General features: G+C 67.4%; 56 protein-coding genes and 1 tRNA gene (1 of these 57 only partly in view). 29 read left to right on the top strand and 28 right to left on the bottom strand.

What is annotated here, in order from left to right; all coding sequences use genetic code 11:
* Positions 1-578, top strand: partial view of a M17 family metallopeptidase gene (locus F620_RS0109065; RefSeq protein ID WP_019570317.1) — the end only. It extends 817 nt beyond the left edge of the window; the window shows 578 of its 1,395 coding nt (coding positions 818-1,395); the start codon falls outside the window, past its left edge; the stop codon is at positions 576-578.
* Here F620_RS0109065 and F620_RS0109060 read toward each other — a convergent pair.
* Together F620_RS0109060 and F620_RS0109055 are read right to left on the bottom strand one after the other, a co-directional pair.
* The gene (locus F620_RS0109060; RefSeq protein WP_019570316.1) at positions 571-2,004 is read right to left on the bottom strand and encodes a Glu/Leu/Phe/Val dehydrogenase; all 1,434 of its coding nucleotides are present in this window, start codon (positions 2,002-2,004) and stop codon (positions 571-573) included. The genes F620_RS0109065 and F620_RS0109060 overlap by 8 nt on opposite strands.
* Before the next feature lie 114 nt (positions 2,005-2,118).
* Positions 2,119-2,424, bottom strand: coding sequence for a hypothetical protein (locus tag F620_RS0109055; protein WP_018869379.1), 306 nt, complete (start codon positions 2,422-2,424; stop codon positions 2,119-2,121).
* 353 nt (positions 2,425-2,777) lie between these two features.
* On the opposite strand from F620_RS0109055, the gene dusA reads away from it, so the two are divergent.
* The gene (gene dusA, locus F620_RS0109050; RefSeq protein ID WP_255349479.1) at positions 2,778-3,821 is read left to right on the top strand and encodes a tRNA dihydrouridine(20/20a) synthase DusA; all 1,044 of its coding nucleotides are present in this window, start codon (positions 2,778-2,780) and stop codon (positions 3,819-3,821) included.
* Positions 3,822-3,870: 49 nt separating this feature from the next.
* On the opposite strand, the gene F620_RS0109045 is transcribed toward dusA, so the two are convergent.
* Entirely contained in the window at positions 3,871-5,034 is a 1,164-nt protein-coding gene (locus F620_RS0109045) for a cupin domain-containing protein (protein ID WP_019570314.1), read from the bottom strand.
* Between the two features lie 7 nt (positions 5,035-5,041).
* Positions 5,042-6,409: an adenylosuccinate lyase gene (gene purB / locus F620_RS0109040; protein WP_019570313.1), complete on the bottom strand. Its 1,368-nt coding sequence runs from the start codon at positions 6,407-6,409 to the stop codon at positions 5,042-5,044.
* A 74-nt stretch (positions 6,410-6,483) separates the two neighbouring features.
* On the opposite strand from purB, the gene F620_RS0109035 reads away from it, so the two are divergent.
* Positions 6,484-7,875 (top strand): lyase family protein, encoded by a 1,392-nt coding sequence (locus tag F620_RS0109035; RefSeq protein WP_019570312.1) that lies wholly within the window; start codon positions 6,484-6,486, stop codon positions 7,873-7,875.
* Between the two features lie 31 nt (positions 7,876-7,906).
* On the opposite strand, the gene F620_RS0109030 is transcribed toward F620_RS0109035, so the two are convergent.
* The 7 genes from F620_RS0109030 to F620_RS0109000 all read right to left on the bottom strand — a co-directional run bounded on the left by F620_RS0109030 (position 7,907) and on the right by F620_RS0109000 (position 16,213).
* On the bottom strand, positions 7,907-9,859 hold the full coding sequence (locus F620_RS0109030; RefSeq protein WP_019570311.1) for a bifunctional diguanylate cyclase/phosphodiesterase: 1,953 nt from the start codon (positions 9,857-9,859) through the stop codon (positions 7,907-7,909).
* A 30-nt stretch (positions 9,860-9,889) separates the two neighbouring features.
* Positions 9,890-10,735 carry an HDOD domain-containing protein gene (locus tag F620_RS0109025; protein WP_019570310.1) on the bottom strand — a complete coding sequence of 282 codons (846 nt, stop codon included), beginning with the start codon at positions 10,733-10,735 and terminating at the stop codon, positions 9,890-9,892.
* Positions 10,732-11,094, bottom strand: a complete 363-nt coding sequence (locus F620_RS0109020) for a hypothetical protein (RefSeq protein ID WP_019570309.1) — start codon at positions 11,092-11,094, stop codon at positions 10,732-10,734. Before F620_RS0109020 ends, F620_RS0109025 begins: the two co-directional genes overlap by 4 nt.
* A 48-nt stretch (positions 11,095-11,142) precedes the next feature.
* A complete protein-coding gene (gene acnA / locus F620_RS0109015) occupies positions 11,143-13,896 on the bottom strand; it encodes an aconitate hydratase AcnA (RefSeq protein ID WP_026331386.1) in 2,754 nt (917 codons plus the stop codon).
* Between the two features lie 16 nt (positions 13,897-13,912).
* Positions 13,913-14,542 carry a high frequency lysogenization protein HflD gene (hflD, locus tag F620_RS0109010; protein ID WP_018869388.1) on the bottom strand — a complete coding sequence of 210 codons (630 nt, stop codon included), beginning with the start codon at positions 14,540-14,542 and terminating at the stop codon, positions 13,913-13,915.
* Positions 14,543-14,603: 61 nt separating this feature from the next.
* Complete coding sequence (gene mnmA / locus F620_RS0109005) at positions 14,604-15,725, bottom strand: tRNA 2-thiouridine(34) synthase MnmA (protein WP_019570307.1); 1,122 nt, start codon at positions 15,723-15,725, stop codon at positions 14,604-14,606.
* Positions 15,726-15,730: 5 nt separating this feature from the next.
* Positions 15,731-16,213: an NUDIX domain-containing protein gene (locus tag F620_RS0109000; RefSeq protein WP_019570306.1), complete on the bottom strand. Its 483-nt coding sequence runs from the start codon at positions 16,211-16,213 to the stop codon at positions 15,731-15,733.
* A gap of 100 nt (positions 16,214-16,313) precedes the next feature.
* Between F620_RS0109000 and icd the strand changes: the two genes are divergently transcribed.
* The 3 genes from icd to clpA all read left to right on the top strand — a co-directional run bounded on the left by icd (position 16,314) and on the right by clpA (position 20,480).
* The gene (gene icd, locus F620_RS0108995; protein WP_019570305.1) at positions 16,314-17,576 is read left to right on the top strand and encodes an NADP-dependent isocitrate dehydrogenase; all 1,263 of its coding nucleotides are present in this window, start codon (positions 16,314-16,316) and stop codon (positions 17,574-17,576) included.
* A gap of 295 nt (positions 17,577-17,871) precedes the next feature.
* The gene (gene clpS / locus F620_RS0108990; RefSeq protein ID WP_018869392.1) at positions 17,872-18,198 is read left to right on the top strand and encodes an ATP-dependent Clp protease adapter ClpS; all 327 of its coding nucleotides are present in this window, start codon (positions 17,872-17,874) and stop codon (positions 18,196-18,198) included.
* Between the two features lie 5 nt (positions 18,199-18,203).
* Positions 18,204-20,480 (top strand): ATP-dependent Clp protease ATP-binding subunit ClpA, encoded by a 2,277-nt coding sequence (gene clpA / locus F620_RS0108985; protein ID WP_018869393.1) that lies wholly within the window; start codon positions 18,204-18,206, stop codon positions 20,478-20,480.
* A 104-nt stretch (positions 20,481-20,584) separates the two neighbouring features.
* On the opposite strand, the gene infA is transcribed toward clpA, so the two are convergent.
* On the bottom strand, positions 20,585-20,803 hold the full coding sequence (gene infA, locus F620_RS0108980; protein ID WP_018861401.1) for a translation initiation factor IF-1: 219 nt from the start codon (positions 20,801-20,803) through the stop codon (positions 20,585-20,587).
* 183 nt (positions 20,804-20,986) lie between these two features.
* Between infA and fabD the strand changes: the two genes are divergently transcribed.
* From fabD to F620_RS0108930, 10 genes are all read left to right on the top strand, one after another.
* Positions 20,987-21,931 (top strand): ACP S-malonyltransferase, encoded by a 945-nt coding sequence (fabD, locus tag F620_RS0108975; protein ID WP_081621755.1) that lies wholly within the window; start codon positions 20,987-20,989, stop codon positions 21,929-21,931.
* Positions 21,932-21,963: 32 nt separating this feature from the next.
* A complete protein-coding gene (gene fabG, locus F620_RS0108970) occupies positions 21,964-22,701 on the top strand; it encodes a 3-oxoacyl-ACP reductase FabG (RefSeq protein ID WP_019570303.1) in 738 nt (245 codons plus the stop codon).
* 115 nt (positions 22,702-22,816) lie between these two features.
* Positions 22,817-23,056: an acyl carrier protein gene (gene acpP, locus F620_RS0108965; RefSeq protein ID WP_018869396.1), complete on the top strand. Its 240-nt coding sequence runs from the start codon at positions 22,817-22,819 to the stop codon at positions 23,054-23,056.
* Positions 23,057-23,167: 111 nt separating this feature from the next.
* The gene (gene fabF, locus F620_RS0108960; RefSeq protein ID WP_019570302.1) at positions 23,168-24,388 is read left to right on the top strand and encodes a beta-ketoacyl-ACP synthase II; all 1,221 of its coding nucleotides are present in this window, start codon (positions 23,168-23,170) and stop codon (positions 24,386-24,388) included.
* An 18-nt stretch (positions 24,389-24,406) separates the two neighbouring features.
* Complete coding sequence (locus tag F620_RS0108955) at positions 24,407-25,762, top strand: aminodeoxychorismate synthase component I (RefSeq protein ID WP_019570301.1); 1,356 nt, start codon at positions 24,407-24,409, stop codon at positions 25,760-25,762.
* Positions 25,759-26,565 (top strand): aminotransferase class IV, encoded by an 807-nt coding sequence (locus F620_RS0108950; RefSeq protein WP_019570300.1) that lies wholly within the window; start codon positions 25,759-25,761, stop codon positions 26,563-26,565. Before F620_RS0108955 ends, F620_RS0108950 begins: the two co-directional genes overlap by 4 nt.
* Complete coding sequence (gene mltG, locus F620_RS0108945) at positions 26,552-27,595, top strand: endolytic transglycosylase MltG (RefSeq protein ID WP_026300849.1); 1,044 nt, start codon at positions 26,552-26,554, stop codon at positions 27,593-27,595. The genes F620_RS0108950 and mltG overlap by 14 nt, the downstream gene beginning before the upstream one ends.
* On the top strand, positions 27,595-28,230 hold the full coding sequence (gene tmk, locus F620_RS0108940; RefSeq protein ID WP_019022049.1) for a dTMP kinase: 636 nt from the start codon (positions 27,595-27,597) through the stop codon (positions 28,228-28,230). The genes mltG and tmk overlap by 1 nt, the downstream gene beginning before the upstream one ends.
* Positions 28,227-29,252, top strand: a complete 1,026-nt coding sequence (locus F620_RS0108935; RefSeq protein WP_019570299.1) for a DNA polymerase III subunit delta' — start codon at positions 28,227-28,229, stop codon at positions 29,250-29,252. The genes tmk and F620_RS0108935 overlap by 4 nt, the downstream gene beginning before the upstream one ends.
* 40 nt (positions 29,253-29,292) lie before the next feature.
* Positions 29,293-29,631, top strand: coding sequence for a PilZ domain-containing protein (locus tag F620_RS0108930; RefSeq protein WP_018869403.1), 339 nt, complete (start codon positions 29,293-29,295; stop codon positions 29,629-29,631).
* A 6-nt stretch (positions 29,632-29,637) separates the two neighbouring features.
* On the opposite strand, the gene F620_RS0108925 is transcribed toward F620_RS0108930, so the two are convergent.
* Positions 29,638-30,768, bottom strand: a complete 1,131-nt coding sequence (locus F620_RS0108925) for an aminotransferase class V-fold PLP-dependent enzyme (RefSeq protein ID WP_019570297.1) — start codon at positions 30,766-30,768, stop codon at positions 29,638-29,640.
* A gap of 267 nt (positions 30,769-31,035) precedes the next feature.
* Between F620_RS0108925 and F620_RS0108920 the strand changes: the two genes are divergently transcribed.
* Both F620_RS0108920 and F620_RS0108915 read left to right on the top strand, forming a co-directional pair.
* The gene (locus tag F620_RS0108920) at positions 31,036-32,406 is read left to right on the top strand and encodes a KamA family radical SAM protein (RefSeq protein WP_019570296.1); all 1,371 of its coding nucleotides are present in this window, start codon (positions 31,036-31,038) and stop codon (positions 32,404-32,406) included.
* Positions 32,407-32,409: 3 nt separating this feature from the next.
* Entirely contained in the window at positions 32,410-33,768 is a 1,359-nt protein-coding gene (locus tag F620_RS0108915; protein WP_019570295.1) for an adenosylmethionine--8-amino-7-oxononanoate transaminase, read from the top strand.
* 131 nt (positions 33,769-33,899) lie between these two features.
* On the opposite strand, the gene F620_RS0108910 is transcribed toward F620_RS0108915, so the two are convergent.
* The 5 genes from F620_RS0108910 to uvrB form a co-directional block, all read right to left on the bottom strand.
* Positions 33,900-34,652, bottom strand: coding sequence for an S-methyl-5'-thioinosine phosphorylase (locus F620_RS0108910; protein WP_019570294.1), 753 nt, complete (start codon positions 34,650-34,652; stop codon positions 33,900-33,902).
* A gap of 12 nt (positions 34,653-34,664) precedes the next feature.
* Entirely contained in the window at positions 34,665-35,216 is a 552-nt protein-coding gene (locus tag F620_RS0108905) for a hypoxanthine-guanine phosphoribosyltransferase (RefSeq protein WP_018869415.1), read from the bottom strand.
* 131 nt (positions 35,217-35,347) lie between these two features.
* Entirely contained in the window at positions 35,348-35,716 is a 369-nt protein-coding gene (locus F620_RS0108900) for a DsrE/DsrF/DrsH-like family protein (protein ID WP_019570293.1), read from the bottom strand.
* Positions 35,717-35,845: 129 nt separating this feature from the next.
* Positions 35,846-36,889, bottom strand: a complete 1,044-nt coding sequence (gene nagZ, locus F620_RS0108895) for a beta-N-acetylhexosaminidase (protein ID WP_019570292.1) — start codon at positions 36,887-36,889, stop codon at positions 35,846-35,848.
* Positions 36,890-36,930: 41 nt separating this feature from the next.
* Positions 36,931-39,012 carry an excinuclease ABC subunit UvrB gene (uvrB, locus tag F620_RS0108890; protein WP_051081243.1) on the bottom strand — a complete coding sequence of 694 codons (2,082 nt, stop codon included), beginning with the start codon at positions 39,010-39,012 and terminating at the stop codon, positions 36,931-36,933.
* A gap of 62 nt (positions 39,013-39,074) precedes the next feature.
* On the opposite strand from uvrB, the gene F620_RS0108885 reads away from it, so the two are divergent.
* The 4 genes from F620_RS0108885 (at position 39,075) to F620_RS0108870 (ending at position 41,014) form a co-directional block, all read left to right on the top strand.
* The gene (locus tag F620_RS0108885) at positions 39,075-40,265 is read left to right on the top strand and encodes a pyridoxal phosphate-dependent aminotransferase (protein ID WP_019570290.1); all 1,191 of its coding nucleotides are present in this window, start codon (positions 39,075-39,077) and stop codon (positions 40,263-40,265) included.
* A 36-nt stretch (positions 40,266-40,301) separates the two neighbouring features.
* Positions 40,302-40,377, top strand: a tRNA-Asn gene (locus F620_RS0108880).
* 107 nt (positions 40,378-40,484) lie between these two features.
* Complete coding sequence (locus F620_RS0108875; RefSeq protein ID WP_019570289.1) at positions 40,485-40,808, top strand: hypothetical protein; 324 nt, start codon at positions 40,485-40,487, stop codon at positions 40,806-40,808.
* Positions 40,805-41,014: a hypothetical protein gene (locus tag F620_RS0108870; RefSeq protein ID WP_019570288.1), complete on the top strand. Its 210-nt coding sequence runs from the start codon at positions 40,805-40,807 to the stop codon at positions 41,012-41,014. Before F620_RS0108875 ends, F620_RS0108870 begins: the two co-directional genes overlap by 4 nt.
* A gap of 503 nt (positions 41,015-41,517) precedes the next feature.
* Here F620_RS0108870 and F620_RS14660 read toward each other — a convergent pair.
* From F620_RS14660 to F620_RS0108820, 10 genes are all read right to left on the bottom strand, one after another.
* Entirely contained in the window at positions 41,518-43,452 is a 1,935-nt protein-coding gene (locus F620_RS14660; RefSeq protein WP_019570287.1) for a ClpP-like prohead protease/major capsid protein fusion protein, read from the bottom strand.
* A gap of 39 nt (positions 43,453-43,491) precedes the next feature.
* A complete protein-coding gene (locus F620_RS0108860) occupies positions 43,492-43,905 on the bottom strand; it encodes a hypothetical protein (protein WP_019570286.1) in 414 nt (137 codons plus the stop codon).
* Positions 43,902-44,147, bottom strand: coding sequence for a hypothetical protein (locus tag F620_RS0108855; protein WP_019570285.1), 246 nt, complete (start codon positions 44,145-44,147; stop codon positions 43,902-43,904). Before F620_RS0108855 ends, F620_RS0108860 begins: the two co-directional genes overlap by 4 nt.
* Before the next feature lie 151 nt (positions 44,148-44,298).
* The gene (locus F620_RS14655) at positions 44,299-44,484 is read right to left on the bottom strand and encodes a hypothetical protein (RefSeq protein ID WP_019570284.1); all 186 of its coding nucleotides are present in this window, start codon (positions 44,482-44,484) and stop codon (positions 44,299-44,301) included.
* Positions 44,485-44,752: 268 nt separating this feature from the next.
* Complete coding sequence (locus F620_RS0108845) at positions 44,753-46,006, bottom strand: AAA family ATPase (RefSeq protein WP_019570283.1); 1,254 nt, start codon at positions 46,004-46,006, stop codon at positions 44,753-44,755.
* Positions 46,003-46,830, bottom strand: coding sequence for a primase-helicase zinc-binding domain-containing protein (locus F620_RS0108840; RefSeq protein ID WP_019570282.1), 828 nt, complete (start codon positions 46,828-46,830; stop codon positions 46,003-46,005). Before F620_RS0108840 ends, F620_RS0108845 begins: the two co-directional genes overlap by 4 nt.
* Entirely contained in the window at positions 46,827-47,084 is a 258-nt protein-coding gene (locus F620_RS0108835) for a hypothetical protein (RefSeq protein ID WP_019570281.1), read from the bottom strand. Before F620_RS0108835 ends, F620_RS0108840 begins: the two co-directional genes overlap by 4 nt.
* Positions 47,081-47,281 carry a helix-turn-helix domain-containing protein gene (locus F620_RS0108830; RefSeq protein ID WP_019570280.1) on the bottom strand — a complete coding sequence of 67 codons (201 nt, stop codon included), beginning with the start codon at positions 47,279-47,281 and terminating at the stop codon, positions 47,081-47,083. The genes F620_RS0108835 and F620_RS0108830 overlap by 4 nt, the downstream gene beginning before the upstream one ends.
* 56 nt (positions 47,282-47,337) lie before the next feature.
* Positions 47,338-48,036, bottom strand: coding sequence for a hypothetical protein (locus F620_RS0108825; RefSeq protein WP_155987000.1), 699 nt, complete (start codon positions 48,034-48,036; stop codon positions 47,338-47,340).
* Entirely contained in the window at positions 48,029-49,303 is a 1,275-nt protein-coding gene (locus F620_RS0108820; RefSeq protein WP_019570278.1) for a site-specific integrase, read from the bottom strand. Before F620_RS0108820 ends, F620_RS0108825 begins: the two co-directional genes overlap by 8 nt.
* Positions 49,304-49,918: 615 nt before the next feature.
* Here F620_RS0108820 and F620_RS0108815 point away from each other — a divergent pair.
* From F620_RS0108815 to F620_RS0108785, 7 genes are read left to right on the top strand one after another with little or no spacing between them, the layout of a single operon-like run.
* Positions 49,919-50,449, top strand: coding sequence for a Na+/H+ antiporter subunit E (locus tag F620_RS0108815; RefSeq protein WP_019570277.1), 531 nt, complete (start codon positions 49,919-49,921; stop codon positions 50,447-50,449).
* Positions 50,442-50,729, top strand: a complete 288-nt coding sequence (locus F620_RS0108810; protein WP_019570276.1) for a monovalent cation/H+ antiporter complex subunit F — start codon at positions 50,442-50,444, stop codon at positions 50,727-50,729. The genes F620_RS0108815 and F620_RS0108810 overlap by 8 nt, the downstream gene beginning before the upstream one ends.
* The gene (mnhG, locus tag F620_RS0108805; protein WP_019570275.1) at positions 50,726-51,025 is read left to right on the top strand and encodes a monovalent cation/H(+) antiporter subunit G; all 300 of its coding nucleotides are present in this window, start codon (positions 50,726-50,728) and stop codon (positions 51,023-51,025) included. Before F620_RS0108810 ends, mnhG begins: the two co-directional genes overlap by 4 nt.
* On the top strand, positions 51,026-51,970 hold the full coding sequence (locus tag F620_RS0108800; RefSeq protein ID WP_019570274.1) for a hydrogenase subunit MbhD domain-containing protein: 945 nt from the start codon (positions 51,026-51,028) through the stop codon (positions 51,968-51,970).
* Entirely contained in the window at positions 51,967-52,269 is a 303-nt protein-coding gene (locus F620_RS0108795; protein ID WP_018869424.1) for an NADH-quinone oxidoreductase subunit K, read from the top strand. Before F620_RS0108800 ends, F620_RS0108795 begins: the two co-directional genes overlap by 4 nt.
* Complete coding sequence (locus tag F620_RS0108790; RefSeq protein ID WP_019570273.1) at positions 52,266-53,738, top strand: complex I subunit 5 family protein; 1,473 nt, start codon at positions 52,266-52,268, stop codon at positions 53,736-53,738. The genes F620_RS0108795 and F620_RS0108790 overlap by 4 nt, the downstream gene beginning before the upstream one ends.
* Entirely contained in the window at positions 53,735-55,426 is a 1,692-nt protein-coding gene (locus F620_RS0108785; protein WP_019570272.1) for a complex I subunit 5 family protein, read from the top strand. The genes F620_RS0108790 and F620_RS0108785 overlap by 4 nt, the downstream gene beginning before the upstream one ends.
* The last annotated feature ends 254 nt before the right edge of the window (positions 55,427-55,680 follow it).

Genomic DNA, 55,680 nt, shown 5'->3' with positions numbered 1-55,680 from the left:
TGCGCCTGACGGTCCTGGTCGGAGCGGTAGAGAACGCCGTGGGCTCGCGTTCCTTCCGTCCCGGCGATGTCCTGACCACGCGCAGCGGGCGTACCGTGGAGATCGACAATACCGATGCCGAGGGCCGCCTGGTGCTGGCCGATCTGCTGGACCGTGCGGGTGAACTGGAGCCGGCCCTGGTGGTGGATTTTGCGACCCTGACCGGTGCGGCGCGAGTGGCCGTGGGGCACGAGATCGCCGCGTTCTTCGCCAGCGACGACGCCTGGGCGGCCGCCCTGGACGAGCCGGCGCGCGCGTGGGACGATCCGGTCTGGCGGCTGCCGTTGCATGCGCCGTATCGGCACATGCTGGAGAGCGATGTGGCCGACGTGGTTAACGCCAGTTCGGGCGGGCAGGCCGGGGCGATCACCGCGGCGCTGTTCCTGCAGGATTTCGTGCCGGCCGAAACGCCCTGGCTGCATTTCGACATCATGGCCTTCAACACCCGCGCACGCCCGGGCCGGCCGAAGGGTGGCGAGGCGATGGGCCTGCGGGCGGTGTTCGCGGCCCTGGAGGCCCGTTTCGGTCGGGTCAGATGACCTTCAGGTCGGGACGGGCGCGGATGATCTTGCGCAGCGCGATCAGGTACGCCGCGGTACGGTAGTCGAGGACCTCGCCATTGCTTTCCACCTCGCGCACTTCCTGCATCTCGCTGAAGGCCTCGCGCATGGTGTCGTCCAGGCCCGAGCGCACCAGATCGATCTCCTCGGCACCGCGCACGATGGATTCGCGCAGCCACTCGGGCACATCCTGGTTGGTCATCATCTCGATGGCGCTGACGATGTGCTGGCCCTGGGCCTGGTCGTAGCGGCGCTCCATGCGGCCGAAGCGGATGTGCTGGATGTTGCGCACCCATTCGAAATAGGAGACCACCACGCCGCCGGCATTGACGAACACGTCGGGCAGCACCGTGATTCCGCGCTGCTGCAGGATGCGGTCGCCCTCGAATGTGCAGGGGCCGTTGGCGGCCTCGACCACCAGGCGGGCGCGGATGCGTGGCGCGTTCTCCTCGTGGATGGCGCCTTCCAGCGCGGCCGGGACCAGCACGTCGCAGTCTTCTTCCATCAGGCGGTTGCCGTCGCGTTCGAAACGCACGCCCGGGTAGCCTTCCAGGGTGCCGGTGCGGTTCATGTAGTCATGTACCGTGTCGACATCCAGACCTTGCTCGGAGTAGATGCCGCCGTCGCTCTTGATGATCCCGACGATGCGGACGTTGTCGTCCTGCTGCAGGAAATGGGCGAGGTGATAGCCTACGTTGCCGAAGCCCTGGACGATGACCCGCTGCTGACTCAGGCCGCCCTCGAGGCCCGCCTCCGCGACGGCCGCCTTCGAACGGAAGAAGGCCTGCAGGGCGTACTGCACCCCGCGGCCGGTGGCTTCCAGACGGCCGCGCATGCCGCCCAGGTCCACCGGTTTGCCGGTGACCGCGGCGACGTGGTTGATGTCGTCCGGGCGGTGCTGGCGATAGGTGTCCGCAATCCAGGCCATTTCCCGCTGGGAAGTGCCGACGTCGGGGGCCGGGACGTTCTGCGCCGGCGAGATGTAGTCGCGCTGGATCAGTTCGTGGGCGAACCGGCGGGTGATGCGTTCCAGTTCCCATTCATTGTACTGGCGCGGGTCGATGCGCAGACCGCCCTTGGAACCGCCGAACGGGATGTCGATGATTGCGCACTTGTAGGACATCAGTGCCGCCAGAGCCTCGGCGTGGGCCTGGTCCATGTTGGGTGCGAAACGCATGCCGCCCTTGACCGGAAGTCGGTGCGCGGAATGCACGGCTCGCCAGCCATGAAAGACCTCCACGCGGTCCCGGAACTGGATGGGGAAGGACACCTGGATGACCGAATCGCAGGTTTGCAGCGCCTCGCGTGCCCCGTCCGGGATCTCGAGGTAGCGCATTGCGCGTTCCACCATGCGCGAAACGTTCTGCTGGAAATCGTTGGACTGCGGGGTTGCGGGAGGCGTCATCCGGCGATTCCGTGACTGAATTCGCATCGGATTGTACATGCGCAGGCCCGCATGCAGGCAAAAAGACGCCGAAGGGTCCGCAGGACCGCTTCGGCGAGGGCAGGGGAGGGCGCGTTACCAGTCCGGAGCGCCGTCGTCTTCGTCGTCGTCTTCGTCTTCTTCTGCACCCATGGGCGCACCACCGGCATCGGCACCCCCGGCAGCACCCTCGTCTGCCGGCGGCGCACCGCCCTGAGCCCCTCCGGCGTCAGGCGCACCACCGGCTTCCGGGGGGGCGCCCGCTTCCGGTGCCCCTTCCTCGGCCGGCGGGGCACCACCCTGTTCGGCACCGCCGCCACCCATGGCGCCGGCGGTAGCCATGGAGCCAATGGTGAACAGGGAGGAGAGGGCAAAAGCGATGGCAGTCTTGCGATATTTCATGGATCTGCGCTCCTTGGAGGCTGTAGAAAGGTCTCGCAGACTCCGGATGCCGAAGATAACGGCGAAGCCGGCGTCTGCACCCGACGGGAAAGCAGGGGCCGTGCCAGGTGAGGGAGAGGGCGTCTGGAAGCCATAAGGATCAGTGGGTTACGGTGGATGCTGTGAAATGGTTCCAGAGATAGCCGGGCGGCGAGCGGTCGGGTCGGTCGGACACAGCGGGTCAGGCTGACCCGTGTCGCATTGGCACAGGCAGAGTCGGGCGTTGCTGGACGTCGGGGGCGCGCCGCGACACCATGGGCGGCCAATTTATGGTTCAGCCCGGAATGTCCGATCCGCCTTCTGCCAATCCCATCGTGTGCGCGCCGCAATCCGGTTCGCCGACGGCCTGCGCGTCCTCGCTCGCGGGCGGGCCGGAGCGCTTTTCCGTCGCGCCGATGATGGACTGGACGGATCGCTGGTGCCGACGCTTCCACCGGCTTCTGACGCGGCATGCGCTGCTGTACACCGAAATGCTGCATGCCAACGCGGTGGTGCGGGGCGATCGCGCGCATCTCCTCGGCTACGCGGAGGTCGAGCATCCGCTGGCGCTGCAGCTGGGGGGATCCGAGCCCGACACGCTGGCGGAGGCCGCGCGCATTGGCGAGGACTTCGGCTACGACGAGATCAATCTCAACGTGGGCTGTCCGTCGGACCGGGTACAGTCGGGCGATTTCGGCGCCAGCCTGATGGCGACACCCGACCGGGTCGCGCGCGCGGTGGAGGCCATGCAGGCGGCGGTCGACATCCCGGTGACGGTCAAGCATCGCATCGGTATCGACGAGCAGGATTCGGATGCGGATCTGCATGCCTTCGTACGTACCGTGGCGGATGCCGGTTGCCGGCATTTCATCGTGCATGCACGCAAGGCGTGGCTGCAGGGGCTGAGTCCGAAGGACAACCGCGATGTCCCGCCGCTGGACTACGCGCGGGTACACCGGCTGAAGGCCGAATTCCCGGGGTGTGTGATCGTGCTGAACGGGGGGCTGGATGACGTGGCCGCCGCGCGCGACCACCTGACCACCCTGGACGGGGTCATGTTCGGCCGCCATGCCTATCATCATCCCTGGAGTCTGGCGGAGGTCGACCGGCTGTATTTCGGTGAGGCCTGGCGGCCCGAGCGTGCCGAGGTGGTCCGCGAGCTGCAGGACATGGCCGAAGGGATGCGGCGCGAGGGCGTGCCGCTGGCGCGGCTGACCCGCCACGTACTGGGGCTGTTCCACGGCGAACCCGGGGCGAGGCAGTGGCGGCGGATCCTGACCGAGGGGGCCCATCGACCGGATGCCGGCCCCGAACTGATCGAACGGGCGGCGGCCGCCTGTCCGGCGGCGCAGGGCGAGGCGGTGGCCCCGGCCGGCTGAAGGCCGCTGCAGGGCTGGCCCCGGGCGGTACCGCCGCTCAGTGTTTCCCTCAGTCGTCGGGCTCCAGCCACCCCTCGCGCAGGCCATCCTCCAGCACCTGATGGATCGACGGAAAGCCGGACTCCCAGTCCGCCGCAGCGAGGGTCTCCACCGTGCAGAAGATCTCCAGCTGTTCCGCTTCCAGTGCCGGGGCGGGGTGGTCATGGCCCGCGATGCACAGCACCGGGCCGTCCGGGGCCTGGAACCACGCCCGCCGGATGCCCGGATGGACGCGGTAACGCACACCCGGCTGCGGGGCCGGGACCTCGCCGTCGTCCGGGGGTGCCAGGCCGGCACCTGCGGTGGGGCGGGTGAGAAAGCGGCCGAGATAGGCGTCCAGATCGGCATCGTCCGCCGCCAGCAGGGCCCGCAGGGCGTCGCGCAGTTCGCGCCGGTCGCCGGCCGGAAGCTCCCCCGGCCACTGGTCGGCGGGGCGCCCCGGGTCCTCGAAGCGGGCCTGATCCCCGATCACGTTCGCGCGTTCTTCCAGGAACCCGGTGAGCACGTCGAGGATGGCCGGGGCGCGGAAGCCGACGGACCAGGTCATGCATCCGCGATCCAGGGATTCACCGTAATGCGGGACGCCCGGCGGCAGGTACAGCATGTCTCCGGGCTCCAGCTCCCACGAATCGGTCGGCCGGAATTCGCGCAGGATCGCCAGCGGCAGATCCTCGAAGCATTCCGGGTTCCCGGGCGGGTCCTGGATCTGCCAGCGCCGCCGGCCAGCGGCCTGGAACAGGAAGACATCGTACTGATCCACGTGCGGGCCCACCGAGCCGCCGGGCGGGGCGTACGAGATCATCAGGTCGTCGCGCCGCCATCGCGGGATGAAATCGAACTGCGCGAGGAATCCGGGGCCATCGGGCCAGAACCGTTCGATGTCACTGACCAGCAGGGTCCAGTCGCGTTCCGGCAGCCGGGCCAGGCGGTCCGGCTCGAACGGGCCGTATTCCACGTCCCAGTCGTTGCGCTCGCGGTGGCCGAGGACCAGCCGGCTGCCGGCCTCGGGATCGGTCGCCAGACCGGCCAGGTCGTCGGCTTCGATCGGGTTCTCGAACCCCGGGATCGCGCCGCGGATCAGCAGGGGTTTCTGCTGCCAGTAATCCCGCAGGAACGCGGCCGGCGTGAGTCCGCCCAGCAGGGTCAGCGGGGTATCCGGATCGGGCGCTGCCATGGTTGACTCAGACGTCGCGGGCCAGGCGGTCCGCCAGACCGGTGTAACGCCCGGGGGTCAGCTCGCGCAGGCGCGCGCGGGCCTCCTCGGGGATGTCCTGCGCGTCGATGAACTCGTGCAGGGCCTCGGGGGTGATCCGGCGGCCGCGGGTGAAGTCCTTGAGTTTCTCGTAGGGCGAATCGATGCCGTAGCGGCGCATCACCGTCTGCACCGCTTCGCCGAGGACCTCCCAGTTGGCATCCAGATCTTCGTCCATGCGAGTGGATTCGATCTCCAGCTTGCCCAGTCCGCGGGCGAAGGCCTTCCAGGCGATCAGCGACCACGCGAAGCCCATGCCGATGTTGCGCAGCACGGTGGAGTCGGTGAGGTCGCGCTGGAAGCGCGAGACCGGCAGCTTGCCGGCGAGGTGATCGAACACCGCGTTGGCCAGGCCCAGGTTGCCCTCGGCGTTCTCGAAGTCGATCGGGTTGACCTTGTGCGGCATGGTCGAGGAGCCGACTTCGCCGGCCACGACCTTCTGTTTGAAATACCCCAGCGAGATGTAGCCCCAGATGTCGCGCGAGGCATCCAGCAGGATGGTGTTGGCGCGCATGAAGGCGTGGAACATCTCGGCGAGGTAGTCGTGCGGCTCGATCTGGGTGGTGTGCGAACTGGGCTCGAGGCCCAGGTCACTGACCACGCGCCGCGCCAGTGCCGGCCAGTCAACCTCGGGGTAGGCCACCACGTGGGCATTAAAGTTGCCCACCGCGCCGTTGATCTTGCCACGGCAGACCACGCCGGCCAGCTGCTCGCGCTGGGCCTGCAGGCGGTGCACGACGTTGGCGATCTCCTTGCCCATGGTGCTGGGCGAGGCGGGCTGACCGTGGGTGCGCGAGAGCATCGGCTGGTCGGCGAACTCCCCGCTCAACCGGCGCAGGGTATCCACGATGCCGTCCAGCGCCGGCAGCATCACCTCGTTGCGCGCCTCGCGCACCATCACCCCGTAGGCGAGGTTGTTGATGTCCTCGGAGGTGCAGGCGAAATGCACGAACTCCATGCGCGCGGCGAGTTCGGGATGCTCCTGCATCTGCTCCTTGATGTAGTACTCGATCGCCTTGACGTCATGATTGGTGGTCGCCTCGATGGCCTTCACGCGTTCGCCGGCGGCGTTGTCGAACTCGGCCGCGATGCGCTCCAGCGCGGCGGTGCCTTCGGCGGAGAGCGCGGGGACCTCGGCGATCGCGGGCTCGGCGGCCAGCGCCTTGAGCCAGGCGATCTCGACGCGCACGCGGGCCTGCATCAGGCCCTGCTCGCTGAACCAGGGAGCAAGGTCGCGGGTGTGACGGGCATAACGGCCATCGACCGGGGCGATGGCGGTGAGGGCGTTCAGGGACATGGTCGGCCTTGTGATGGGGCTTGCTTGTGCGGCGCAGTATAATACAACGATCAAGTCGACCGCCGGAGCCAGCAATGACCCGATCAGGCCATCGTCAGGAACACGACAGCCTCGGCACCGTGGAGGTGCCCGAACATGCCCTGTGGGGCGCGCAGACCCAGCGTGCAATCGACAACTTCGCCATCGCCGGACGCCCGCTGCCGGGCGCCTTCATCCGTGCCCTGGCGCAGGTCAAGGCGGCCTGTGCCGAGGCCAACCACGGTCTGGGGCAGCTGGACGGAGAGGCCGCGCAGGCCATCGTGCAGGCGGCCGAGGCGGTGGCGCTGGGCGAGCATGCCGATGCCTTCCCGGTGGACGTGTACCAGACGGGCTCGGGCACCAGCAGCAACATGAACATGAACGAGGTGCTGGCGCATCTGGCCTCGACCGGCGCCGCCGGGGCGGTTCATCCCAATGATCACGTGAACCGCTCGCAGAGCTCGAACGACGTGATCCCCACGGCGCTGCACGTGGCCGCGCTCAACCAGCTGGAACACGAGCTTCTGCCGGCGATGCGGCGCCTGATCGCGACCATCGCACGGCGCGAGGCGGGGGCAAAGACCCTGGTCAAGACCGGTCGTACTCATCTGATGGATGCCATGCCGGTACGCCTGGATCAGGAGATGTCCGGCTGGCGTACTCAGCTGGAGCAGGCGGTGGAGCGCCTCGAGGCGACCCGCGACCGGCTGGGGCGGCTGGCGATCGGCGCGACCGCGGTGGGTACCGGGGTCAATGCCCCGGAAGGGTTCGGCGAGCGGGTGGCGGAGCGCCTGTCCGAACGCACCGGGCTGGCATTCCGGCGCGAGCCGAACGGCTTCGCCGCACTGGCCAGCCAGGACACCGCAGTGGAGTATTCGGGGCAGCTGCGGACCGTGGCCACTGCGCTGATCAAGATCGCCGAGGACCTGCGCTGGATGAATTCGGGCCCGCTCGCGGGACTCGGCGAGATCGCCCTGCCGGCGCTGCAGCCGGGCAGTTCGATCATGCCCGGCAAGGTGAATCCGGTCATTCCCGAAGCGGTGCTGATGGCGGCGCGCCAGGTCATCGGGCTGGATGCGGCGGTCACCGCCGCCGGGGCCGCGGGCAATTTTCAGCTCAACGTGGGCCTGCCGCTGATCGCCGACAACCTGTTGCAGATGACGGGCCTGCTGGCGCGCGCCGCCGACCATCTGGGCGAGCGCGCGGTGGCGGGCTTCAGCGTCAACGAGGAGGTGATGCGCGCGGCCCTGGATCGCAACCCGATCCTGGTGACCGCGCTCAACGCCGAGATCGGTTACGAGGCGGGGGCCCGCATCGCCAAGGAGGCCTACGCCTCGGGCCGGCCGATCATCGAAGTGGCGGCGGAGCACACCGGCATGGACCACAACCGCCTGCGCGGTTTGCTGGACCCGCTGCGTCTGACCGGGGGTACGGACAACGGCGCCTGAGGCGTCCGGTCGGCACCGTTCGGGGGGCGCGTCATTCGGTCTCGGGCAGCATGCGCACGTCGTTGACGATCATCTCCCGCAATTCGTCGAAGGCGACCGGCCGGGAATAGCGAAACCCCTGGGCGTAATCGCAGCCGAATTCCCGCAGCAAGTGGATCTGCGCGTCGGTTTCCACCCCTTCGGCCACCAGCTGCATGTCCAGGCTGCGCGCCATGACCACGATCGCACGCACGATCTTGGCGTCCTCGTGGCTCTTCTCCAGATCCATCACGAAGGAGCGGTCGATCTTGAGGGTGTCGGCCGGAAGCTGCTTGAGCTGGGTCAGCGATGCATGTCCGGTACCGAAGTCGTCCACTGCCAGTGACATGCCGACTTCGCGCAGGCGCTGGAACACGCGCGCGGCGGTGTCGGCGTCATCCATGATCACGCTCTCGGTGAGCTCCAGCTCGATGCGGTCGGCGGGGATCCCGTGTTCCTCGGTGATCGCGAAGAATTCCTCCGCAAGATTGGGCTGGCGCAGCTGGCGCGCGGAGACGTTGATGGCGATATGCGGAAGCGCCTGCGCGGTTCCGGGCAGGGAGGCGAGATCGCGGCAGGCCTGTTGCAGAACCCATTCTCCGATCTGTTCGATCAGGGTCATGTCTTCCGCGATTTCCATGAACTGACCGGGGGGCAGCATCCCCAGACGCGGGTGGTCCCAGCGGATCAGGGCCTCGGCACCCACGACACGGCCGGTCGCCAGCTCGATCTTGGGCTGATAGTGCAGCCGCAGCTGGTCATCCTCGATGGCGCCGCCAAGGTCGGTTTCCAGGCGGAAGTGCCGGAAGGTACGTGAATTGAGGTCCTGGGTGTAGAAACGGAAGCCGTTGCGGCCGCGTTCCTTGGCGTCGTACATCGCGGCGTCGGCGTTGCTGAGCAGGGTGTCGGGTTCGTCGCCATCGTAGGGGAACACCGCGATCCCGGCCGAGCAGGAGGTCAGCACCGGATGCTCGGCCACCGTCCGTTCCACCGCCGTGGTCCGCACGATTTCGGTCACCAGCCGGACGACGCCCTCCAGCCCCTGGATCCCTTCCACCAGGATGCCGAACTCGTCGCCACCCAGCCGCGAGAGCGTCGGGCTGGCGCCCTGGCCACCCGTTGATCCGCGGGGACTTTCAAGCAGGGCGGAAAGGTCGGTGGCTACCTTGCGGATCAGTTCGTCCCCCGCGCGATGACCCAGCGCATCATTCAGCCGCTTGAAATTGTCCAGGTCGAGCAGGATCAGCGCGACATGGCTGGAGCCGTTGGCGTGACGTTCCATGGCCCGGGCGAGACGGTCACTGAACAGCATGCGGTTGGGCAGGTTGGTCAGCGAGTCGTGCGACATGTGATGCAGGAGCTCGCGCGATTGCCGTTCGGTGATGCGTTGCAGGGCCTGCTGGCGCCGTTCCATCAGGTGATAGAGATCCGCCGATTCCAGCGCGTAGGCCGCGTTGAACAGCACCAGGGTCAGGGCGGACATGACCAGCTCGTGGCGCGGGGTTTCGTCCCGGCCCGGCCGGGCAGCGAACATCCCGCGCACCCGGGTACGGGTGGAAATGACATGCAGCAGCACCATCCCGCCATCTTCGCCGGCGGGCAGGAATACCGGGTGGTTTTCATGCAGGGCCCAGGAGAAGGTGCCCTGCCGGATCAGCTGTTCCACCCGGTCGGGCAGGTCACCGGGGCTGTCGTCTTCCGCGTCGTGCTCGGCCAGATTGAACGAGGCGTCGCCGTCGAGCAGATAGATGGCCGACTCCGGCAGGGCCAGCAGGCGGCGCACGGCCTCCAGGGTGTTGCGCACGATGACGTCGGGGCAGCGGTTGCCCTCGGTGTCACCGAAGATCGCCGTGGTCGAGGACAGTACGTCCATCACGTAGGCATTGTCCTCGAGACTCTGCTCCAGGTAGCGGATCCGCTCCTGCAGCTGCTCGAAGTCTTCCGGGGTCCGGTACGAAGGGCTCATGGCGTCAGGGCCTTTCCGCTCATCGCGGGTTCAGTCCAGGAGGATTCGGGCCAGCTGGTCGAGCTGTTCGCGTGCCGTGTCGGCGATTTCTTCACAGGCAGCCATCTCCAGTCCGATCCGTTCGAAGGCCTCGGCATGGACCGGCGGCACCATGCGCTCTCCGGAAGAACCCAGGCGCAGGGCGTTGGCGATTGCGTCGGCGACATGCACGATGCCGGCCTCGACCGGGAAGGCGGGTGCCGCCAGCGGGTCGTGGTGATAGCGGGTGGCTTCCACGTGGGCGGGCGTCATGCCCCATTGCTCCAGCAGACCGCTGCCGATGGTCGCATGGTCGAATCCGAGAAAACGCTGTTCCGTGACGAACATCAGCTCACCGTCGCGTTCGCGCAGGTTGATCAGCTCCTCGGTATCGCGGCCGAGGCGCAGGAACAGGACCAGGCGGCCGATGTCGTGCAGCAGCCCGAACAGGTACAGCCGGTCCACATTGGCCTCGCGTCGGAAACGGGCGATCCCGCGGGCGATGATCGCAGTCGCCAGACTGTGTCGCCAGAACGAACTCATGTCCACGCCGATCACCGGCAGGCCGCGGAAATGTTCGATCACCACGGTGGACAGTACGATCTGCCGGATCTGCTGCAGGCCGATGATGGCCACTGCCCGATGCAGGGTCTCGATCTCCTGCGGGAACCCGTACAACGACGAATTGGCCAGGCGCAGGGTCTTGGCCGCGACCGTGGGGTCCAGTTCGATCGCCTCGGTGATGTCGGCGACGCTCGAGGTCGGATCGTTGATGCGTTCGACGATGGCATTGAATGCACCGGAGAAGCTGCACAGCGCGTCGTCCGCCTGCAGGAAATCTTCCAGCCGCGGCGTCATTGTGACCCCCCGCCCGTGGAGCGCCGCAGTTCATCGATCATCGCGCGTCGCGCGATGCGGTAGATCCCGTCCATCGGAAAACGCTCGATGTCGCAGTGCTGGAAGCGTTCCGCCAGCGCTTCGTCCGCGGTGGCGCCAAGGCGCGCCTCGGCGGCATCCGGATCCTCTTCGCCGGCGGTCGGCGCCGCCCCTTCTGCCGCCTCCGGGACGGGTTCGGTGGCCGGCGGGTCCCCGTCCTGGATCCGCACCTCGCTGACGCCCCAGGCCTGCAGGACCCGCAGATGCTTGTCCTGCAGGGTCATGCCCGCGGGGATCAGCAGGCGACCGGAACGGTCGTGCACCGGGGCGGCCAGCGTCATTCCGGCACGCAGGTCCGCAGTGGGGACGGTTTGCGTCATGATAGCGGTTCAGCCTTTGCCCGCCAGTTGACGCAGGACGTACGGCAATATTCCACCGTGACGGTAGTAGTCGATCTCCTGCGGGGTGTCCAGCCGCACGCGCACGCGGAATTCCTTCCGTGCGCCGTCATCGGCGGTGGCGGTCACCGTCGCTTCCTTCGCCTCGCCACCCCGGATGCCGCTGATGGTATAGGTCTCCTCGCCGGTCAGGCCCAGCGATTCGGCGTTTTCGCCGTCGTGGAACTGCAGAGGCAGCACGCCCATGCCGACCAGGTTGGAGCGATGGATGCGTTCGAAGCTCTCCACGATCACCGCCCGCACGCCCAGCAGCAGGGTGCCCTTGGCCGCCCAGTCGCGCGAGGAACCGGTGCCGTATTCCTTGCCGGCGATCACCACCAGCGGGGTCCCTTCGGCCTGATAGCGCATGGAGGCGTCGTAGATCGACATCGGTTCGCCATCCGGCAGGTGCCGGGTGACGCCGCCCTGAGTGCCGGGCGCCAGCAGGTTGCGCAGGCGCACGTTGGCGAAGGTGCCGCGCATCATCACCTCGTGGTTGCCGCGCCGCGAGCCGTAGGAGTTGAAGTCGGCGGGCTTGACGCCCTGCTCTTCGAGGTAGCGGGCGGCCGGGCTGTCGGGCGCGATGGAGCCCGCCGGCGAAATATGGTCGGTGGTCACGGAATCCCCCAGCAGGGCCAGGACCCGTGCGCCTTCGATATCCGGGGTCTCGGCCGGCGTCATGCCCATGCCGTCGAAATAGGGTGGCTTGCGCACGTAGGTGGAGTCTTCCTGCCACTCGAAACGGTCGCCCGCGGGGGCCTCGAGGTTGCGCCAGCGGTCCTCGCCGGTATAGAGGTCGCCATAGGCACTGGTAAAGCTGCCGGCGCCGACGTGACGATCCACCTGTTCACGGATTTCCTGCGAACCGGGCCAGATGTCCTTGAGATAGACCGGATTGCCGGCGTCATCTTCGCCCAGCGGATCGTTGTAGAGATCCAGGTTGGTGCGGCCCGCCAGGGCATAGGCGACCACCAGCGGGGGCGAAGCGAGGAAGTTCATCTGCACCTCGGAATGGATGCGGCCTTCGAAATTCCGGTTGCCCGAGAGCACCGAGGAGACCACCAGGTCATCCTTGATGATGGCCTCGCTGATCGCCTCGGGCAACGGGCCGGAATTGCCGATGCAGGTGGTGCAGCCGTAGCCCACTACGTGGAAGCCCAGTTCTTCCAGGTCCTCCAGCAGGCCGGCGTTCTGCAGATAATCGGTGACCACGCGCGACCCGGGGGCGAGCGAGGTCTTGACCCACGGCTTGACCTTCAGACCCCGCTCGCGCGCCTTGCGCGCGACCAGGCCCGCACCCAGCATCACCGACGGATTGGAGGTGTTGGTGCAGGAGGTGATCGCCGCGATCACCACGTCGCCGTGGTCCAGGGTGAAGGTCTCGCCGTTCATCTCGATGGCGGTGTGGTGCGGTTCCTCCGCCTGATGTTCCACGCCCACCGCGGTGTGACCGCCCTCGGCCGCAAAGCGCTCGGCTTCGGCCGGTTCGTCGGCCCCCGAGGCGCGTTCCTTCAGCAGGGTATCCAGGTGCTGGCTGATCATGGCTCCGGCGCGGCCCAGCGGGATGCGGTCCTGGGGCCGTTTGGGGCCCGCCAGACTGGGTTCCACCGAGGAAAGGTCGAGTTCCAGCAGGTCGCTGTAGCGCGCCACCGGGGCGCTGTCGTCGCGCCACAGGCCCTGTTCGCGGGCATAGGACTCGATGAACCGGACGTGGCCTTCTTCGCGGCCGGTCAGGCGCAGGTACTCCAGGGTTTCGTCGTCGATCGGGAAGATCCCGCAGGTCGCGCCGTATTCCGGAGCCATGTTCGCGATGGTTGCGCGGTCGGCCAGCGGGAGATCGGCCAGGCCGTCGCCGAAGAACTCGACGAACTTGCCGACCACGCCGTGCTTGCGCAGCTGCTCGACGATCACCAGCACCAGGTCGGTGGCGGTCGCGCCCTCGGCCAGCTTGCCGGTCAGGCGGAAGCCGACCACCTGCGGGATCAGCATGGAGATCGGCTGGCCGAGCATGGCGGCCTCGGCCTCGATCCCGCCCACGCCCCAGCCCAGAACGCCCAGGCCGTTGATCATGGTGGTGTGCGAGTCGGTGCCGACGAGGGTGTCGGGATAGGCCATGCAGCTGCCGTCGGCGCGGTCCTCGAGGAACACGGTGCGTGCCAGGTATTCCAGGTTGACCTGGTGCACGATGCCGGTATCCGGGGGCACGACCTTGAAGGTCTCGAATGCCTGCTGTCCCCATTTGAGGAAGCTGTAGCGTTCGCGGTTGCGCGAATACTCGAGCTCGGCGTTCAGGTTCATCGCATCCGGATTGCCGTAGGCGTCGACCTGCACCGAATGGTCGATCACCAGTTCCGCCGGCTGCAGCGGCGCAATCTTCGCCGGGTCGCCGCCGAGGTCTTCCATGGCGTCACGCATCGCGGCCAGATCGACCACCGCCGGGACACCGGTGAAATCCTGCAGCAGCACGCGCGCCGGGCGGAACGCGATCTCGCGCGCGGGTTCCGCGGCCGGGTCCCAGTCCAGCAGTCCCTCGATGTCGTCGCGGGTGATCGTGCGCCCGTCTTCGTGGCGCATCAGGTTTTCCAGCAGCACCTTGAGCGCGAAGGGCAGGGTCTGCGCGCGCGGGTCGTCGGCGATCGGGACGTACTGGCACTCGTGTCCGCCGGCGGACAGGGTGCGGGTGTTCCGGGGCATAGCGTCGCTCATGATGCGTCCATCCGATTCAGGTGTTGAGACGTTGAAGAATGCGGTCGGCCTCGTTCATCAGGCGCTTGCGCCCGAACAGGAGCTTCCAGCGCGAGCCGCCGGCCTGGCGCCAGAGTACGGCGCCGCGGATGCCGGCCAGGAGCAGCGCGCGAATGCGGGCCGCGGTATCCGGGTTGGATAGATTGTTCTGTTCGCCCTGAACGATGATGCGGGGGCCGAGCTCGGAGATGGTCTCCTTGTAGATCTCGCCCAGCCGCGAGATTACGCTCTCGTGGGTCAGGGTGAAGTAGTCCACCTGACGCTGGGCGCCCTGCAGGCCGTCGGCCAGCTGCTGCATCATGTCGCCGCGCTTTTGCAGCTTGCGCTCGAGAAAGATCAGCCCCACCGCATAGCGGGTGATCTCCATGTCCGGCGGCTTGCCGCCGCTTTCCAGCTGGGTCCGTACGCGTTCCAGCCCGGTACGCAGGCTGACTTCGCCGCGATAGATCTCCTCGGGCGTGGTCGAGTCGAAGGCGAACAGGCTTCCGATCAGGACCTCCAGCTCGTATTCGTCGCAGGAGCCTCGCCAGGCCAGGTCCTTGACCAGGCTCGCGGCCTGGAAGATGGCCGCCAGTGCCAGGGTGCGGTTGTGGTCGCTGCGCTCCAAGCCGTGTCCGTCCGGGTCTGGGTATCAGGGGAGGCACTATACCGGAAACCGCCCTCCGGACTCATGCCCCGGCGGCCGCCGGGGTGTCCGCGGACAGGGTGCGGCGTGTGGCAATCACGCCGCCCCCCAGGCAGGTGCCGTCGCGATAGAACACGATGGACTGGCCGGGCGTGGCCGCACGCTGCGGCTGATCGAAGACCACGCGTGCGCGCCCGTCCGCCTCCGGGTGGACCCGACAGTCCTGCAGCGGCTGGCGATGACGCAGACGCGCCTGCAGGGTTTCCCCGTGGGCCGGACGATGGTGGATCCAGTGCACGGGTTCGGTCGTCAGCTCCGGGCTCATCAGCAGCGGATGGGCCGAATCCTGCGCCACGATCAGCCGGTTGCCCGCGAGGTCCTTGTCGACCACGTACCACGGGGCGTCGGCCGCGCCATCGACCCCGCCGATGCCCAGCCCCTGGCGCTGGCCGAGGGTGTAGAACATCAGTCCGTGATGCCGCGCGATTGCCCGACCGTCCGGCGTGCAGATGTCGCCCTCGCTGCCCTCGAGATAACGGGCGAGGAACTCGCGGAACGGGCGCTCGCCGATGAAACAGATGCCGGTGGAATCCTTGCGCGCGTGATTGGGCAGGCCGTGCTCGTATGCCAGCTCGCGCACCCGTTCCTTGGGCAGGTCGCCCAGCGGGAAGCGGGCCGGGCGGAGCTGCGTCTGATCCAGGGCGTGCAGGAAATAGGTCTGGTCCTTGTTGGCGTCCGCGGCGAGTCGCAGTTCGCTGTGGTCGGGGCCGTGCCAGGCGCGGGCGTAGTGTCCGGTGGCGATGGCGTCGGCGCCCAGTGCCTGCGCCTGCTCGAGAAAGGCGCGGAACTTGATCTCGCGGTTGCATAGGATGTCCGGGTTGGGGGTGCGGCCGGCGCGGTACTCGTGCAGAAAGTGGTTGAAGACCCGCTGGCGATAATCCTCCGCGAAGTTTGCCTTGTGCAACGGGATCTCCAGCGTGGCCGCGACCTCGCGGGCCATCGCGTAGTCGTCCTCGGCCGCGCACTGGCCGTCGGTATCGTCGTCTTCCCAGTTCTTCATGAACAGGCCCTCCACGCGGTGGCCGGCTTCCACCAGGCGCAGGGCGGCGACGGCCGAGTCCACGCCGCCGGAGAGCCCGACGATGATGCGTTCACTGGTGGCCATGCGGCTCATTCCTCGGGGCGTGCGGGGGCGGGCCGCACGTTGTCGACGAGTTCGCCGGCGGATTCCAGCGGCAGGCGCAGACCCGATTCCCAGCGTCGCAGGCTGCGGGCCACCAGCGGGCTGCGCAGGGGGTGATCGTTCAGCGCGGTGGCGGCTTCCAGCCAGTGGGTGGCGAGGATTGCGGGGTCGCGGCGGATCGGCTGCGCCGGTGTCGACACCGTGCCGGTGAAGGCCACGCGCAGGATGACCGCGCCGTCGGCCAGACGCAGCAGGTCGCAGCCCAGCGAGTGCTGCGGGGTGAATTCGAGGGCCGTCTCTTCGCGGACCTCGCGCCGCACCGCGGCGATCAGGTCCTCGTCCGGGTCGAGATGGCCCGCGGGCTGATTGAGAACGCGCAGGCCCGCATCCTCTTCCTCGACAAACAGGAAGCGGCCTCGATCCTCGATGACCGCGGCGACGGTGATATGGCAGCGCAGGCGTTCATTCATGACGCAATGATACCCGCCGCCCGGCGGCGAAGGCCACGGAGGCCATGTATAATCGGCGGCATCCAAATCCCAATGACACGGCGCTGCAAAAGGAGTCTTCATGGCGTACCAGCACATTCGCATCCCGGAGAAAGGCCAACCCATCGAGGTGGGCAAGGACGGCGGCCTAGTGGTGCCCGACCACCCGGTGATCCCCTATATCGAGGGGGACGGCATCGGCGTGGACATCACCCCGGTGATGCGCCGGGTGACGGATGCGGCGGTGGAGAAGGCCTATGGCGGCCAGAAGGCGATCGAGTGGATGGAAGTCTATGCCGGCGAGAAGGCCACGCAGGTCTACGACGATGACTCCGGTCTGCCCGATGAGACGCTGGATGCGGTGCGCGAGTACAAGGTTTCGATCAAGGGCCCGCTGACCACTCCGGTGGGCGGCGGCTTCCGTTCGCTGAACGTGGCGCTGCGGCAGAAGCTGGATCTGTATGTCTGTCTGCGTCCGGTGCGCTACTACCAGGGCACGCCCAGCCCGCTGAAGGAGCCGGAAAAGACCGACATGGTGATCTTCCGCGAGAACTCGGAGGATATCTACGCCGGCATCGAGTTCGAATCCGGCACGCCCGAGGCGAAAAAGCTGATCGGCTTCCTGCAGGACGAGATGGGCGTGCGCGAGATCCGTTTCCCGGATACCGCCGGCATTGGCGTGAAGCCGGTCTCCAGCGAGGGCACGAAGCGCCTCGTGCGCCAGGCCATCCAGTACGCGATCGACAATGACCGCCCGTCGGTGACCCTGGTGCACAAGGGCAACATCATGAAATTCACCGAGGGCTCCTTCAAGGCCTGGGGCTACGAGCTGGCGCGCGAGGAATTCGGTGCCGAGGACCTCGACGGTGGCCCGTGGCAGGTGTTCCGGAACCCGAAGACCGGTCGCGAGATCGTAATCAAGGACGTCATCGCGGATGCCTTCCTGCAGCAGATCCTGCTGCGCCCGGAGGACTACTCGGTGATCGCCACCCTGAACCTGAACGGGGACTATATCTCCGACGCCCTGGCTGCCCAGGTCGGCGGGATCGGCATCGCCCCCGGGGCCAACATCTCGGACACCACCGCGATGTTCGAGGCCACGCACGGTACCGCGCCCAAGTATGCCGGCCAGGACAAGGTCAATCCGGGCTCGCTGGTGCTGTCGGCCGAGATGATGCTGCGCCACCTGGGCTGGACCGAGGCGGCGGATCTCGTGGTGCGCGGCATGGAGGGCGCGATCGCCGCCGGCGAGGTGACGTATGACTTTGCGCGGCTGATGGACGGGGTGGAACCGATCGCCTGCTCCGCCTTCGGCGAGGCGATGATCCGCCACATGGACGACTGAACGACCCGGGCGCAGGCAGCCAGTGGAGATGCAGCCTGTGGGAGGCCAGCCTGTGGTGGGAGGCCAGCCTGTGGTGGGAGGCCTGCCCCTGTGGGAGCGCAGCCCTCTGCGCGATGAGGCATGACCGATCGGCCAAGGGGCTGGCCTCCCACAGGGGCAGGGCCTCCCGCAGGGGCAGGCCTCCCGCGCCATGCGGACACTTGGCAAGCGCCGGGAACCGTTCGATGATGTCAGGACTCTACAGAAATGAACACGCGGTGCCCGAGGGCGCCACGAGTGCGAGCTGGACCGAGAAATGAGTGACGACAAGCCCCGCCAACCCGATCACGACGATTCCGTTGCGGTCGACGAATCGAGGCCGGAACTCAAGCCGCCACGGCAGTACAAGGTCGTGTTGAACAACGACGACTACACGCCGATGGAATTCGTGGTGGAGGTCCTGGAGACCTTCTTCGGCATGGATCGCGAGAAGGCCACCCGGGTGATGCTGCAGGTGCATACCCGGGGCAAGGGCGTGTGCGGCATCTATACCCGCGATGTCGCCGAGACCAAGGTGGCCCAGGTGAATGAATACGCCCGGAGCCATCAGCACCCACTGCTATGCTCGATGGAGGAGGCCTGACCCCCATGCTCGACAAGGAACTCGAATTCAGTCTGAACCTGGTCTTCAAGGAGGCCCGCGAGAAACGCCACGAGTTCGTGACCGTGGAGCACTTGCTGATGGCCCTGGCCCAGAACCCCAGTGCAGCCACCGTACTGCGTGCCTGCGGTGCGGATCTTGACCGGATCCGCGACGAACTGGAGGCCTACATCGACGAAAACACCCCGCGGATCCCGCCGAACGACACGCGCGAGACCCAGCCGACCCTCGGTTTTCAGCGGGTCCTGCAGCGCGCGGTGTTCCACGTGCAGTCCAGTGGTCGCAAGGAGGTCTCCGGGGCCAACGTCCTGGTGGCGCTGTTCGGCGAGCAGGACAGTCAGGCGCTGTACGTGCTGGGCCAGCAGAACATCTCGCGTCTGGACGTGGTCAACTTCATTTCCCACGGTATCTCGAAGGTCGGCGAGGACGAGCTCGGCCAGATTCACCAGGAGCAGGCGGAGGAATCCTCCGAGCAGCAGGGCGAGACGGTGACCGAAGAAAAGACCAACGCGCTGCAGCTGTACGCGACCAACCTCAACGAGAAGGCGCGCAATGACGAGATCGACCCGCTGATCGGGCGGGACCACGAGATCGAGCGCACCATCCAGATCCTCTGCCGGCGGCGCAAGAACAACCCGCTGCTGGTGGGCGAGGCCGGGGTCGGCAAGACCGCGATCGCCGAGGGGCTGGCGCGGCGTGTGGTCGATGGCCAGGTGCCGGAAGCGATCGAGGAAGCCACGGTCTATGCCCTGGACCTGGGCGCGCTGGTGGCCGGAACCAAGTATCGCGGCGACTTCGAAAAACGCCTGAAAGGGGTGCTCGCCCAGCTCAAGAAGGAACCCGCCGCGGTCCTGTTCATCGACGAGATCCATACCATCATCGGGGCCGGTGCCGCGTCCGGCGGGGTAATGGATGCCTCGAACCTGATCAAGCCGATGCTGGCCTCCGGTGAGCTCAAGTGCATCGGTTCGACCACCTATCAGGAGTATCGCGGGATCTTCGAAAAGGACCGCGCACTGGCGCGGCGTTTCCAGAAGATCGAGGTACCCGAGCCCACGGTGGATGAAACTTATCAGATCCTGCGAGGGCTCAAGTCGCGTTTCGAGTCGCACCACAACGTGCGCTTTACCAAGCCGGCGCTGCAGGCTGCGGCGGAGCTGTCGGACCGCTACATCACCGATCGCTTCCTGCCGGACAAGGCGATCGACCTGATCGACGAGGCCGGTGCCAGTCGCCAGCTGCTGCCGGTGAGCCAGCGCAAGAAGACCATCGGCGTGCAGGACATCGAGAACATCGTGGCCAAGATCGCGCGCATCCCGCCGAAATCGGTGTCCAGCACCGACAAGGAGACCCTGCGCAACCTGGAACGCAACCTGAAGATGACGGTGTTCGGTCAGGACGAGGCGATCGGCACCCTGAGCACGGCCATCAAGATGTCGCGTTCCGGCCTGGGTGACCAGGACAAGCCGATCGGTTCCTTCCTGTTCGCCGGTCCGACCGGTGTCGGCAAGACCGAGGTCACGCGTCAGCTGGCCCAGCAGATGGGTATCCATCTGGCCCGCTTCGACATGTCCGAATACATGGAGCGCCACACGGTCTCGCGGCTGATCGGTGCGCCGCCGGGTTATGTCGGCTACGACGAGGGCGGCCTGCTGACGGATGCCATCCTCAAGCATCCGCATTCGGTGCTGTTGCTGGACGAGATCGAAAAGGCGCACCCGGACGTGTTCAACGTGCTGCTGCAGGTGATGGACCACGGCACGCTGACCGACGCCAACGGGCGGGAAGTGGATTTCCGCAACGTGATCCTGGTGATGACCACCAACGCCGGTGCCGAAGCGGCTTCGCGGCCGTCGGTGGGCTTCACGCGCAAGGATCACTCCACCGACGCGATGGAGGCCATCAAGCGGACCTTCACCCCGGAATTCCGCAACCGTCTGGATGCCACCATCCAGTTCGGCCCGCTGGACGAGGCGACCATCCTGAACGTGGTCGACAAGTTCCTCACCCAGCTCCAGGCCCAGCTGGACGAGAAGAAGGTGACCCTGACGGTGGAATCCGAGGCGCGCGCCTGGCTGGCCGAACACGGCTACGACGCCCAGATGGGTGCGCGGCCGATGGGACGGACCATCCAGGAGCACATCAAGAAGCCGCTGGCGGACGAACTCCTGTTCGGCAAGCTGGCGCAGGGTGGCGAAGTGACCGTGCGCCTGGGCGAGGACGGCCTCGAGATGGACATCCACGAACCCGCCGTCTCTTCCTGACCCGACCGCGACCGGGACACTGCGAGCCTGTGGTGTCCCTCACGAAAAAGGCCGGCACCCCTCGGGGCGCCGGCCTTTTGCATGCCGGAGAGACTGTGGCGCGCTTACTTGTTGCGGTAGACGATGCGACCCTTGCTCAGGTCGTAGGGCGTCATCTGCACGATGACCTTGTCGCCGCGCAGGATCCGGATATAGTGCTTGCGCATCTTCCCGGAGATGTGCGCGGTGATCGTGTGCCCGTTCTCGAGCTCCACCCGGAAGGTGGTGTTGGGGAGCGTCTCGACGACCGTTCCTTCGAGCTCGATTTCGTCTTCCTTCGCCATGCAGTTCCTCGCGTAATGAGTCAGGGTTGCGACATTATGCGGATGCGTGGACGGAACTCAAGGGAAACCCCCTGTTTTTCGTTTTACGGATACGGTGCCGGTCGCGTTTCGGGGTTTGCCGGGGGCGGCGTCAGCGCCTAAACTACGCCCGCTTTCTCATCCAGTGAATTTCGGACACGAACCATGACAGTTTCCTGGGCAGCGGTTTTTCCGGGACAGGGGTCCCAGTCGGTGGGCATGCTCGCCGATGTCGGCGATGATTTCGCCGTGGTACGCGATACCTTTCAGGAAGCCTCGGACTGCCTGGATGCCGACCTGTGGAGCCTGGTACAGCACGGACCGGCGGAACAGCTCGACGAGACCCGCTGGACCCAGCCGGTGATGCTGGCGGCCGGCGTGGCCTGCTGGCGGATGCTGCGTGAACAGGGGGTGCCGGAGCCCATGGCGGTGGCCGGCCACAGCCTGGGCGAGTACAGCGCCCTGGTCGCGGCCGGGGCCCTGCGGTTTCGGGATGCGGTGAGTCTGGTCGCCGAGCGCGCCCGGGCCATGCAGGACGCCGTGCCCGCAGGGGAGGGAGCCATGGCCGCGATCCTCGGCCTGGAGGATGCCGACGTGATCGGCCTGTGCGAGGCACAGGCCGACGGTGACACTCTGGAGGCGGTGAACTTCAATGCGCCGGGACAGGTGGTGATCGCCGGCACGGCCGGGGCCGTGGACCGCGCGGTGTCGGCGGCGCGCGATGCGGGCGCCAAACGGGCGCTGAAGCTGCCGGTCTCGGTCCCCTCCCACTGTGCGTTGATGCGCCCGGCGGCCGAACGTTTGCAGGCGGCGCTGGACACCGCCGAATTCCGTGCCCCGCAGATCCCCGTGTGGCAGAACGCGACCGCCGAACCGGCGAGCGATGTGGACAGCCTCAAGGCCCGTCTGGCGGAGCAGCTGTACCGCCCGGTGCGCTGGGTGGAAACCGTGCAGGGGCTGCGCGATGCGGGCGCCGGCGTGCAGGTGGAATGTGGTCCCGGTCGGGTGCTGACCGGGCTGGCGAAACGCATCGACCGTTCGATTGATCATCCGGACGTGGCCGATCGGGCCACGCTGGAAAGCGTTCGTGACCGGCTGACCGCCGGCTGACCGCCCATTTCCCAACAGCAAGGAAACCGTTGATGTCGGAAAACCAACGAATCGCTCTCGTGACCGGGGCGAGCCGCGGCATTGGCGCGGCCATCGCCCGCCGTCTGGCGGAACAGGGCATGCAGGTGGTGGGCACCGCCACCAGTGACGCCGGCGCCGGCCGGATCTCGGAGGCCCTGGCCCCCTGGGGTGGCCGCGGGGTCGCCATGGACGTCACCGATGCCGAATCGGTCAGGACCGCGCTGGAGGACATTCAGGCGACCGAGGGCGCCATGGAGGTACTGGTGAACAACGCCGGCATCACCCGCGACAACCTGTTCATGCGCCTGAAGGACGAGGACTGGGATGCGGTGATCGACACCAACCTCACCGCGGCCGCCCGGCTCACGCAGAAAGTGATCAAGGGCATGATGAAGGCCCGCCGCGGGCGGGTGGTGCTGATCGGCTCGGTGGTCGGGACGGCCGGGAATGCCGGACAGACCAACTACGCCGCGGCCAAGGCCGGGCTGGCCGGCTTCGCCCGCTCCCTGGCGCGCGAGGTGGGCGCCCGCAACATCACCGTCAACACCGTGGCCCCCGGGTTCATCGACACCGACATGACGCGCGAGCTGGACGAGGCGACGCGCGAACGGCTGCTGGGCGAGATCCCGCTGGGCCGGCTGGGTGATGCCGAAGAAGTGGCCGCGGCGGTGGGCTTTCTGGCGTCCGACGAGGCCGGGTACATTACCGGCGAGACCCTGCACGTCAATGGCGGCATGTTCATGCACTGAGCCACGGGCCCGTTACGCGGAGCCCTCCGCCGGGGTTGTGGATCACGGCGGTGCTTTTCAATAGAATGGCGGACCTTTACCGGACCCGCCTCATATCCAAGGGGATGTTTCAACCATGAGCAGCATTGAAGAACGCGTCAAGAAAATCGTTGTCGAGCAGCTGGGAGTCAAGGAAGAGGATGTCACGAACGCCGCCGCTTTCGTCGACGATCTGGGCGCGGACTCGCTTGACACCGTCGAACTCGTGATGGCGCTCGAGGAGGAATTCGAAACGGAAATCCCCGACGAGCAGGCCGAAAAGATCACCACCGTGCAGCAGGCGATCGACTACATCAACGAGCACGCCAAGGACTGATCCGGTCCATGGTCGCGGCGATGGGGTGCGCGCCCGCGCCGGGCGCCCCCTTTTCGTCGTCTGCGTGCAGCCGTCTTTCGAGGGAGAACATCATTGGCTAAGCGACGTGTTGTGGTCACCGGCCTCGGCATCGTGTCCCCGGTCGGATCCACCATCGACCAGGCCTGGTCCAGCATCAAGGCCGGGAAGAGCGGGATCACGCCCATCGAAGTGTTCGATGCCTCGGACATGCCGGTCAAGATTTCCGGCGCGGTGCGAGACTTCAATGCCAATGACTATGTCCCGGTCAAGGACCAGAAGAAGATGGACACGTTTGTCATCTATGGTCTGGCGGCGGGGCTCCAGGCCCTGGATGATTCCGGTCTGTCCGCGGACAGTTCCGATCCGGAGCGGATCGGTGTCGCGATCGGTTCCGGCATCGGGGGACTGCCCTACATCGAGCGTTCCTACGGTGCCTACCTGAAGGGCGGGGCCCGCAAGATCTCTCCGTTCTTCGTGCCCAGTGCCATCATCAATATGGTGGCGGGGAATCTCTCCATCATGCGGGGACTGGAGGGGCCGAACATCTCCATCGTCTCCGCCTGCGCCACCGGCACCCACAACATCGGCGACGCCGCGCGCATGATCGCCTATGGCGATGTCGACGCGATGGTTGCAGGCGGGGCCGAGATGGCCACCACGCCGCTGGGCATTGGCGGCTTTGCCGCGGCGCGCGCGCTGTCGACCCGCAACGACGACCCCGCCCGCGCCTCGCGGCCATGGGACGCCGACCGGGACGGTTTCGTACTCAGTGACGGGGCCGGGGTCATGGTCCTTGAGGAGTACGAGCACGCGAAGGCCCGCGGTGCGAACATCTACTGCGAAATCGCCGGGTTTGCCTGGAATTCCGATGCCCACCACATGACCCAGCCGGTCGAGGACGGCAGCGGGGCATCCAAGTGCATGGTGCGGGCGATGAAGGACGCGGGCGCTGAGGCGGAGGAAGTGGGGTACGTGAACGCCCACGGGACCTCCACCCCGGCCGGGGATCTGGCCGAGACGCAGGGGCTCAAGCGGACCTTCGGCGATCATGCGAAGAACCTGCTGGTCAATTCGACCAAATCCATGACCGGGCACCTGCTGGGTGCCGCCGGCGGCATCGAGGGTGTGTTTACCGCGCTGGCCCTGCGTGATCAAGTCTCGCCGCCAACCATCAACCTGGACAACCCGGGCGAAGGCTGCGATCTGGATTATGTCGCGAACGAGGCCCGTGACATGAACACCCGCGTGGCCCTGTCCAACTCCTTCGGATTCGGCGGCACCAACGGAACCCTGGTGTTCCGCGCCATCTGACGCCGGCCTCGCGCGGGCATGGCCGTCGAAAGGCTGCCCTCGGGGATCGATCTGGCGGTCCTCGCAGGGCGTTTCCCCCAGCGTTATCCGCATCTGCTGGAGTCGGCCCTGATCGGACAGGCGCCGGCGCGCTTTTCCATCCTGTTTGCGTTCCCCGGGCGCACGCTGGACGCCGGCGATGGCGACGCATTGCTGTCGGCGGCCGATGTCGATCTGGGGTCTCCGCCGACGGCGTACACGCCGGCCCCCGAACATGCCCACCTGCCGTTCTTCGGGGGCTGGTTCCTGTATGTGGGCTACGAATTCGCCTGGTACCTGGAACCGGCGCTGGGACACTGCGCACCGGATCCGTGGTTGCCGACGGCCGTTGCGACGCGGTTTCCCGCCGCGCTGATCCGCGATCATCACGAAGGGGTCACCTGGTGGGTGGATGCCGGGGATGATCGCGCGCGACGCGAGCAGCTGGAGGCCGATCTGGCGGTGGTGGCGGCGGATGCCGCGGCGGGCCCGGGTGGCGTCCACCTGCCGGCGCTGCAGATCGAGGAGGACGATCCCGAATATTACCGCGCGGCGGTGCGCGGGGCGCTGGAGTACATCCGCGCCGGGGATACCTTCCAGGCCAACCTGTCACGCGAATGGCACGCGCGTGCGAACCGGCCCCTGGATACCGGCGAGCTCTATCGGCGCCTGCGGGGTGCCAACGCTGCGCCGTTCGCGGCCTGGCTGCGGCTGCCGGGAGCGGAGGTGATCAGCTCCTCGCCGGAACGCCTGGTGTCGGCGCAGGACGGTGTGGCCGAAACCCGGCCGATCGCCGGGACCCGCAGGCGCGATCCGGATGCGCGGGCCGATCGTGAGCTGTATGGCGAACTGGAGGTCAACCTCAAGGAGCGCGCCGAGCACGTCATGCTGGTGGACCTGGAACGCAACGATCTGGGTCGTGTGGCACGCACTGGCAGCGTGCGGGTCGCCGAGCTGATGACCATCGAGAGCTACCGCCGGGTCCATCACATCGTCTCCAGCATCACGGCCCGGCTGCGGCCGGGGACGCGCGCGGAACAACTGCTGCGCGCGACCTTCCCGGGCGGGACGATCACCGGATGCCCCAAGATCCGCTCCATGCAGGTGATCCAGGAACTGGAAGGCCGTGTGCCGCGCGGCGCCTACACCGGATCCTGTGGTTATGTCAGTGATCATGGTCGCATGGATACCAATATCCTGATCCGTACCCTGGTGGTTCGGGGTCGGGAACTGCGTTTTCGCGCCGGTGCCGGGATCGTCGCCGATTCGGACCCCGACCAGGAGCTGGAAGAGACGCGGCACAAGGCGCGCGGGCTCCTGGATGCACTGGGTGCCGATGTGGAGCGCGCGGGGTGAGTCGGGCGAACGGTGGTTCCGGATCGGAGGTGACGGCCGACGATCGCGGCCTGCTGCTGGGCGACGGGCTGTTCGAGACGGTGCTGGTACGTCAGGGGCATGCCTGCCTGTGGCCCCGGCATCGGGCGCGCCTCGAGCTGGGGCTGCAGCGCCTCGGCTTTCCCGCACAGGACCCGGAACGGTTGCGCGAAGAAATCGAGGCGGCGGCGGGGCCCGGGGAACGGCTGGTGCGTCTGACGCTGACCCGGGGCCGCGGCCCGCGGGGCTATGCACCTCCGGAGCAGCCGTTGGTCACCCGGCTGGTCAGTGCCGGGCCGGAGCTGTCGCGTCCGGACCCGGCGGAGGCGACGCCGCTGCGCATCGGGTTTTCGACGATACCGGCCAGCGTCAATCCGGCCCTCGGCGGGATCAAGCACCTGGGACGCCTGGAAAACGTGCTGGCGCGCATGCACTGGCGCGAGGGCGAGGACGAGGCGATCCTGGAGGACGCGGTCGGCCGGATTACCTGTGCAACGCAGGGGAACCTGTGGTTGCGCGAGGGGACTCACCTCGTGACACCGCCGGTCGACGAGGCCGGAATCGCCGGCACGCGGCGTGCCTGGGTGCTGGAAAACGCCGAGGCATTCGGCGTCAGCACCGAGGTCGCCTGGCCGACGTACGAGCGTCTGGAGGCCGCCGACGGACTGTATGTAAGCAACGCGCGGCTGGGGCTGGCCGCGGGCGTGTTGATCGGGGGCGGGGCGGCGAGGACCGAGCCTGCGGCCCTGCAGGCGCTCAGGAGGGCACTGCATGAAGCGGATTAGGAAGATCATGGCGGTGACGGGCGTGCTGACGCTCGTTGCGATCGTGGCCGCGGCGCTGTGGCTGGCCGACTGGTATCGGGGCCAGCTGGAACGGCCACTGGCACTGGAGGAGTCGCAGCGCTTCGAGCTGCAGCCGGGGACCGGGTTGCGCAGCCTCAGCCGGGAGTTCGAACGCCGCGGCTGGGTGGAGTCGGCGCGGGTGGTCGAGGTGTATGCGCGGCGACAGGGTGTGGCGGGCCGGCTCCAGGCCGGCGAGTACGCGGTGGATGCCGGGATGACCCCGGCGGAACTGGTCCAGGCCATGGCACGTGGCGACGTGGTCCGGCACCGTCTGACACTGCCGGAAGGCTGGACCGTGCGCCAGGCACTCGCTGCGGTGCGCGGGCATGATGAACTGGACCCGCCGGCGGAGTCGGTAGGGGTCCATAATCTGCCGGATGTTCTGGGCCTCGACGACATCGAGCATCCCGAAGGCTGGTTCCTGCCGGATACCTATTTCTTCGGCTCCGGGACCGACTCGCTGGACGTCCTGCGGCGTGGCCACGAGGCAATGCGGGCCACGCTGGATGCGGCCTGGGCGGGGCGTTCCGAGGATCTGCCGCTGGAGGATCCGTACGAGCTGCTGATCCTGGCCTCGATCGTGGAACGCGAGACCGGGCGCGGCGACGAGCGTGATCGGGTGGCGGCCGTGTTCGTGAATCGCCTGCGCGAGGGGATGCGGCTGCAGACCGATCCCACGCTGCTGTATGTGCAGGAGACCGGCGTGCAACGACTGACGGGCGCGGAGCTGGAGCGGGATCATCCGTACAACACCTATACCCGGCCAGGGCTTCCGCCGACGCCCATCGCACTGCCGGGCCGGGCCGCCATCGAAGCGGCCGCGCGGCCGGCGGACACCCGGGAGTTCTTTTTTGTCTCGCGCAATGATGGAAGCCACCATTTTTCCGAGACCTATCGCGAACATCGCGAGGCCGTGATTCGCTATCAGCTGGATGGCGACGCGAGCCGCTACGGCCGAAGGGGACGTTGATGACGGGGCAATTCCTGACCCTCGAGGGCATCGAAGGGGCCGGCAAGACCACCCAGATGGGAACCCTGGTCGAGGCACTGGAGGCGGCCGGCCAGCGGGTGTGCGCGACCCGCGAGCCCGGGGGCACCGGGCTGGGCGAACGCCTGCGCGGCCTGTTGCTGGATCCGGACCTGCCGGAGATGATCCCTGAAGCGGAGCTGTTGCTGATGTTCGCGGCGCGCGCGCAGCATCTCGCCGAAGTGATCCGCCCGGCCCTGGATGCGGGACAGTGGGTGGTCAGCGACCGTTTTACCGATGCGAGCTTTGCCTACCAGGGCGGCGGGCGCGGTCTGGGCGACACTCGGGTTGCAGCACTGGAGGACTGGGTGCAGGGCGATCTGCGCCCGGATCTGGTGATCCTGCTCGACATCGACCCGGCAACCGGACTGCAGCGGGCCGTGCAGCGGGGACGTCGGGACCGCATCGAGCGCGAGGCAGAGGAATTTTTCGAACGTGCCCGCGCGGCTTACCGGCGCCGGGCCGATGCAGAACCGCAGCGCTACCTGGTGGTGGATGCCTCGGCGGATGCCGCCACCGTGGCACAGCGGATGCTCGAGGGGCTGCGCTGCCGCGGTCTGCTGGAGGCGTCCACGTGAACGAGCCGGGCGCGGTGCCGCCGTGGCTCGCGCAGCCCTGGGAGACGCTGGTGCAGCGTGCGGCGGCCGGGCATCTGCCCGGTGGCCTGCTGGTCACCGGCGCCGAGGGCGTGGGCAAGGGCCTGCTGGTTACGGCCCTGCTCCAGCGCCTGTTCTGCGAACGGGCTGCGGGCACGCAGCCGGCCTGCGGGGAATGTGGCGGGTGCCGCAGTTTTGTCGGGGGCGTGCATCCGGAGCTGCACGACGTGATGCCGCCGGAGTCGGGCAAGGAAATCCCGGTGGATGCCGTGCGCGAAGCCGGTGAATTCCTGGCTCTCAGCGGCTCCGGTGACTGGCGCGTGCTGCGGCTGCATCCGGCGGATGCCATGAACGCGAGTGCGGCGAATGCGCTGCTCAAGACCCTGGAAGAGCCCCCGGCGGGCGGGCTGATCGTTCTCGAGAGCGCGCGACCCTCGGCCCTGCCGGCCACCATTCGCAGCCGCTGCCAGGATCTGCATCTTCCGGCTCCGGATCTCGAAGCCGCACGTGACTGGCTGGCCGCCGGCGCGTCGGAGCCTGCGGCGGTGGACGAGGCCTGGGCGGCCAGCCTCGGGCGCCCGGTGGTTGCGGCCGAACTCCTGGCGGATCCCGAGCGTCACGCCGCCTGGCGACAGGAACGTGAGGCCCTCGCGGAACTCTTGCAGGCTCGCGAGCTGCATTCGGCGGTCACGCAGCTGGCGCGCTGCAACCTGGAGACCCTGCTGCCGCGCTGGCAGGCCCTGCTGCTGTCGGCCCAGCGCTGGCTGGCGAGTGGCGAGGTGGATCGATTCGGCGCGCAGTTCCCGCAGGACCGGCTGCAGGCCTTCGCCCGCGAGCGCGGGGCGCGGGGACTGGCCTCGCTGGTCCAGGAATCGCGGCGCTGGCAGCGCCGGGCGCGTGCGCAGCTGAACCCGCAGCTCCGGCTGGAAGACATGGCGGCGGCCATGCTGGCGCAGACGACGGCGGGGCGGCTGGCATCCCGGGGGCGCTCCGGGGCATACTGAGCGCCGCTGCAAAAACCACTGTGGAAATCGGGGAGGGCTCATGGCCGGGCAAGGGATGCTGACCTTGGCAATCAAGGAAAAACCCGCGCTGTATGCGGCGTACATGCCCTTTGTGAGCAACGGCGGGCTGTTCATTCCTACCGACAAGTCGTACAAGCTGGGCGATCAGGTCTTCCTGCTGCTGTCCCTGCTGGACGACGGCGATCGCCTGCCAACGCCCTGTACGGTGGTGTGGATCACCCCGCCACGGGCCCAGGGCAACCGCCTGCGCGGTATCGGAGTCCAGTTCAACACCTCCGACAAGGGGCAGACCCGCCGCCGGATCGAGGATCACCTGGGCGGCATGCTCAATTCGGACCGCAAGACTCACACCTTCTGAACGGCCTTACCGGCCCGGAAGCGCCTCGCGCAGTCCCTCCACCGCGCGGTCCAGGTCCGCGGTCTCGTGGTAGAAATGCGGGGAGAAACGGATCCCGCCGCCACGCATGGCGCACAGGATGCCATCCGCCTGCAGCCGGTGGTAAACGGTCTCCAGCGAGGTGTCCCCCAGCAGCCCTGCGGAGGGCCGGAAGGTCAGGATGCCGGCGCGGCGGTGGCGGGCACTGAGGATTTCGCAGCCCAGCCCGCGCAGGCGATCCTCGAGATGCAGCCAGTGCTCCCGGATCTCTTCGTCCACCCGGTCCATGCCGGTTTCCAGCAATAGTGACAGACTGCCGTGGAGCGCCTGGATGCCCAGCATGTTGGGGCTGCCGGGCTCGAAACGCCGGGCGCCGGGCGAGGGCGTCAGCGCGGGATTGTCGAAGTCCCCGGCGTGCTCGAGCATGTGCCAGCCGTATTCGTTCAGCTCCAGGCGGTCACGGACCTCGGGATTGACGTAGAACAGACCGATGCCCTCCGGCGCGAGCATCCATTTGTGCGCGTCGGCCATCACGAAATCGGCGCGGCATCCCGGCGCGTCAAAGGGCAGGGCGCCCAGATGCTGAATGGCGTCCACGCAGAAGAGAATGCCGCGTCCGTGGAGCTCGTTGCCGAGGAACTGCACGTCCATGCGCAGGCCCGAGTCATAGCGCACCGCACTCGCGGACACCAGAGCCGTGGCATGGTCGCAGGCCCTGAGCAGATCCAGCTCGGGTTCCTCGCCGATGGCGATTTCCCGAACCTCCAGGTCGTAACGTTCGGCAGCGGCGTGCCATACCACGCGGTTGGAGGGAAACTCCCCCTCGGGAATCACGATGTTCTGCCCCGATCGCCAGGGCAGACCGAAGGCCACCATGGACAGCGCCTCCGAGGTGTTCTTCACGAAGGCCACGTCTTCCGCTTCGGGGGCACCGATCAGTTGCCGCGCCAGCTCCCGAGTGGCGCTGATGGTTTCCAGCCAGCGTCCATAACCCCGCGAGCCGTGATGCAGGTTCTCGCGGGCGAAGGCCTCGACCGCTTCGGCGGTGCGCCGGGGCCACGGTCCGACCGCGGCATGGTTGAGGTGGATGATGTCCTCATGGGGGAATTCCGGGTGCATGACGCCCTCCTTTCAGGTTCGGCGAGGGTAACCCACACTGCCGCAGGGGTGGTAACCTGAGAGTCACGCGAAATCTCTTGTCCGCCCGCAAGGTGCTTGATAACGTACGCGTCGCTGTTTCCCTGACGCCGCTCACCACCGAGGCGGCAGCCCTCGCCCCGAAGGCCCGCCGTGTGACCGCCTCGGTCCCGAAGTAACCGTAATTCCCACGATCGCGACGGCCCGGAGGGGCGGAGCGGGCGCATCGACCGTCGACAGGAGGCACGGATGAATTCCGTTCTCAAGTTCTACCAGGACCCGGAAGCCGGCTCGATCGAGCCGCGCGAGTTCCAGGTCTACAACGATCGCAACCTGGACCGGATCGAGGCCCTCGAGCTTGTCCCCGAGGCCATGCGTTTCGACATGCGCGTGGTGGCCAGCGTGCTGCCATTCCGGATCAACGAGTACGTGATCGACGAATTGATCGACTGGGACAATATCCCGGACGACCCGATGTTCCAGCTGACTTTCCCGCAGCGGGAGATGCTCTCCCCGGAGGCCTACGAGCGGATGGCCGCGCTGCATCGCCGCGGGGCCGGGCGCAAGGAGATCGCGGCCCTGGCGAAGGAACTGCGGGATGAACTGAATCCGCATCCGGCCGGCCAGATGGAACTGAACCGGCCCAGCGAGGATGACGGCGAGGTCATGAACGGCCTGCAGCACAAGTATCGCGAGACGGTGCTGTTCTTCCCCAGTCAGGGGCAGACCTGCCATTCGTACTGCACCTTCTGCTTCCGCTGGGCCCAGTTCGTGGGGGACAAGGAACTGCGTATTGCCTCCACCGATGCCGGTCTGCTGCACCAGTACCTGCGTGAGCACCCGGCGATCTCCGATCTGCTGATGACCGGCGGCGATCCGATGGTCATGAAAACCAGGAATCTGCGCGGCTATCTCGAAGCCCTGCTGGAACCCGGGCTGGAGCACGTCCAGACGGTACGCATCGGGACCAAGGCGCTGTCCTTCTGGCCCTACCGTTTCGTGACCGAAAGCGATGCCGATGACTTGCTGCGGCTGCTGGAACAGCTGGTCGAGGGCGGCAAGCACGTGGCACTGATGGCGCATTACAACCATCCCAACGAGCTGCGTACCCCGATCGCCCGCGAGGCGATCCGCCGGGTGCGTGACACCGGCGCCGAGATCCGTGCCCAGGGGCCGCTTCTGCGCCACATCAATGACGATCCGCAGGCCTGGGCCGATCTGTGGCGCGAACAGGTGCGCCTCGGGATCATTCCGTACTACATGTTCGTGGAGCGCGACACCGGCGCGCGGCGCTATTTCGAGGTTCCGCTGGCGCGCGCCTGGGAGATCTATCGCGAGGCGATGCAGCAGGTCTCGGGGCTGGCGCGCACCGCGCGCGGGCCGTCCATGAGCGCCGATCCGGGCAAGGTCGAGATCCAGGGGGTCACCGAGATCCACGGCGAGAAGGTCTTCGTGCTGCGCTTCATCCAGGGCCGCAACCCGGACTGGGTGCAGCGCCCGTTCTTCGCCCGTTACGACGAGAACGCCACCTGGCTGAACCAGCTGAAACCGGCCTTCGGTGAAGAGAAGTTCTTCTTCGAGGACGAATTCGAGGCGATGAAGGCCGGCCACGGGGTCTGATCCATGAGCAATGAAGACGTGCGCCGGCGCGACCTGCGGGCCCTGTGGCACCCCTGTACCCAGATGAAGGATTACGGGGAGGAGGGCACGCTGCCCCTGCTGCCGATCGAGCGGGGCGAGGGTGTGTGGCTGTACGACTTCGACGGCAACCGTTACCTCGACGCGATCAGCTCCTGGTGGGTGAACCTGTTCGGTCACGCCAATCCGCGCATCAACGACGCGCTCAAGGAGCAAGTCGACCGCCTGGAGCACGTAATCCTGGCCGGCTGCACCCATGAGCCGGTGGTGGAGCTGAGCGAGCGTCTGATCGACATCACTCCGGCAGGGCTCGACCGGGTGTTCCTGGCCGACAACGGCTCGGCCGGCGTGGAAGCCGCGCTCAAGATGAGCTTCCACTACTGGCGCAATGTCGGCCAGCCGCAGAAGACCCGCTTCATCGGGGTCTCCAACGCCTATCACGGCGAGACCATCGGCGCCCTGTCGGTCAGTGACGTGCCGCTCTACCGGCATACCTACGAGCCGCTGATGCTGGACGTGATCAACGTCCCGGGGCCCGACTGCTTCCACCGCGAGCCGGGCGAGGACTGCGCCGATGTGGCTCGCCGCCAGTTCGCGCACATGGAACGGGCCCTGGAACGCCACGCCCACGAGGTGGCCGCGGTCATCATCGAGCCGCTGGTGCAGTGCGCCGGTCACATGCGCATGTTCGACCCGGAATACCTGCGCCTGCTGCGCGACGCCTGCGACCGCCATGGCGTGCACCTGATCGCCGACGAGATCGCGGTGGGCTTCGGCCGTACCGGGCCCCTGTTCGCCTGCGAGCAGGGACCGATCACGCCCGACTTCCTGTGCCTGTCCAAGGGCCTGACCGGCGGTTATCTGCCGATGGCCGCGCTGCTGACCACCGATACGGTCTATCAGGCGTTCTACGACGATTACGAAAAGCTCAACATGTTCCTGCACTCGCATTCCTACACCGGGAACCCGCTGGCGTGCCGGGCCGCGCTGGCCACGCTGGACATCTTCGAGTCCGAACCGGTGCTGGAGCGCAATCGCGAGCTGGCCGCGCACATTGCACGGCGCCTGGAACCGCTCAACGATCACCCGCACGTGGCCGACGTGCGCCAGCACGGCATGATCGCCGCGGTCGAGCTGGTGCAGGACAAGGCCAGCCGGACCCCGTATCCGTGGCAGGAGCGGCGGGGCCTCGATATCTATCGCCACGGTCTGACCCGCGGGGCGCTGCTGCGCCCGCTGGGCAACGTCTCCTATCTCATGCCCCCCTACGTGATCACCGAGGAGCAGATCGACTTACTCGTGGAGGTCATGGGCGAGGGCATCGACATCGCCACCCGCGACTGACGACACGGCGCGTAATCAGCGTATCGCGTCAACCGATTCCTTCCTGTGTCCATATAATGTCGCATAATGGATATTATGTTAAATAAAGTAACGGACCTGGAAAGGCCCTGGCTTGGAGGCCTCTCCTTCACTCACTTCAGGGTTGCGATGACCCGGGCCAGGAGCTGCTTGACCTGCTCCATGCCGGTTTCCAGGTTACGGCCGATTTCGTCCATCGTGATCTCGCCGCCGCTGCGCCCTGCGGCACGGTTGGCAATCACCGCACACGCTGCATAGCTCAGGCCCAGCTCCCGCGCCAGGGCCGTTTCCGGCATGCCGGTCATGCCCACCAGGTCGCAGCCGTCGCGCTCCATGCGATCGATCTCCGCGGCGGTTTCCAGGCGTGGCCCCTGAGTGGCGCCATAGGTGCCCTGCTCGCAAATCGGCAGGTCCAGTTCACGGGCCGCTTCCAGGAGCCTCCGGCGAACTTCGGGACAGTACGGCCAGGTCATGTCCACGTGGGTCACTTCATCGAGATGGCCACCTTCGAAATAAGTGTTCGCACGCGACCAGGTGTAATCGATGATCTGGTCCGGGATCGCGAGTCGCCCGGGCTGCATGCACTCGCCGATGCCGCCGACGGCGGCCACTGCGATCGCCGTTTCCACGCCGGTGTTATGCAGCGCCCAGATGTTGGCGCGATAGTTCACCTGGTGCGGCGGGATGGTGTGTCGCGCCCCGTGGCGCGGGAGAAAGACCGTTTCGATGCCGTTCAGACGCCCGAACACCAGGGGTCCGGAGGGTTCGCCGTACGGCGTATGCATGACCCGGCGGTGGGTGATCTCCAGGTCCTTCAGTCGGGTCAGTCCGGTGCCGCCAATGATGGCCAGTCGGGGTGCGGTCATGGCACGCGTCCTTCAGTGGTCGGCCACGGCAAAGATGCCGGGCGCGTTGCGCAGGTAATCCTGATAATCCATGCCGTAACCGAACAGATACCGGTTCGGTGCTTCCAGTGCGGCATGGTCGACGGTGATCGAGGGGTCTCGCTCGGGGTTGGCCTTGTCCACCAGCACGATGGTCACCACGCGACGGGCGCCCTGCTCCTGGCAGAAGCTCTGGATACCGGCCAGGGTGATGCCGCCGTCGAGGATGTCGTCGACGATGACGACGGTGCGTCCCTGCATGGACTGGTGCGGGAGGGACAGCCAGTGCAGTTGTTCTTCGCCGCGGGTGGCCCCGCGATAGCGGGTGGCGTGCAGGTAGTCCACCTGCATCGGGAAGGACCAGCGTGTGAGCAGGCCGCCCAGCAGCACGACCCCGCCGTTCATCACGCCCAGCACCAGCGGATTCTCGTCCGCCAGTTCCCTTGCGGTGCGTTCGGCCAGGCGGTCGATGGCGGTTTCCACCGCGTCGCGGCTGTAGAGGCAGTCGGCGTCGCGCAGCGTGGCTCGTGCCTGTTCGGGATTCATGCGGGCCCCCGGGGTTCATCTGGGGCCGGGTCGGTGAGCCCGGCCTGGCGGCGCGGCGAATGCCCCGCCCCGAAACAGAACCGGCCGGCACAGGGGCCGGCCGGTCGTTCGACGGATTCCGTCGCTTCGCCTCAGTAGTTGAAGGTGACGGTGTCGTCGTCCATCGCCTCGGAGATCACGTAGGCACCGCCCACGGTCTCGTCCACTTCGTCGATCAGGTCGTTGCCCCACAGGTCCAGCGTCGGGGTGCAGACCTTCATCACGACGCCGGCTTCGTGGGCATCCTTGATGAAGTCGTAGACGCTCTTGCTGCTGCCTTCCTGCACGAACAGGTTTTCCGCCACGCCCTTCTTGGCCAGTTCACCGGCCCGGCCGGTCATCACGACTTCGACGTCGTATTCCATGGCGGCGGCCACGGTCGCCTGGAAAAACGGGGCGCCGAGTTCGGACGGATTGTTCGGGTCGGTGTTGACCATGACGATCATGAGCTTATCGGCCATGACGATTCTCCATCATTGTGGGATTGGTTAACTATATTATTAGCAGCTCAGTGTCGAACCGGTGGCGCATTATAGGCGGGTCGGAAGCGCGGCGCCAACGGTGCTTGCGGCACAAGGTCGCGAAGGGGGTCATGCCCCGCCACTGCCCGCCTTCAGCCAGGCATGCAACTGGGCCTGCAATGCCGTGCGATGTTGCACATCGTCCGCCACCGCGCGCGCGTGCATGCGCCGGAGGCGAGCCCGGGTATCGGCGTCCTGGCGGTGGTCGGCGAGGTGATCGAGGATGACGTCCGCCTCGTCCGGCCGATTGCAGATCAGAATCATGTCGCAGCCGGCCTCCAGCGCCGCGTCGGCCCGCTCCGCGGGCGAACCCATCTGTTCGGCACCGGCCATGGCCAGGTCGTCGGAAAAGATCGCGCCCTGAAAACCGATCCGGCCGCGCAGGATGTCCTGCAGCCAGGTGCGCGAGAACCCGGCCGGTCGGTCGTCCACCGCGGGATACACCACGTGGGCCGGCATCATTCCCTCGAGGTGGCCGGCCAGCGGCCGGAACGCCTCGATGTCGCTGGCCTCGATCTCGGCCAGCGGGCGCGGGTCCTCCGGCACCGCGACATGCGAATCGGCGGCCACCGCGCCGTGTCCGGGAAAGTGCTTGCCCACCGAGGCCATGCCGGCCACCGTCAGGCCGCGCACGAACGCAAGCCCCAGATCGGCGATCACCGCGGGATCGTAATGAAACGCCCGATCGCCAATCACCTCGCTGATCTCGAGATCGCGGTCGAGGACCGGCGCGAAACTGAAGTCGATCCCCACCGCCTGCAGCTCCAGCGCCAGCAGCTCGCCCGCCCCGCGCGCCAGCTCGCGTGCCCGCGCCGGCACCTGATCGTGCAGGTGGCCGAGACTGCGCATCGGCGGGAAGCGGGTGAAGCCCTCGCGCAGACGCTGCACCCGCCCTCCTTCCTGGTCCACCGCGATCAGCAGTTCCGGGCGCAGGCGGCGCATGTCTGCGGTCAGGGCTTCGACCTGTTCCGGGCCGTGTACGTTGCGGTCGAACAGGATCACCCCGCCGGTCGCGGGGTGCTGCAGGCGTTCGCGGTCTTCCGCCTTCAGTTCGGGTCCGGACACGTCGAGCATGACCGGACCCGGCGGACGGGGATCGGGCTGGTAGCGCATAAGAGGGAGCAGTCCCGCTTCAGAGGGGGTTCAGGGGTGCGTCAGGATAGCGAAGCCTCGGGCAGAAAGGCGAGCGCCTTGAGCTTCTCGATACGGTCGCGCAGGCGCGCCGCCTCCTCGAATTCCAGATCGCGCGCCTTCTGGAACATCTCCTGTTCCAGGCGCTCGATCTCGCGGGCGGCATTCTCCGGCGCGTCGACGTAGTCGGCGGCCTCTTCGGCCACCTTCCTGTCCGCGTCCTTGCGCCCGCCGGACTTGCGCCGGGTGCCGGGCGCGGCCTGCCCCGCCTCGAGGATGTCGGCCACGCTCTTGCGGATCCCCTCGGGGGTAATCCCGTGGGCCTCGTTGTGCTCGATCTGGCGGGCGCGGCGACGTTCCGTCTCGTCGATCGCACGGCGCATCGAGCCGGTGATGGTGTCCGCGTACAGGATGGCCTTGCCCCGCACGTTGCGCGCCGCGCGGCCGATCGTCTGGATCAGCGAGCGGTCGGAGCGCAGGAAGCCCTCCTTGTCGGCGTCGAAGATCGCCACCAGCGAGACCTCGGGCATGTCCAGGCCCTCGCGCAGCAGGTTGATCCCCACCAGCACGTCGAATTCGCCCAGACGCAGGTCGCGGATGATCTCCATACGCTCGACCGTGTCGATGTCCGAGTGCAGGTAGCGCACGCGCACGCCGTGTTCCGACAGGTAGTCGGTCAGGTCCTCGGCCATGCGCTTGGTCAGCGTGGTGATCAGGGTCCGTTCGTCGCGCTCCACCCGGTCGCGGATCTCGGACAGGCAGTCGTCCACCTGGGTGGCCACCGGGCGCACCTCCAGTTCCGGGTCCAGCAGCCCGGTGGGCCGCACCACCTGGTCGATGATGGCGCCGGCGTGTTCGCGCTCGTACGGCCCCGGCGTGGCCGAGACGTGGATGGTCTGCGGCATCAGCTGTTCGAATTCCTCGAAGCGCAGCGGGCGGTTGTCCAGCGCCGACGGCAGGCGGAAGCCGTACTCCACCAGGGTCTCCTTGCGCGAACGGTCGCCCTTGAACATCCCGCCCACCTGCGGCACCGACACGTGGGACTCGTCGATCACCAGCAACGCATCCTCCGGCAGGTAGTCGAAAAACGTCGGCGGCGGTTCGCCCGGCGCACGTCCGGAAAGATACCGCGAGTAGTTTTCAATCCCGTTGCAGTAGCCGATCTCCAGGATCATCTCCAGATCGAACTGGGTGCGCTGCTCCAGCCGCTGCGCCTCCACCAGGCGGTTCTCCTGGCGCAGGAAGTCCAGCCGTTCCTTCAGCTCGTCGCGGATCTGGTCCACCGCCTCCAGCAGGGTCTCGCGCGGGGTCACGTAGTGGGTCTTGGGATAGATCGTCAGGCGCGGCACCGTGTTCAGCACCTCGCCGGTCAGCGGGTCAAAATACGATAGCCGCTCGATCTCGTCGTCGAACAGCTCGACGCGCACCGCCTCGCGCTCGGATTCCGCCGGATGGATGTCGATCACCTCGCCGCGCACCCGGTAGGTCGCGCGGCGCAGCTCGGTATCGTTGCGGGTGTACTGCAGCTCCGCCAGGCGGCGCAGCAGATCGCGCTGGTCGATGCGCTCGCCGCGCTTGAGGTGCAGCACCATCGAGAGATACTTGCGCGGATCGCCCAGACCGTAGATCGCCGACACCGAGGCGACGATGATCGCATCGCGCCGCTCCAGCAGTGCACGCGTGGCCGAAAGGCGCATCTGCTCGATATGGTCGTTGATCGACGCGTCCTTCTCGATATACGTATCCGAGGACGGGACATAGGCCTCCGGCTGGTAGTAGTCGTAATACGAAACGAAATACTCCACCGCGTTATTGGGGAAGAACTCCTTGAACTCGCCGTAGAGCTGCGCGGCCAGCGTCTTGTTGGGCGCCAGCACGATCGTCGGGCGCTGCAGGTTCTCCACCACGTTGGCGATGGTGAAGGTCTTGCCCGACCCGGTCACCCCCAGCAGCACCTGATGTGCGAGGCCGTCCTCGATGCCCTGAGTGAGCTCGCGGATCGCCTGCGGCTGGTCACCCGCCGGCTGGTACTGCGACACCACCCGGAATGCCCGGTCTTCATGTTCCGTCAAACGCTTATCCTCCGCGTCCGATTTCAGTATCATTTCGGGCCGCGATGCGGCCGGCCCGCCCGACCGCGCGACCCCATCCACATCGAGGCAGTCCCTTGGAAATCCAGCTATCCGACCGCGTGCAGAGCATCCAGCCCTCCCCCACCCTGGCCGTGACGGCCCTGGCCGCCCGGCTGCGGGCCGAAGGCCGCGATATCGTGGGGCTGGGGGCCGGCGAGCCGGACTTCGATACGCCGGAGCATATCAAGCAGGCGGCGATTGATGCGCTTGCCCGCGGTGAGACCAAGTACACCGCGGTCGACGGCACGGCCGGTCTGAAGGACGCCATCATCCGCAAGTTTGAACGCGATAACGAGCTCGCGTTCACTCCCGGACAGATCCTGGTCTCCTCCGGCGGCAAGCAGAGCATCTTCAACCTCTGCCAGGCCCTGCTCAATCCGGGTGACGAAGTGATCGTGCCGGCCCCCTACTGGGTTTCCTACCCCGACATCGCGGTGCTGGCCGGCGCGCGGCCCGTCATCGTGAGCGCCTCGCAGGAACAGGGCTTCAAGCTCCGCCCCGAGGCCCTCGAAGAGGCCATCAGCGAACGCACCCGGCTGATCTTCCTCAACAGCCCCTCCAACCCCACCGGCGCCGCCTACTCGCGTGGCGAACTGGAGGCCCTCGCCGAGGTGCTGCGGCGTCATCCGCAGATCGTCATCGCCACTGACGACATGTACGAACACATCCGTTTCGGCGAAACCGAGTTCGTGAACATCGTCAACGCAGCCCCCGACCTGCTGGAGCGCACTGTTGTCCTCAATGGCGTGTCCAAGGCCTACGCCATGACCGGCTGGCGCATCGGCTACGCCGGGGGGCCGGCCGACCTGATCGGCGCGATGAAGAAGATCCAGTCGCAGAGCACCTCCAACCCCACATCCATCGCCCAGGCAGCCGCCGAAGCCGCCCTCAACGGCGACCAGACCTGCGTGCGCCAGATGTGCTCGGCGTTCGCCCAGCGCGCGCGGCACGCGGTGGACGGCCTCAACGCCATCGACGGCATCGAATGCCGCATGCCCGACGGAACCTTCTACTGCTTCCCGCGGGTCACCGGCCTGATGGAACGTGCCGGGGTCGACAGCGACGTAGCTCTGGGCGAGCGGCTGCTGGACGAGGCCGGCGTGGCCCTGGTTCCGGGCAGCGCGTTCGGCGCCCCGGGGCATCTGCGCGTGTCCTTCGCCACCAGCCTGGAGATGCTGGACAAGGCACTGGAACGCCTGCGCGAGTTCGCCTCCCGAAACGCTTGACGGACCCCGGATCGGGCTATACGATACGCGGCTAATTCCCCGGTAGCTCAGTCGGTAGAGCGGGTGACTGTTAATCACTAGGTCGGCGGTTCGAGCCCGTCCCGGGGAGCCAAACAAAACAAGGGGTTAGGTCAAACGGCCTGGCCCCTTTTTTTTGCCCTGTCACGGAAAAGTCACAAGGCGGCGTTCCTGGTCACACTACGGTCAGGAGTACACGCCATGACGAGTCAGGAGCACACCCCCCGCCGCTGCCAGGCGGCCACCACGCGCGGCACCCGCTGCCGCAACACCGGCACCCACTGGGTCGCGCTTGATCGCGAAACCGAGTCCCTGCTTTGCCCGGAGCACCAGCGCCACGCCCGCGAAGGCCGGCTGCAGGTAGTCGAATCGGAGCCACGCCAGCAGGGCGGCGACGATGACGCGGCGGGCATCGCCTGGTGGAACGGGCTCACCCGCCAACAGCGCCGGTATTGGCTCGACCGCGCCGCCAGCGCAAGCCCTGCAGATGCCTGGTCCCAGTTCAAACAGGAGGTGTTCGCATGATTCCCGAGTTCAACCGCTTCTATGTGGTCCAGGACCGCGACTTGCCCGATGGGCGCCGCCTGATTGGCGATATCGTCGCCGGGCCGTTCCGCAGCCGCGAGGAGGCGCAGGCAGCGCTCAAGGATCGCGAGGCCGGCGCCTATATCGGGCGCTGGACGGATGAAAGGGAACCGCTCTCGATCGAGGAACGCCGCAGCCTGCGGTAGCGGATGCAGAACCCACCAGGGCCGGCCATGCGCCGGCCTTTTCTTTGCCTGCGGTGCGCAGGCTATAGCACGGCGGGTCCTGTCGGGGGCGAGCGCAGTGCGGGGACGGAGAGGCGCGGATCTCGCGTAAATTCCGGCGGCGAAAGTTGATTGGCAATCAACTATGGGACTGCGATATGGAATAAACAAAGCCTATTGAATGGCAAAAACTGTCGAAATCCGCGCCTCTCCGCACCCGCACCGCTCGCGTCCGCGATAGGGACCCACAAAGAAACCCGGCGGGCCGCGTTGGTCCAGCCGGGTCATGGATAGGTGCCGGGATTTTCGGAGACACGGCTCCCGGCGGACCGCGGAATAAGTGCCGGTGCCCCCAGGCCCCGGCCCAGCCATTGGCGCGCCCACCCCAGGTACGCGCAGGGGAACCCGCGTCGCGCAAAGGCCGCCGCGCGCGCGGGCCGCTTTCCCCCACCGACGAGAACCCGAAACCGGCAGGGGGGAAACGGTTACGCGCCCTGGTTACGCACAAGGGCGCGCCAATCGAGGACGGCCGCACCGGTGTCCAGACGGATCTTGAAGCTCATGTTGTCGGTGGCAAAATCTTCCTGCGTGAAGCTCTCCGCACCGTTTCCGTCGAGCCGGGCCACTTCCACGGTGTCGTGCTGGTCGGGGCTCGCCGCAAGATACCAGGCCGTTTCACTGGCCTCATCCAGACGGGAATCGACCACCACGGCGAGGTTGCGCATCCAGTCCGGCACGGCGTGCCCGGTCTGCGCGGGCGCGATGGAGACCAGCAACTGTTCGGCGATGGTCTCCAGGGCCGCCGGCACGATCAGGAAGCGCGGCACGATGTTCAGCGTGGCCGCACCGGCGATGCCCTTCTGCAGGCGCATCAGCTTGCGCGCCTCGCCCAGGCTCTCGATATCCGGCTTGGCCGCGGTCCCTTCGTTCGAGTGGTCCGAGTGGAACAGCGGCTTCCCGTCACGCATGTCGGGGTTGTCGGTCAGCAGGCTGTAGACGTTGTGCGCCTCGGTGCGGGCGGCGGCCTGGCCCATGGCCAGCGGCAGGCGGGCCAGCTCGCCGATGTCGTCATTGATCAGAGCGTGCCGGCTCAGCTTCACGATCCGCCCGTAGGTTGAAAGCTTGATCGTTTCCGACGCATCGCTGACCGCGCCATAGGTGTACTCGGCACCTTCCGCGACCTCTTTCAGTGCCGGCGCTTCCGACAGGGCGGCCCGGCGGGCTTCCTTGAAGTCCGGCAACTGCCCCTCGCGGGTCCACTCTCGATGCGAGGCCGCCTCGGATTCCTGGAAGCCCGTCATCAGCGCCTTCGAGGCGATGCCTTCCATCAGGGCCGGCAGGTCGCTGGTGGTCATGGCCGCCTGCACGATTTCGGCCTTGCTCTTGCCGCGGGTCGTTTTCCCGTTCTGACTCAGGATCGACGCGCAAATGTCATCCACGCCCATGCCGCGAACGTCACGCACGGCCGGGTGCGGGTTCTGCACCGGCACGCCGTAGCGCATCAGGATGCTATCGGTCACGGCTGCAGAGAACTCGCCGGCGTGTGAGTTGGTTCCGCCGCGCATGTCCGGCACCGGCGGTGCAAAGCCCTGCGGGTTGATCGGTTCCGCCCCCTCGCCCAGCTTGGCGAGAAGCTTTTCGACGGCGGCTTCGGCCGTTACTTCGGGGTCAACGATCAGGTCGTCGTACATGGCGCGCACGTCGTCGCGGTCCATGAACGGCTTGAAGCGCGCCCGGATGGTTTCGTTCCGGCGCTGGATTCGCTGGCGTTCCAGCGCGACCGGATCCGGGTTGTGGGCCGCCGGGTTCGCGCCTTCGGAACCGTGGTTCTGTTGGGTGTTGTCGGTGCTCATGTTCTTGATCCTATCGGGAAGGTTGAAACGGGAAAGGTCCAGCGAGGCCGCGATCGCAGGGGACTCCTGGATTTCGTCGATGAACCGGGCCTGCAGGGCCTCTTCGGCCGTAAACCAGGTTTCCGACTGCATGATCTCGGTCACGGCTCGGGCGCTCATGCCCGACTTGCGCCGGTAGGCCTCGACCATCACGTCGCGGTGCTTGTCCAGGGTGTCCGCCAGGCGGCGCAGTTCCTCGGAGTTGCCGCCGGTGAATACCCACGGGTCGTGGATCATCATCAGGGCGTTTTCCGCCATGACGGTGTGCGCGCCGGCCATGGCCAGCAGGCTGGCGCTGCTGGCGGCGAGGCCGTCCACGTACACCACGACCCGGCCGGGGTGTTGCACCAGGGCGTTGTAGGCGGCGAGGGTTTCGGACACCGCGCCGCCGGGTGAATTGATCCGCAACGTGACCGGCCCGGTATGGCCGGCCAGTTGCTCAACGATGTCGCGGGCGAATCCATCGGAGATGTCCTCGTACACGAGGATCTCGAGGCCGCCGTTCTGGAATGCGTGGATCTTGTTCATGGCGACCACGATACGCCCCGGATTTCAAAGGAAAACCGGCTATTTCACTCGCGCCAGACGGCGCAGGTAATGCGGGTCTTCGGGCACTTCATGCGACCGGAAGGCCTGGAACAGCTCGCGTTCCACCGGCCTCAGATCCGAAGGCGGCTGCTCGTAGGTCCACAGGCGCGCCCACCGCCGGCGGAAGCGGCGGACTTCCTCGGGAAGGTCAGCGCCGGCCAGCTTGCCGGCCCGCTCCAGCGCTTCGTTCCGTTCGGCGAGGGCCTGCTGAGTTTCCAGACTCCGCACCCCGCGCCCCCGCAAACCCAGGCAGGTATCCAGCGGGCTCCGTCCACCGGAGTCCATGAACCGCTCCGCCCCGTGCAGCCACCAGGCGCGCACATCGTCCGGCAGCGGCCGGCTTGCCTGGACGGCGGCGACCATGCGCCGCAGCTTGTCTACCGCATCACTCATTGCACCGGGCCCTCCGTCCGATGCAGCAGCGTGTCGTCCAGGAGGGTGCTCAACGCCCTGGAGACCCGCGGCAGGCTTTCCGGCGGCGTGGATTGCCGCGCGATCATCCCGGCCGCGCGCACCATGGCGAGGCACGTCAGGTGCGGAGGCCAATCCCGTTCCGTGGCCAACTGCAACAGGGCTTCGTCGATCTCATGCAGTTGCTCGTGAAGCGCTTCGGTTTCCGGGTCGTGCGTGCTCATTGGCTGGCCTCGCTGGTTGGTCCCGTTTCGTCTGTGCGTCCGCCCTCAGCAGGGTACGGCGGTGAACCCCCTACTGCTGCGCTCGGAAATAGAGCGAATCCGCGCCTCTCCGCACCCGCGCGGGGCATACCGGGGAAGGACCCGCGCCCCATCACTCGCTGGCCTCACGCAACCAGGTGTTCGCCAGTTCCCGCTCATCGTCCAGGATCCAGCCATCCCGCCAGCGCCCGACCACGCTGCGGGCGTAGGCCGCCAGCTCGTCGCTGGTCAGCAGGCCAGCGTCCAGGTCCGCGTGGTCCTCGGGCGACAACATGGCCGCCAGGGTTGCGGGGTCCATGCCGGCGGCGTCTGCAGCCTGGTGGATCGCCAGGTCTGCGGGGCACGCATCCCGTGGCGTGCCGCCCGGTGGGGCACTGCCCCACGTGCCCCCGTAGGGGCGGGGTAGTGCCCCACTGCCCCACCCCAGAAAACAATGACTTACGCGCGTTTTTCCTTGAAAATCGGTGCCCCACCCTGCCCCACGATTTGGCGCGTCATGGAGCGAAATTCGTGGGGTAGTGGGGTAAATACCCCACGGTGCCCCGCTACCCCAGTGCCCCACCCCCCTATTCATCGCCGGGCGCCAGGTGAAGGTGGTGGCCGTTGCCGTTGGGGCATGGGCGGGACAGCAGTTCTTGATTCAGCACGGCGCGCTCCAGGGCGGCCCGCACGGCCTTGTCGCCAGCCCGGAAGATCCCGCTCTGGCCGGCATAGCGGTCCCGGATGTGCCGGATGCTCATCGGCCCGTGGCGGCGTAGCAAGTCCCGGGTGCCGCCCAGCACGCGCTGATAAACGTCATCGGCGCGCTGTTCCTGCGCGTCCGCGCGGGTCATGTTCAGGGTGGTGGGGCAGAGCACCCCACCGTCACCCCGCTCCAGCCACATGCCTTCCCAGGGCGGGCCGTAGTTGCCTTTGACCACCGCGAAGTGAACAAAGCGGCGGGCCTCTTCGGGCTCGACGCCGTATTTCTTCGCGTCATCGCGCCGAAGGGTCGCCATCAGTCCCACCCAGCGCGCACCGTCCACCAGGCCGCTCGCCCCGCGGATCGCCTCCTGGCCGGCTTCCGAGTCGCGAATGCCTGCCTTGCTGACGTGATGGGGCAGCAGGACGGTGGCGCCGGTTTCCCGGCGGATATGCTCCGCGGACTCGATCAGTCGGGTGCCGTCCGCGTTGCTGTTGGGGTCTCCACCATCGAATCGCGCTAACGGGTCAAGCACGATCATGGCCGGGGCCTCCGGCATCGCCCTGGCCGTCGCGATCACGCGATCCGCGAACTCGGTGCGTGCGGTTTCGCCCGCGATGGCCGCGGTCAGCCGGTTATCGCCGCCCACGCGATCCAGGACGAAAACCCGGCGCCCGATGGCCTCCAGGCCCTCGGTGCGGCCCGGGTGGCCTGGCGGGACGTAGTGATCGACCACGGCGCGCAGCCGGCGGTGGATCTCGTCCCGATCGTCCTCCGCGGACAGAACCAGGGTGGCGCCGTCCATCCCCAGCTCCATGCCCAGCCACGGCGTGCCGGTTGCGAGGCTCACCGCCAGTTGCAGCTTGGCGAACGACTTTCCCGTGCCGCCGGCCGCACCCAGTAGCCCGACCACGTTGTGCGGCAGCACGTCCCGCACCAGCCATTGCCGGGCCGGCGGGGTCGAATGCAGAAGGTCCTGGACGCTCGCCGTGCTGAGGTCGAACGGACTGGGCGCATCGGGCTCTTCGGACTTCGCGGCCTCGATCGTACGGGTGACGATCTCGGGGTGATCGCGAAGGTCGTTCGGGTCTTTCCCCGGCCCGGAGTCCGGCAGCCGGGCGTGTTTGATCGCCGTCATGCCGCGTCCTCCAGGATGACCAGCTCATCCGGTTGGAAGTGCTCCGCGATGGCATGCGCCACCCGCTCCATGCGGCGTATCCCGAACGCGGCGGCGGCCACGGCGTTGCCTTCGTAGTGGTGAAACACCAGGGAAACCGCATCCGCCCATCCTTCGGCAACCATCCAGGGGATCGCACGGTCGAGGGTGTTGCCCAGCAGAAGGCAACCGTCATCGCCCATCGAGCCGAAGGTTTGCTTGGCGCCCGCCGGGTTGATGCACTGCACGGCGATCACGCTCCAATCCATTGAGCGAATTGGGATCACTAGGCAGTCGGCATCCCGGCCGATGATCTTGCCCGACGCGGTGGTCCTACCGGCGCCCGCGGCCCAGGTTATGCCCTTGCTGATCGCGTACGGGTGGCTGCCAGCCACGGGATCATCCGTGACGGCGCGTGCCCAGACCTCGCGGGCGTAGGCCTCGGTTCTGGTGGGCTGTGTCGGCTTCACTGGCGCCCGTGGTGCCGCGATCGGTGCGGAATCGGCGCTGCCCTCCGTCTCGATCCCAAGCGCGTTGCCCACGCGCTCCAGCGCCTCGCGCGCAGTCCAGCCGTGGACGTGCTGCAGCAGGCCGAAACCATCGCCGGATAGCGCATCGCCGCCGCGGCCACAGATGAAGCGCCCCACGCCCTTGTCGTCGAACCGGAAACGGTCCCGGCCACCGCAGCCCGGGCACGGCCCGTGCCGGTCCCGCAGGGTAGCGGCGTCAATTCCCAGCCCCACCAGGATCTCCGGCCAGCGACCGCGCGCAGCGTCGTGGACGGCCTCGAACGTCAGGCCCGTCATTGCGTCACCTGCGCGAGCCAGACGTGAACGGACGGAGCGTGCAAGATGCCGTACTCGGGGTTGTGCAGAACGGCCCGGCAACCATCGTTCGCAATCAGCGTCCAGGCCTTGCCGGGTAGCAAGTCGAGTTGCACCCGACTGCCGGGCGTGTACACGCTGCGCTTGCTATACTTGCGGGTGAGTGCTTGCGTGTGCTCTGTCCCCGCGCCCCGTGCCGTTCCCCCGGCCGGGGCGTTTCTGTTGGCGGCGCTCATTGTGCGAGGTCCGCAACAGGAGCCTGAACGTTGCGCGCCAACCATGCATCGAGGTCGGCGCGGCGGTATATCACCCGGTGCCCCAGCTTTACCCACGGTGGGCCCTTACGCATGTTCCGCCACCGGATGAGCGTGCGGGGGGATAGGTGCAGGTACTCGGCCGCCTGCTGGGGCGTCATGTTGGGATTGTCGGTCATTAATCTGGCCTCGCGTGTCAGTACGCGGCCAGTTTGTTAATGCATGGCTGGCGTTCCTATGGTGAAAAATCGGCGTCTTTTTCTTCCCGCAGGAGCTGGTCCCACGGCTCCATGTAATACGTGTTGTAGTGCTTGCCGGCTAATGACAGCCGCACATATCCGACTTGCTCGTGATCGTCGAACCCGGTTTCGACAGATTGCAGGTGTTCAAATATCCCGCGTGACGCCTTCAGGTCGTTATGGGCCTGCTTCACATCGCGCGTTTCAAACACGCCCTTGATCCAATATCGCGGCAGATCCTCCGCGACCACCGATGCCGCGTGGTCTTGAGTCAATCCGTGGCTCGTGAGGTAGTGCATCACCGCGGCGATTTTCTTTATCCTCCTGTACTTGGGCGGGCGCCCTTTCCCCGGCCACAAGCCCAGCGCAACGTCCGGCTCGCGCCCGCCTGCAATGTTCACCAGGGCCTCGCCCAGCCACTTGGAAGCTTCCTCGGGTATCGAACCACCTGATTGAAGCACCCTGCCCAAAGCCATCAGACGCATTGCGGCCGCCATCTCGCTCATTAGAGGCAAGGAGTCCCCTTTCCACCAATCAACGACACAACACAGTTCCTGCCAGTCCTCCTGCGTAAGGCTTTCAGGGAAGTCAAAGGATGCAACCTTGCCTTGCAGCTTCCTCAGCGTCGTTCGGGTTGCTTCCGGGTGGCGCGGGGTATCACCCCACCAATCGCGGGGCCTGTTGCGCTTATCCATTGGTTGCCTGCCCAGCGTGAATACTCACCACGTTGTCCTCGCCGGTCTCCCCGCGCGCGATGCGAAGCAATCTCCGTTCCCAAGTTTTGAGCGCGGCCCGCTTCTCGACGTCATAACCATGGCGGTCGTACACGGCCACGATGCCCTTGCGGGTGTGGCCGATCACGGCCTCGGCCACGGCTTCGGGGATGCCCTCGGCCGCCAGCCGGGTCCGGCAGGTGCGGCGCAGGTCGTGCGGCGTCCAGTGCCCCCAGGTATCCGCCTCCCAGTTCTCGAGTTCCGCCCGGAATCGGGAGACGGCGCGCCCCAGCGCCGGGGTCGTGATCGGTGAACCCGGCCGGGCCTCGAATACGTGCCCCGACGCCGGCCGCTTACGCCGCTTGGCCAGCCGTTCGAGCTCTGACCTCGCCTGTTCCAGTATCTCCAGCGCGGTGCCCGTCAGGGGCACGAAGTGTGCGGTCTCGGTCTTGCCCCGGCGGCTTGCCGGAATGGTCCAGACATCGCCCTCGATTTCATCCCAGCGCATCCCGGCCACCTCGCCCGGCCGTTGCCCCGTCACCAGGATCAGACGCAACGCGAGATCGGTCAGGAGGTGCATATCGGTCGAGCTGTTCCAGAAGGCTCGAATTTCCGCATCGTCCAGTACGCGCTCCCGCTGGCGCGGCGTCATGGACTTCGAGACCTTGCGCGGGCGGATGGTGGCCACGGGGTTGGCCTCGATGATCTCCCTATCCTCGGCCCAACCGAACAGGCCCTTGAGATAGGTCAACAGCAGCGACGCAGCGCGAGGGTGTTCCTCCGCGACACCCTCCACCAGTTCGATCACCTCGCGTCGGCGAATGTCCCTGATCTTGGACCCGCCCAGCGCGGGTAGCGCGTAGATTTCCAGCGTGCGGCGCACCGATTCGCTGGACTTGAGCTTGCGGATATGCGCGGTGTCGTAGCGCTCGAGGACATCCCGCAGGGTCGGCTCCTTCCGCTCCGTGCGGCGCTCTTCGAGGATGTCCGCGCCGGTGTCGATCTCGCGCCGTAGCTCGACGGCTTGCTTCCGAGCCGCGGCCACCGTCCAGGTTCCGTGCTCGCCGATTGTCAGCAGCCGGTCTTTGCCCTCCCTCGACTGGTAGCGCAGAACGAACGATTTCTTGCCGCCGGCGTTGATTCGGACGCCGAACCCCTTCGGGGCCTCCCGATGGGTGTCGAAGATGAGGCGTCGCCCCTTGTCGGGTGGCTCGAGTTTGGCGAGTCCGGCCTCGGTCAGGTTGGGCATTCGATGGTCCCCCGATGCTGTGACAGTCACAAGATTGTCACAGTATAGGAGGATACCCGTTGACACTCAATGTCACTTGGTGGCAGGGTGTAATCAACTGCTGAACAGGCAGTTACGGATAGAGCGCCCCTTGTGACAGGGCTTTCCGTGCGGCGCCGGACGCGACTGTTAATCACTAGGTCGGCGGTTCGAGCCCGTCCCGGGGAGCCAGACAAAGCAACGACTCAGGCCAGCCTTCGGGTTGGCCTTTTTCGTTTGTGTACCCGGATTTGTACCACTTCGCGAGTCGTGACAGGAGCGTGTGCCAACGGTCGTTCTGCGAGTACCAACACCATCGCGGACACGGACGATGTTCCGATCCAAAAAACCGCCGTAGCGGGGTCGAAGGGTATCGGCGTTGGTGTGGTTCCAATGGGTCACTCCAGGTTGAGTCGCTGGTCTTGTCCCGCAGCGCGAACCCCACGCCCTGCATCCGCCCGAGCACCACGATATCGACCCCGATTCCACCCCGCCACGACCGGGCCACCAGGGCATGATGGTCTCCGCCCGCTGGCACGATGCGGCCCGGGTGGGGGAAACTGTCGGGCACTGGCGGCTGTGGTGCGGGGATGGAGCATGGACGGATCCGGCGGCGAACTGCGGGGAAACCGCGCGGGTGTGGCCCGGACGCGCTGGTCGGGTCGCATGCTGCGCGTGGCAGCCTACGCCGGGATCTGGTGGATCCTGACCGAGGGCGATCCGGGGGCCTGGTGGTGGGGCGTGCCGGCGATCCTGGCGGCGGCCTGGTTCAATCCCTTCGCGCCGGGATGGACGGGTGGCTGGCGTATCCGCGGGATTATCACCTTCGTGCCGGTGTTTCTGTTCTTTTCGCTGCGCAGCGCGCTGGATGTGGCCTGGCGCGCGGTGCATCCGCGTTGCCCGCTGGAACCGGCCCTGCTGGATTATCCCTGGGCGCTGCCGGCGGGGACCCCGCGCCTGATGTTCGCCAACCTGGTGAATCTGATGCCCGGGACCCTGTGCGTGCGCATCTCGGAACAGGCGATTACGCTGCACGTGCTGGCCCACCCGCGCCGTACTCAGGACACCCTGGAGCGTCTGGAGGGGCATGTGATGAACATGTTTCAGCCGGAATCGCCCAATGACTGATCTGTTCCCGTTCCTGGTGATCCTGCTGATGCTCAACATCGTGGTGGGGCTGATGCGGGTGCTGCGCGGGCCAACGGCCGCCGACCGCATGCTGGCCGCGGAGATGTTCGCGACCTCGGCCATTGCCATCGCGCTGCTGATGGCGGTGCTGACGCAGCGCGAGGCCCTGGTGGATCTGGCGCTGGTGTTCGCGCTGCTGTCGGCGCTGGCGGTGGTCACGTTCGTGAACCGAGCCTGGTCCGGCCGCGCCCGTTCCAGCGACGGGGAGGACCGGCCGTGAGCCTGACGGGCGTGATCGGGGGAATCCTGACGGTGGGCGGTGTGCTGTTCCTGCTGCTGGGCACGCTGGGGCTGCTGCGTTTCCCGGATGTGTATACCCGCCTGCATGCCCAGCCCAAGGCCGACAACATCGGCCTGGGCATGATCTGCCTGGGGCTGGGGGTATATTCGGGGAATCTTGCAGTGACCCTGAAACTGCTGCTGGTGTGGCTGCTGATGCTGGTCGCGACGGCGGTGGGGGCGGGCCTGATCGCGCGCGCCGCCCTGCGCCGTGGAATCCGCCCGTGGGGGCTGTGAATGGGCGCCCTGGGTCTGGCATTCGACGGGGTTCTGGCCACGGCCCTGCTGTGGACCGCCTGGCAGGCGATCCACGCGGCTGGACTGTTCCGCGCGGTGGTCAGTTTCATGGTGTTCGGACTGCTGATGGCGCTGGCGTGGGTGCGCCTGGAGGCCCCGGACATCGCTCTGGCCGAAGCGGCGATTGGCGCGGGCATCACCGGCGCGCTGCTGCTGTCCGCGCTGGGGCGGCTGGACTGGGAGTCGGGGCGCGCGTCGGATGTGTGTCTGCGCGGGCGCGACCGGGCGTTCTGGCTGCCGATAGGCCTGTTGTTGCTGGCCGGTCTGGGCGGGGCGGCGTGGCTGCTCCCGGCCCCGGGGCTGGGCGAACCGGTGGCTGCGGAACTCGGGCGCTCCGGGGTGGAAAACCCGGTCACCGCGGTCCTGCTCAACTTTCGCGCCTTCGACACCCTGCTGGAAATCGCCATTCTGCTGCTGGGCGTGGTCGTGCTGTGGTCGCTGGGTCCTACTCCCTGGCCTTCCTCGCCCGAACTGGTGTCGCCCGCCCTGCCCGCCCTGGGCCGGGTGCTGTTCCCGGCGTTCGTGCTGGTTTCGGCCTATCTGCTGTGGCGCGGCAGTCATGCGCCGGGGGGTGCCTTCCCGGCGGGTGCGGTGATGGGCGCCGGTGGCGTGCTGATGCTGCTGGCCGGCGCGCGGCCCTGGCTGTCGGGTGATGTCTACGGCCCGTGGCGCTGGGCGCTCGCGCTGGGGATGACCGCGATGCTGGGGGTGGCCTTCGCGGTGATGGTCGGGGGTCACGGGTTCTTCGAGTATCCGGTCGAGCTGGCCGGGCCGCTGATCCTGCTGCTCGAACTGGCTGCGGGGCTGTCCATCGCGCTGCTGCTGTTCGCGCTGTATCTGGGCGGTGAACCCCCGGCCGACTGGGACACCCGGAGGCCGGCATGACCCTGTATCTGCTGCTGGCCGTCGCGCTGCTGATCATCGGCCTGCACGGGCTGTTCGTCTGTGCGCAGCTGATGCGCAAGATCCTCGCGCTGAATGTCCTGACCACCGCGGTCTTTCTGCTCCTGGTGGCGCTGGCACATGCCGCCGAGGTGCTGGACCCCGTGCCCCACGCGATGGTGCTGACGGGCATCGTGGTGACGGTGTCGACCACGGCGGTGGCACTGGGGCTGATGGTCCGCCTGCTGGAGCGCCGTGGCGGGCCGGTGAGTGGCCACGACCGGGACTCGCGCAACCCGTGAACACCACGCTGGCCACGGCCGTGGTGGTGGGGCTGCCGCTGATGGCCGCGGCCGTCGCGTTCGCACATCCGCGCCGGGGCCGCATGGCGACGCTGGGGACCGGGCTGCTGCTGTTGCCGGTCCTGGCCGTTCTGGTCCTGGAAACCCGGCGCACCGGCCCCTGGCGCCTGGACCTGGGGGGCTGGGCCGCGCCGCTGGGGATCGGCTGGCAGGTCGATGCCCTCGCCCTGACCCTGCTTGTCCTGACCACCATGGTCGCGCTGGCCGCGGCGATCTATCGCCTTGCCGAGCGCCGTCTGGTGCCGGAAAGTCGCCAGAGACGGTATTTCTGGCCGTTGTGGCTGTTCCTGTGGGGCGGGCTCAACGCCTTGTTCCTGTCCGCCGATCTGTTCAATCTCTACGTGATCCTGGAGATGGTGGCGCTGGCCGCGGTGGCGCTGATCGCTGCCGCTGGCGGGCCGGCGCTGGCCGCGGCATGGCGCTACTTCCTCGCAACGCTGCTGGGCTCCACGCTGTATCTTCTGGGTGTCGCCCTGCTCTACGGCCAGTACGGTGCGCTGGATATCGCCCTGCTGACCGGCCGGGCCGCGGAGGACCCCGTCACCCTGGCGGCCGCGGTGATGATCACCCTGGGTCTGTTGCTGAAGGGGGCGATCTTCCCGCTGCACTTCTGGCTGCCCCCGGCCCATGGCCGGGCCCATGCGGCGGTCAGCGCGGTGCTCTCGGCGGTGGTGGTGACCGCGGCGTTCTACCTGCTGCTGCGCCTGTGGTTCGGCCCGTTTGCCGGGATGCTTCCGGGGCTGCCGGCACAGCTGCTGGGCCTGCTGGGGGCGGCAGCCGTGCTCTGGGGCGGTGTACTGGCCATGCTCCAGCGCCATCTGAAGATGGTGATTGCCTATTCCACGGTGTCGCAGCTGGGGTTCGCCCTGCTGGTGTTCCCGCTGGCCGCCGCCGGCGCCCTGCCCGGCCAGGCCCATGCGGGCATGCTGATGCTGTTGCTGGCCCATGGCCTGGCCAAGGGCAGCCTGTTCCTGGCGGCGGGCTGTCTGGCGTGGCAATGGGGCAGTGACCATCTGCGCCGCATCGGCCCGCCGATCGCCGGCGGCAGCCTGCCGGCTTGGATCGCGATCGCGTTGGCGGCGGCGAGTCTGGTGGGGCTTCCGCCCAGCGGGGGCTTCGTTGCCAAGTGGTGGCTGCTGGAATCGGCGCTGGCCGCGCGCGCCTGGCCCTGGGCGGCAGTGATCGTGCTCGGGACGTTCGTCACCGCCGGATACCTGTGGCGGATTCTGCGGGATCCCTTGCGTGCCGGAAGCGTTGGCTCGGCTGCGGCGCCCGCACGGGCGCAACCGCTGGTCGTCCCGCTGGCCATGCCCCGGGCCGCACTGGTGCTGGCCCTGGCGGCGATCGCGAGCGGCCTGTTCGCCACGGCGCTGCGCTCGGCCTTTGCGGCCGCGGGGCTGGCCGGATGAACGCCACGCAGCTCGCCCTGCTGCTGGCCGTGCTGGCGCCATGGCTGGCCCTGACCGCGCTCGCGCTCCCCGCCCTGCGTCGCCGGGCCACCATGCTACTGCCGCTGGCGGCCCTGCCGGCGCTCTTGCTGGCCCTGGCAGGCCCCGACCCCGATGGCGGGGTCGTGTTGCCCGGGCTGCTGGATCAGGCCCGTCTGGCGCTGGATGGCACGGCCCGTGCCTTTCTGTTGCCCGGCGCGCTGTTATGGCTGCTCGCCGGGACGTATGCCCATCGACACCCGCTGACACACCCGCTGCGGTTTGCCGTGTTCTGGTTGCTGACCCTGGCCGGCTACCTGCTGCTGGTTCTGGCTGCGGATCTGCTCACCTTCTATGCCGGTTTCGCGCTGATGACCTTCGTGGCCTACGGTCTGGTCACCCACACTGGCGGCGTGACGGCCCTGCGGGCCGGACGGCTCTACCTCGGGCTGATGCTGATCGGCGAGGTCGCGCTGTTCACGGCGGTGGCCTGGACCACCATGCTCGCCGGTCCTGGCCATTCGCCGGATCTCGCCGGACTGGGTGCGGAGATGGAACCGGCCGCCGCCCTGCTGTTCGCGATCGGCTTCGGCCTGAAGCTGGGCGCGCCGGGGCTGCATGCCTGGCTGCCCCGGGCCCACGCGGTGGCCCCGGTGCCGGCCAGCGCGGTGCTGAGCGGGGTAATGATCAAGGTCGGCGCCCTGGGCGCATGGCGACTGCTGGAAGGCGGTCTTGAGGTCCCCGGGCACGGCGCCCTGATCCTGACCGCGCTGGGTCTCACGGGCACCTTTTATGCCGTGGCGGCGGGCCTGCGTCACTCGCAACCCAAGACGATTCTCGCCTGGTCCAGCGTCAGTCAGATGGGCCTTGTGGTCGCCCTGCTCGGCATGGCTGCGGCCGGGACGTCGTCAGGCGGGCCGCCGGCCGCCGTCTGGGCGGGTCTGGCGGTGATGCTGGCTCATCACGGTCTGGTCAAGGGGGCGCTGTTCCTGGGCACCGGGCTGCTGAGCACGACGGCGGATCGCTTTGCCCGCAAGACCGTGCTGCCAGGTCTGGCGCTGGCCGGGGCCGCGCTCGCGGCCGCCCCGCTCTCCGGCGGCGCCCTGGCCAAGGCCGCCCTTACAAACGGAATGCCCGGCTGGCTGGCGGGGCTGACCGGCACCGCCACCGCCCTGCTGATGCTGCATTTCCTGCGGCACACGGCCAGCGACACCCCGGAGTCCGACTTGAAGCCGACGACCGGCGCCGCCGTTGGCATCAGGGGCATGACACCCTGGTTGCTGACCCTCGTTGCGGGGCTGCTGTTGCCCTGGTGGTTAGCGGATACCTCCCTGCGCGAATACGCCCTCACTGCATCGGCCATCGGGGACGGCGTCTGGCCGCTGTTGCTCGCCGGGATCCTGGCAGGCGGGGCATGGTGGCAGCGATCCCGATGGCCCGGGATCGGCCGGGTCGCGGCGCGGCCCCCCGAACCCGACCGAAGCGCCCCGCGCACCCTGCCCGGCATGGCCCGGCTGGCCCACTGGTGGACCCTGACGGAACGCCAGCTGCATCGCTGGCCGGTCATCGGGCGCGTGGCCACCACCATGATCCTGCTGCTGGCGCTCGCGCTGGCCTTTTCGGCGACTCCGGCGCTGTTCGCCTGCAAGCAGGCTCCTGATATGGATTGACCTGTCAACGGTTGGCTGTAGTGTTCGATCGAGACCTCCTGTTTTCCATGCCTTCGAGGCAGGGCACGAGAAGCGGATTGCGACGGTGGATCACTCTGATATACGCGGGTTGGTTACCGACCGGACTTCACTTCGTCGCGGAGCTGCCCTTCTCTACGGGCGAGGGTCAGCCCTTCCGGGGAAGGGATGCCTCATAGGAGCGCCAGGGGTTCTCCTCACCGGCCTCTCATGCCCTGTCCCGAAGACACGGATGC

Origin of the sequence: Thioalkalivibrio sp. ALE11, from assembly GCF_000381205.1 — a bacterium.
Classification (GTDB): domain Bacteria; phylum Pseudomonadota; class Gammaproteobacteria; order Ectothiorhodospirales; family Ectothiorhodospiraceae; genus Thioalkalivibrio.
This window is presented reverse-complemented; position numbering and strand designations above follow the sequence as displayed.

Bases quoted from the DNA above. Each gene is read 5' to 3' on its own strand.
- F620_RS0109060 (WP_019570316.1), bottom strand. From the start codon at position 2,004: ATGACGCCTCCCGCAACCCCGCAGTCCAACGATTTCCAGCAGAACGTT.
- F620_RS0109055 (WP_018869379.1), bottom strand. From the start codon at position 2,424: ATGAAATATCGCAAGACTGCCATCGCTTTTGCCCTCTCCTCCCTGTTC.
- F620_RS0109045 (WP_019570314.1), bottom strand. From the start codon at position 5,034: ATGGCAGCGCCCGATCCGGATACCCCGCTGACCCTGCTGGGCGGACTC.
- purB (WP_019570313.1), bottom strand. From the start codon at position 6,409: ATGTCCCTGAACGCCCTCACCGCCATCGCCCCGGTCGATGGCCGTTAT.
- F620_RS0109035 (WP_019570312.1), top strand. From the start codon at position 6,484: ATGACCCGATCAGGCCATCGTCAGGAACACGACAGCCTCGGCACCGTG.
- F620_RS0109030 (WP_019570311.1), bottom strand. From the start codon at position 9,859: ATGAGCCCTTCGTACCGGACCCCGGAAGACTTCGAGCAGCTGCAGGAG.
- F620_RS0109025 (WP_019570310.1), bottom strand. From the start codon at position 10,735: ATGACGCCGCGGCTGGAAGATTTCCTGCAGGCGGACGACGCGCTGTGC.
- F620_RS0109020 (WP_019570309.1), bottom strand. From the start codon at position 11,094: ATGACGCTGGCCGCCCCGGTGCACGACCGTTCCGGTCGCCTGCTGATC.
- acnA (WP_026331386.1), bottom strand. From the start codon at position 13,896: ATGAGCGACGCTATGCCCCGGAACACCCGCACCCTGTCCGCCGGCGGA.
- mnmA (WP_019570307.1), bottom strand. From the start codon at position 15,725: ATGGCCACCAGTGAACGCATCATCGTCGGGCTCTCCGGCGGCGTGGAC.
- F620_RS0109000 (WP_019570306.1), bottom strand. From the start codon at position 16,213: ATGAATGAACGCCTGCGCTGCCATATCACCGTCGCCGCGGTCATCGAG.
- icd (WP_019570305.1), top strand. From the start codon at position 16,314: ATGGCGTACCAGCACATTCGCATCCCGGAGAAAGGCCAACCCATCGAG.
- clpS (WP_018869392.1), top strand. From the start codon at position 17,872: ATGAGTGACGACAAGCCCCGCCAACCCGATCACGACGATTCCGTTGCG.
- clpA (WP_018869393.1), top strand. From the start codon at position 18,204: ATGCTCGACAAGGAACTCGAATTCAGTCTGAACCTGGTCTTCAAGGAG.
- infA (WP_018861401.1), bottom strand. From the start codon at position 20,803: ATGGCGAAGGAAGACGAAATCGAGCTCGAAGGAACGGTCGTCGAGACG.
- fabD (WP_081621755.1), top strand. From the start codon at position 20,987: ATGACAGTTTCCTGGGCAGCGGTTTTTCCGGGACAGGGGTCCCAGTCG.
- fabG (WP_019570303.1), top strand. From the start codon at position 21,964: ATGTCGGAAAACCAACGAATCGCTCTCGTGACCGGGGCGAGCCGCGGC.
- acpP (WP_018869396.1), top strand. From the start codon at position 22,817: ATGAGCAGCATTGAAGAACGCGTCAAGAAAATCGTTGTCGAGCAGCTG.
- F620_RS0108955 (WP_019570301.1), top strand. From the start codon at position 24,407: ATGGCCGTCGAAAGGCTGCCCTCGGGGATCGATCTGGCGGTCCTCGCA.
- mltG (WP_026300849.1), top strand. From the start codon at position 26,552: ATGAAGCGGATTAGGAAGATCATGGCGGTGACGGGCGTGCTGACGCTC.
- tmk (WP_019022049.1), top strand. From the start codon at position 27,595: ATGACGGGGCAATTCCTGACCCTCGAGGGCATCGAAGGGGCCGGCAAG.
- F620_RS0108930 (WP_018869403.1), top strand. From the start codon at position 29,293: ATGGCCGGGCAAGGGATGCTGACCTTGGCAATCAAGGAAAAACCCGCG.
- F620_RS0108925 (WP_019570297.1), bottom strand. From the start codon at position 30,768: ATGCACCCGGAATTCCCCCATGAGGACATCATCCACCTCAACCATGCC.
- F620_RS0108920 (WP_019570296.1), top strand. From the start codon at position 31,036: ATGAATTCCGTTCTCAAGTTCTACCAGGACCCGGAAGCCGGCTCGATC.
- F620_RS0108915 (WP_019570295.1), top strand. From the start codon at position 32,410: ATGAGCAATGAAGACGTGCGCCGGCGCGACCTGCGGGCCCTGTGGCAC.
- F620_RS0108910 (WP_019570294.1), bottom strand. From the start codon at position 34,652: ATGACCGCACCCCGACTGGCCATCATTGGCGGCACCGGACTGACCCGA.
- F620_RS0108905 (WP_018869415.1), bottom strand. From the start codon at position 35,216: ATGAATCCCGAACAGGCACGAGCCACGCTGCGCGACGCCGACTGCCTC.
- F620_RS0108900 (WP_019570293.1), bottom strand. From the start codon at position 35,716: ATGGCCGATAAGCTCATGATCGTCATGGTCAACACCGACCCGAACAAT.
- nagZ (WP_019570292.1), bottom strand. From the start codon at position 36,889: ATGCGCTACCAGCCCGATCCCCGTCCGCCGGGTCCGGTCATGCTCGAC.
- uvrB (WP_051081243.1), bottom strand. From the start codon at position 39,012: ATGATACTGAAATCGGACGCGGAGGATAAGCGTTTGACGGAACATGAA.
- F620_RS0108875 (WP_019570289.1), top strand. From the start codon at position 40,485: ATGACGAGTCAGGAGCACACCCCCCGCCGCTGCCAGGCGGCCACCACG.
- F620_RS0108870 (WP_019570288.1), top strand. From the start codon at position 40,805: ATGATTCCCGAGTTCAACCGCTTCTATGTGGTCCAGGACCGCGACTTG.
- F620_RS14660 (WP_019570287.1), bottom strand. From the start codon at position 43,452: ATGAACAAGATCCACGCATTCCAGAACGGCGGCCTCGAGATCCTCGTG.
- F620_RS0108860 (WP_019570286.1), bottom strand. From the start codon at position 43,905: ATGAGTGATGCGGTAGACAAGCTGCGGCGCATGGTCGCCGCCGTCCAG.
- F620_RS0108855 (WP_019570285.1), bottom strand. From the start codon at position 44,147: ATGAGCACGCACGACCCGGAAACCGAAGCGCTTCACGAGCAACTGCAT.
- F620_RS14655 (WP_019570284.1), bottom strand. From the start codon at position 44,484: ATGGACCCCGCAACCCTGGCGGCCATGTTGTCGCCCGAGGACCACGCG.
- F620_RS0108845 (WP_019570283.1), bottom strand. From the start codon at position 46,006: ATGACGGCGATCAAACACGCCCGGCTGCCGGACTCCGGGCCGGGGAAA.
- F620_RS0108840 (WP_019570282.1), bottom strand. From the start codon at position 46,830: ATGACGGGCCTGACGTTCGAGGCCGTCCACGACGCTGCGCGCGGTCGC.
- F620_RS0108835 (WP_019570281.1), bottom strand. From the start codon at position 47,084: ATGAGCGCCGCCAACAGAAACGCCCCGGCCGGGGGAACGGCACGGGGC.
- F620_RS0108830 (WP_019570280.1), bottom strand. From the start codon at position 47,281: ATGACCGACAATCCCAACATGACGCCCCAGCAGGCGGCCGAGTACCTG.
- F620_RS0108825 (WP_155987000.1), bottom strand. From the start codon at position 48,036: ATGGATAAGCGCAACAGGCCCCGCGATTGGTGGGGTGATACCCCGCGC.
- F620_RS0108820 (WP_019570278.1), bottom strand. From the start codon at position 49,303: ATGCCCAACCTGACCGAGGCCGGACTCGCCAAACTCGAGCCACCCGAC.
- F620_RS0108815 (WP_019570277.1), top strand. From the start codon at position 49,919: ATGGACGGATCCGGCGGCGAACTGCGGGGAAACCGCGCGGGTGTGGCC.
- F620_RS0108810 (WP_019570276.1), top strand. From the start codon at position 50,442: ATGACTGATCTGTTCCCGTTCCTGGTGATCCTGCTGATGCTCAACATC.
- F620_RS0108800 (WP_019570274.1), top strand. From the start codon at position 51,026: ATGGGCGCCCTGGGTCTGGCATTCGACGGGGTTCTGGCCACGGCCCTG.
- F620_RS0108795 (WP_018869424.1), top strand. From the start codon at position 51,967: ATGACCCTGTATCTGCTGCTGGCCGTCGCGCTGCTGATCATCGGCCTG.
- F620_RS0108785 (WP_019570272.1), top strand. From the start codon at position 53,735: ATGAACGCCACGCAGCTCGCCCTGCTGCTGGCCGTGCTGGCGCCATGG.